At 66.7% G+C, this 57,299-nt stretch carries 48 protein-coding genes (1 of these 48 running past the window's edge); 29 read left to right on the plus strand and 19 right to left on the minus strand.

Going from position 1 to position 57,299, the window contains the following annotated elements:
* Positions 1–31: 31 nt before the first annotated feature.
* Positions 32–919 (minus strand): LysR family transcriptional regulator, encoded by an 888-nt coding sequence (locus AC27VE_RS19970; protein ID WP_488704769.1) that lies wholly within the window; start codon positions 917–919, stop codon positions 32–34.
* 138 nt (positions 920–1,057) lie between these two features.
* On the opposite strand from AC27VE_RS19970, the gene AC27VE_RS19975 reads away from it, so the two are divergent.
* From AC27VE_RS19975 to AC27VE_RS19985, 3 genes are all read left to right on the plus strand, one after another.
* Positions 1,058–2,248, plus strand: a complete 1,191-nt coding sequence (locus AC27VE_RS19975; protein ID WP_488704770.1) for an MFS transporter — start codon at positions 1,058–1,060, stop codon at positions 2,246–2,248.
* 110 nt (positions 2,249–2,358) lie between these two features.
* Complete coding sequence (locus AC27VE_RS19980) at positions 2,359–4,002, plus strand: VRR-NUC domain-containing protein (protein WP_488704771.1); 1,644 nt, start codon at positions 2,359–2,361, stop codon at positions 4,000–4,002.
* Complete coding sequence (locus tag AC27VE_RS19985) at positions 3,999–6,269, plus strand: ATP-dependent DNA helicase (protein ID WP_488704772.1); 2,271 nt, start codon at positions 3,999–4,001, stop codon at positions 6,267–6,269. The genes AC27VE_RS19980 and AC27VE_RS19985 overlap by 4 nt, the downstream gene beginning before the upstream one ends.
* Positions 6,270–6,273: 4 nt before the next feature.
* On the opposite strand, the gene AC27VE_RS19990 is transcribed toward AC27VE_RS19985, so the two are convergent.
* Entirely contained in the window at positions 6,274–7,806 is a 1,533-nt protein-coding gene (locus AC27VE_RS19990; protein WP_488704773.1) for an MFS transporter, read from the minus strand.
* Positions 7,807–7,955: 149 nt separating this feature from the next.
* On the opposite strand from AC27VE_RS19990, the gene AC27VE_RS19995 reads away from it, so the two are divergent.
* The 12 genes from AC27VE_RS19995 to AC27VE_RS20050 all read left to right on the plus strand — a co-directional run bounded on the left by AC27VE_RS19995 (position 7,956) and on the right by AC27VE_RS20050 (position 21,566).
* A complete protein-coding gene (locus tag AC27VE_RS19995) occupies positions 7,956–8,840 on the plus strand; it encodes a LysR family transcriptional regulator (RefSeq protein ID WP_488704774.1) in 885 nt (294 codons plus the stop codon).
* 75 nt (positions 8,841–8,915) lie between these two features.
* Positions 8,916–9,506, plus strand: coding sequence for a TetR/AcrR family transcriptional regulator (locus AC27VE_RS20000; RefSeq protein ID WP_488704775.1), 591 nt, complete (start codon positions 8,916–8,918; stop codon positions 9,504–9,506).
* Positions 9,500–10,009 (plus strand): PaaI family thioesterase, encoded by a 510-nt coding sequence (locus tag AC27VE_RS20005; protein ID WP_280025981.1) that lies wholly within the window; start codon positions 9,500–9,502, stop codon positions 10,007–10,009. Before AC27VE_RS20000 ends, AC27VE_RS20005 begins: the two co-directional genes overlap by 7 nt.
* Positions 10,010–10,034: 25 nt before the next feature.
* Positions 10,035–11,222, plus strand: coding sequence for an acetyl-CoA C-acyltransferase (locus AC27VE_RS20010; RefSeq protein ID WP_315131425.1), 1,188 nt, complete (start codon positions 10,035–10,037; stop codon positions 11,220–11,222).
* A gap of 111 nt (positions 11,223–11,333) precedes the next feature.
* On the plus strand, positions 11,334–12,815 hold the full coding sequence (locus AC27VE_RS20015) for an amidase (RefSeq protein WP_488704776.1): 1,482 nt from the start codon (positions 11,334–11,336) through the stop codon (positions 12,813–12,815).
* Between the two features lie 257 nt (positions 12,816–13,072).
* On the plus strand, positions 13,073–14,692 hold the full coding sequence (locus AC27VE_RS20020) for a methyl-accepting chemotaxis protein (protein WP_488704777.1): 1,620 nt from the start codon (positions 13,073–13,075) through the stop codon (positions 14,690–14,692).
* A gap of 8 nt (positions 14,693–14,700) precedes the next feature.
* Positions 14,701–15,243: a chemotaxis protein CheW gene (locus AC27VE_RS20025; protein WP_280025985.1), complete on the plus strand. Its 543-nt coding sequence runs from the start codon at positions 14,701–14,703 to the stop codon at positions 15,241–15,243.
* Positions 15,240–16,541 carry a CheR family methyltransferase gene (locus AC27VE_RS20030; protein ID WP_488704778.1) on the plus strand — a complete coding sequence of 434 codons (1,302 nt, stop codon included), beginning with the start codon at positions 15,240–15,242 and terminating at the stop codon, positions 16,539–16,541. Before AC27VE_RS20025 ends, AC27VE_RS20030 begins: the two co-directional genes overlap by 4 nt.
* Positions 16,534–17,193, plus strand: a complete 660-nt coding sequence (locus AC27VE_RS20035; RefSeq protein WP_488704779.1) for a chemotaxis protein CheW — start codon at positions 16,534–16,536, stop codon at positions 17,191–17,193. Before AC27VE_RS20030 ends, AC27VE_RS20035 begins: the two co-directional genes overlap by 8 nt.
* Positions 17,190–19,496, plus strand: a complete 2,307-nt coding sequence (locus tag AC27VE_RS20040) for a hybrid sensor histidine kinase/response regulator (RefSeq protein ID WP_488704780.1) — start codon at positions 17,190–17,192, stop codon at positions 19,494–19,496. The genes AC27VE_RS20035 and AC27VE_RS20040 overlap by 4 nt, the downstream gene beginning before the upstream one ends.
* The gene (locus AC27VE_RS20045) at positions 19,493–20,503 is read left to right on the plus strand and encodes a chemotaxis response regulator protein-glutamate methylesterase (protein WP_488704781.1); all 1,011 of its coding nucleotides are present in this window, start codon (positions 19,493–19,495) and stop codon (positions 20,501–20,503) included. The genes AC27VE_RS20040 and AC27VE_RS20045 overlap by 4 nt, the downstream gene beginning before the upstream one ends.
* A gap of 34 nt (positions 20,504–20,537) precedes the next feature.
* Positions 20,538–21,566 carry a diguanylate cyclase gene (locus AC27VE_RS20050; protein ID WP_488704782.1) on the plus strand — a complete coding sequence of 343 codons (1,029 nt, stop codon included), beginning with the start codon at positions 20,538–20,540 and terminating at the stop codon, positions 21,564–21,566.
* Between the two features lie 8 nt (positions 21,567–21,574).
* On the opposite strand, the gene AC27VE_RS20055 is transcribed toward AC27VE_RS20050, so the two are convergent.
* Entirely contained in the window at positions 21,575–22,054 is a 480-nt protein-coding gene (locus AC27VE_RS20055; RefSeq protein WP_315131448.1) for an Lrp/AsnC family transcriptional regulator, read from the minus strand.
* Positions 22,055–22,232: 178 nt separating this feature from the next.
* Here AC27VE_RS20055 and AC27VE_RS20060 point away from each other — a divergent pair, with 178 nt between their 5' ends.
* The gene (locus AC27VE_RS20060; protein ID WP_424624677.1) at positions 22,233–23,516 is read left to right on the plus strand and encodes a cystathionine gamma-synthase family protein; all 1,284 of its coding nucleotides are present in this window, start codon (positions 22,233–22,235) and stop codon (positions 23,514–23,516) included.
* Between the two features lie 14 nt (positions 23,517–23,530).
* Here AC27VE_RS20060 and AC27VE_RS20065 read toward each other — a convergent pair whose 3' ends face one another.
* Both AC27VE_RS20065 and AC27VE_RS20070 read right to left on the minus strand, forming a co-directional pair.
* Positions 23,531–24,754 (minus strand): MFS transporter, encoded by a 1,224-nt coding sequence (locus AC27VE_RS20065; RefSeq protein ID WP_488704783.1) that lies wholly within the window; start codon positions 24,752–24,754, stop codon positions 23,531–23,533.
* Between the two features lies 1 nt (position 24,755).
* Positions 24,756–26,954: a TonB-dependent receptor gene (locus AC27VE_RS20070; RefSeq protein ID WP_488704812.1), complete on the minus strand. Its 2,199-nt coding sequence runs from the start codon at positions 26,952–26,954 to the stop codon at positions 24,756–24,758.
* A 127-nt stretch (positions 26,955–27,081) separates the two neighbouring features.
* Between AC27VE_RS20070 and AC27VE_RS20075 the strand changes: the two genes are divergently transcribed.
* Positions 27,082–27,690, plus strand: a complete 609-nt coding sequence (locus AC27VE_RS20075; protein ID WP_488704784.1) for a TetR/AcrR family transcriptional regulator — start codon at positions 27,082–27,084, stop codon at positions 27,688–27,690.
* A gap of 64 nt (positions 27,691–27,754) precedes the next feature.
* Here the strand turns inward: AC27VE_RS20075 and AC27VE_RS20080 are convergent, their stop codons facing one another.
* Positions 27,755–29,275, minus strand: a complete 1,521-nt coding sequence (locus tag AC27VE_RS20080; RefSeq protein WP_488704785.1) for an MFS transporter — start codon at positions 29,273–29,275, stop codon at positions 27,755–27,757.
* 140 nt (positions 29,276–29,415) lie between these two features.
* On the opposite strand from AC27VE_RS20080, the gene AC27VE_RS20085 reads away from it, so the two are divergent.
* On the plus strand, positions 29,416–30,291 hold the full coding sequence (locus tag AC27VE_RS20085; RefSeq protein WP_088587151.1) for a LysR family transcriptional regulator: 876 nt from the start codon (positions 29,416–29,418) through the stop codon (positions 30,289–30,291).
* Here the strand turns inward: AC27VE_RS20085 and AC27VE_RS20090 are convergent.
* The 3 genes from AC27VE_RS20090 to AC27VE_RS20100 all read right to left on the minus strand — a co-directional run bounded on the left by AC27VE_RS20090 (position 30,288) and on the right by AC27VE_RS20100 (position 33,554).
* The gene (locus AC27VE_RS20090) at positions 30,288–30,974 is read right to left on the minus strand and encodes a GntR family transcriptional regulator (protein ID WP_488704786.1); all 687 of its coding nucleotides are present in this window, start codon (positions 30,972–30,974) and stop codon (positions 30,288–30,290) included. The two genes, AC27VE_RS20085 and AC27VE_RS20090, sit on opposite strands and share 4 nt — an antisense overlap.
* 127 nt (positions 30,975–31,101) lie before the next feature.
* Positions 31,102–32,505 carry a dipeptidase gene (locus AC27VE_RS20095; protein ID WP_488704787.1) on the minus strand — a complete coding sequence of 468 codons (1,404 nt, stop codon included), beginning with the start codon at positions 32,503–32,505 and terminating at the stop codon, positions 31,102–31,104.
* Between the two features lie 62 nt (positions 32,506–32,567).
* Complete coding sequence (locus tag AC27VE_RS20100; RefSeq protein ID WP_488704788.1) at positions 32,568–33,554, minus strand: Bug family tripartite tricarboxylate transporter substrate binding protein; 987 nt, start codon at positions 33,552–33,554, stop codon at positions 32,568–32,570.
* A 131-nt stretch (positions 33,555–33,685) separates the two neighbouring features.
* Between AC27VE_RS20100 and AC27VE_RS20105 the strand changes: the two genes are divergently transcribed.
* Positions 33,686–34,585, plus strand: coding sequence for a LysR family transcriptional regulator (locus tag AC27VE_RS20105; RefSeq protein ID WP_488704789.1), 900 nt, complete (start codon positions 33,686–33,688; stop codon positions 34,583–34,585).
* 12 nt (positions 34,586–34,597) lie between these two features.
* Here AC27VE_RS20105 and AC27VE_RS20110 read toward each other — a convergent pair whose 3' ends face one another.
* The 6 genes from AC27VE_RS20110 to AC27VE_RS20135 are packed head-to-tail and all read right to left on the minus strand — an operon-like array spanning position 34,598 to position 43,301.
* The gene (locus AC27VE_RS20110) at positions 34,598–35,584 is read right to left on the minus strand and encodes a tripartite tricarboxylate transporter substrate binding protein (protein ID WP_315131466.1); all 987 of its coding nucleotides are present in this window, start codon (positions 35,582–35,584) and stop codon (positions 34,598–34,600) included.
* Positions 35,585–35,642: 58 nt separating this feature from the next.
* On the minus strand, positions 35,643–37,574 hold the full coding sequence (locus tag AC27VE_RS20115) for an acyl-CoA synthetase (protein ID WP_488704790.1): 1,932 nt from the start codon (positions 37,572–37,574) through the stop codon (positions 35,643–35,645).
* A 17-nt stretch (positions 37,575–37,591) separates the two neighbouring features.
* Complete coding sequence (locus tag AC27VE_RS20120; protein ID WP_488704791.1) at positions 37,592–38,725, minus strand: acyl-CoA dehydrogenase family protein; 1,134 nt, start codon at positions 38,723–38,725, stop codon at positions 37,592–37,594.
* Between the two features lie 9 nt (positions 38,726–38,734).
* Positions 38,735–39,931: an acyl-CoA dehydrogenase family protein gene (locus tag AC27VE_RS20125; protein ID WP_488704792.1), complete on the minus strand. Its 1,197-nt coding sequence runs from the start codon at positions 39,929–39,931 to the stop codon at positions 38,735–38,737.
* 8 nt (positions 39,932–39,939) lie between these two features.
* Positions 39,940–41,121, minus strand: a complete 1,182-nt coding sequence (locus AC27VE_RS20130; protein WP_488704793.1) for an acetyl-CoA C-acyltransferase — start codon at positions 41,119–41,121, stop codon at positions 39,940–39,942.
* A gap of 56 nt (positions 41,122–41,177) precedes the next feature.
* Positions 41,178–43,301, minus strand: a complete 2,124-nt coding sequence (locus AC27VE_RS20135) for a 3-hydroxyacyl-CoA dehydrogenase NAD-binding domain-containing protein (RefSeq protein ID WP_488704794.1) — start codon at positions 43,299–43,301, stop codon at positions 41,178–41,180.
* 162 nt (positions 43,302–43,463) lie between these two features.
* Here AC27VE_RS20135 and AC27VE_RS20140 point away from each other — a divergent pair, with 162 nt between their 5' ends.
* The 6 genes from AC27VE_RS20140 (at position 43,464) to AC27VE_RS20165 (ending at position 49,415) form a co-directional block, all read left to right on the plus strand.
* The gene (locus AC27VE_RS20140; RefSeq protein ID WP_280026000.1) at positions 43,464–44,393 is read left to right on the plus strand and encodes a LysR family transcriptional regulator; all 930 of its coding nucleotides are present in this window, start codon (positions 43,464–43,466) and stop codon (positions 44,391–44,393) included.
* Between the two features lie 58 nt (positions 44,394–44,451).
* The gene (locus AC27VE_RS20145; RefSeq protein WP_427960113.1) at positions 44,452–45,672 is read left to right on the plus strand and encodes an AI-2E family transporter; all 1,221 of its coding nucleotides are present in this window, start codon (positions 44,452–44,454) and stop codon (positions 45,670–45,672) included.
* Between the two features lie 63 nt (positions 45,673–45,735).
* Positions 45,736–46,779, plus strand: coding sequence for an acyl-CoA dehydrogenase family protein (locus AC27VE_RS20150; protein WP_488704813.1), 1,044 nt, complete (start codon positions 45,736–45,738; stop codon positions 46,777–46,779).
* Positions 46,767–47,357, plus strand: a complete 591-nt coding sequence (locus AC27VE_RS20155) for a class I SAM-dependent methyltransferase (protein ID WP_006224316.1) — start codon at positions 46,767–46,769, stop codon at positions 47,355–47,357. Before AC27VE_RS20150 ends, AC27VE_RS20155 begins: the two co-directional genes overlap by 13 nt.
* A 10-nt stretch (positions 47,358–47,367) precedes the next feature.
* A complete protein-coding gene (locus AC27VE_RS20160; protein ID WP_088587161.1) occupies positions 47,368–48,036 on the plus strand; it encodes a glycosyltransferase family 2 protein in 669 nt (222 codons plus the stop codon).
* Positions 48,037–48,068: 32 nt separating this feature from the next.
* Positions 48,069–49,415, plus strand: a complete 1,347-nt coding sequence (locus AC27VE_RS20165) for a cation:proton antiporter (protein WP_488704795.1) — start codon at positions 48,069–48,071, stop codon at positions 49,413–49,415.
* Here the strand turns inward: AC27VE_RS20165 and eno are convergent.
* Entirely contained in the window at positions 49,361–50,659 is a 1,299-nt protein-coding gene (gene eno, locus AC27VE_RS20170; protein WP_488704796.1) for a phosphopyruvate hydratase, read from the minus strand. The genes AC27VE_RS20165 and eno overlap by 55 nt on opposite strands.
* A 135-nt stretch (positions 50,660–50,794) precedes the next feature.
* Here eno and AC27VE_RS20175 point away from each other — a divergent pair, with 135 nt between their 5' ends.
* The 3 genes from AC27VE_RS20175 (at position 50,795) to sodC (ending at position 53,793) form a co-directional block, all read left to right on the plus strand.
* The gene (locus tag AC27VE_RS20175; protein ID WP_488704797.1) at positions 50,795–51,712 is read left to right on the plus strand and encodes a LysR substrate-binding domain-containing protein; all 918 of its coding nucleotides are present in this window, start codon (positions 50,795–50,797) and stop codon (positions 51,710–51,712) included.
* A 79-nt stretch (positions 51,713–51,791) separates the two neighbouring features.
* A complete protein-coding gene (locus AC27VE_RS20180) occupies positions 51,792–53,120 on the plus strand; it encodes a DUF445 domain-containing protein (RefSeq protein WP_052017861.1) in 1,329 nt (442 codons plus the stop codon).
* Positions 53,121–53,268: 148 nt separating this feature from the next.
* Positions 53,269–53,793 carry a superoxide dismutase family protein gene (gene sodC, locus AC27VE_RS20185; RefSeq protein ID WP_006224322.1) on the plus strand — a complete coding sequence of 175 codons (525 nt, stop codon included), beginning with the start codon at positions 53,269–53,271 and terminating at the stop codon, positions 53,791–53,793.
* Between the two features lie 38 nt (positions 53,794–53,831).
* Here the strand turns inward: sodC and AC27VE_RS20190 are convergent, their stop codons facing one another.
* The 3 genes from AC27VE_RS20190 to gcvA all read right to left on the minus strand — a co-directional run bounded on the left by AC27VE_RS20190 (position 53,832) and on the right by gcvA (position 57,098).
* Positions 53,832–54,455 carry a glutathione S-transferase family protein gene (locus AC27VE_RS20190; RefSeq protein WP_488704798.1) on the minus strand — a complete coding sequence of 208 codons (624 nt, stop codon included), beginning with the start codon at positions 54,453–54,455 and terminating at the stop codon, positions 53,832–53,834.
* A gap of 132 nt (positions 54,456–54,587) precedes the next feature.
* The gene (locus tag AC27VE_RS20195) at positions 54,588–55,808 is read right to left on the minus strand and encodes an MFS transporter (protein ID WP_488704799.1); all 1,221 of its coding nucleotides are present in this window, start codon (positions 55,806–55,808) and stop codon (positions 54,588–54,590) included.
* A 342-nt stretch (positions 55,809–56,150) separates the two neighbouring features.
* Positions 56,151–57,098, minus strand: coding sequence for a transcriptional regulator GcvA (gene gcvA, locus AC27VE_RS20200; protein ID WP_488704800.1), 948 nt, complete (start codon positions 57,096–57,098; stop codon positions 56,151–56,153).
* Positions 57,099–57,294: 196 nt separating this feature from the next.
* Here gcvA and AC27VE_RS20205 point away from each other — a divergent pair, with 196 nt between their 5' ends.
* Positions 57,295–57,299, plus strand: the 5' portion of a protein-coding gene (locus AC27VE_RS20205; RefSeq protein ID WP_488704801.1) for an SDR family NAD(P)-dependent oxidoreductase. The gene runs 769 nt beyond the window's last position; the window shows 5 of its 774 coding nt (coding positions 1–5); its start codon is at positions 57,295–57,297; the stop codon falls past the right edge of the window.

The raw sequence follows: 57,299 nt of genomic DNA on the forward strand, positions 1-57,299 counted from the left end.
AGCGCGCCTTGATATCGGGCAATTCCCGCAGTCAAAGCGGAAACAAATTCTGCACGATGAAGTCCACGAACACTCTGATTTTGGGCGACAGATGTCGGCTGGAGGGCCACAGGATTCGGAATGTGGTGCGGTCTTGGTTGTAGTCGTCCAGCACAGAGATCAGTTTGCCTTCGCCCATTTGACGACGCACGGCGATGTCAGGGACACAGGCAATACCGAGACCTTGTTCGGCAAAGCAGATTTGCGGGTCCAGAGAATTCGTCACCATACTGCCTGACAGATCCATGGCAAGGGGTTGTCCGTCCCTGCTCAAAGGCCATACATCCGTTTTGCCGGTGGTGGGATACCGGTATAGCAGGCATGCGTGGTCGGCCAAGTCTTCAGGTCGCTGTGGGAGTCCGGCCCGCTGGAAATAGTCGGGAGCGCCGACGATGACCCTTCGATAGGCGCCGAGGACCCGTGCCATCAATCGGGAATCGCTGGGTTCCCCGGTACGGATCACCGCGTCGAAGCCCTCTTCGATCACTTCCACCAACCGATCCGAGCAGTCGATGTCCAGCGCCACGTCGGGATAGCGCCGCTGGAAGGCCGCCAGCTTGGGCATGAACAACGTGCCGACCGAGGGCAGGCTGATGCGCAGCTTGCCCTGAGGGGCGCTTTGCGTTTGCAGGAGTTCGGCTTCGGCCGACTCGACCTCGCAAAGGATACGGCGGCAGCGCTCCAGAAACAGGGCACCTTCCGGCGTCAGGCTGATGGTGCGCGTAGAGCGGTGGAACAGGCGCACCCCCAAGTGTTCTTCCAGCCGTGCGATGGCTTTGCTGACTGCCGAGGCGGAGATCCCCAACTGTTGCCCGACCGCCGTAAAGCTGCGGGATTCGCCCGCGCGTACGAAGACATCAAGAGAACCAAGACTTTCCATTTGAGCCCATCAATTGATGACATTTATGTCACATATCTTGTTCACTGTAGCCTATTTTTCTTTTATTTGTCTCCCGCCACCATGGGTACTAATGCTCGGCAAAGAGCCAGAACGACTTCGATTTGAGGAATTTTGTTTATGAATCAGACAACCGCATCTGCTCGGCACAAGAGCACCGAGCAATTGCCCTTAGGTGGATTGCTTGCCTTGGCAATGGCAGCCTTCATCACGCTTCTGACCGAGATCATGCCGGCCGGATTGCTTTCTTCTATCGCGCAAGGCTTGAACGTCTCTGAAAGCCTCGCGGGTCAGTTCATTACTGCCTACGCGGCGGGCGCGCTGGTCGCAGCCATCCCGGTGACCAGCCTCACACAAGGCATGCGGCGGCGTCCATTGCTATTGACCGCAATCTTTGGTTTTGCGGCGGTCAACCTCGTCACCGCGCTTTCCGATAGCTATGGTGTTTCATTGGTGGCACGCTTTTTCGCCGGCATTTTCGGCGGCATCGTCTGGTCGCTGCTGGCCGGCTATGCGATGCGTATGTCGCCGTTGCATCTCAGTGGTCGGGCAATTGCGATATCCGGTGCCGGCGCGACCATCGCTTTGGTGCTCGGTGTGCCGCTCGGGGCGTTGCTGGGCCGCGCCATCGGCTGGCAAGGCGCGTTTGGTCTGATGAGTGCCCTGGCACTCTTGCTCATAATGTGGATCATTGCCCGCGTCCCCGACTTTCCTGGCCAAACCAAGGCGCAGCGGCAAACGCTTTCCAGTGTGTTTTTGAAAACCGGCATTCGCGCCGTGCTGTTTGTTGTCTTTACCTTCGTTGTTGCCCACAACATTCTCTACATCTATATCGAGCCTCTCCTCGAACCTTCTGGCTTATCTGCGAACGTGGATACAGTCCTGTTCGTCTTCGGACTGGGTTCGATAATCGGCCTGTGGTTCGTGGGTGCAATGGTCGATCGTCGTCTGCAATTTCTTGCCTTGACAAGCATCATGATCTTCGCCGTTGCGTCCCTGTTGCTGGGCCTTTGGGGCGATCTTTCGCAGATGGTCTATCCGTCTGTAGCGGTCTGGGGGCTCGCTGTCGGCGGCTTTGCCACGATCACTCAAACAGCCTTGTCTCGGTTTGCCGGCGAGTCGGTTGACGTGGCGCAATCCATGTACACAACGGGCTGGAACTCCGCGGTGGCCAGCGGCGGCGTTGTTGGCGGAATTTTGCTTAATGGGTCAGGTGTGGCGTCCTTTGCATGGGTCGTTATCGGAATTCTCGCGGTCTCGTTGTTGGGCATCGTCTTCGCCATGAACAGGGCCTTGACGACCAGGAACTGAGATTGCTTGCCGGTCCATCAAAGTGATTGCACATCGAACGCGCAGGCAGGCGCCGGCTGCAGCCGCCTGCTATGATTACTGGATAAAACACCAGTTATCCGGCCTCGCCGATGTTCCCCCCGCACCGTTACTACTACCTTCACAATTTCCAGCGCGCGCTGGCGTGGGTCGCTGACCGCTATGCCGACCTGCTGGATGCCGGCGAACGCCGTTTCCTGGAAGACTTCCAGGCCTTGCCGCAGGCGTCCCAGGCGTTGATGGTTCGCATGCTGATGCGGCGCGGGCCGTGGTTCCGCGCCAGCCGGCTGGTCTATGAGGAAATCGCCAGCACGCAGGATGCCGCGGCGCCGCTGCGGGCGCTGGGGTGGCTGGACGCCGACGCGCCAATGACGTTGGACGAGCTGTTCGCCCTGCATACCAAGCCCGAGCTTAGCCGCCTGTTTGGGGATGCCTCGGTCAAGCCGGCGGCGCGCAAGGCGGACCTGCTGGAGGCCTTGCGGGCGCGGCACGATGCGCCCCAGCCCTATGCGGCTTGGAACCCCGCGGCCGACGAGCCCGTCTGGCGCGTGATGGTGGGCGATCTTTGCGAACGCTTGCGCCTGATGTTCTTCGGCAACCTGTACCAGGACTGGTCGGAATTCGTATTGGCCGACCTGGGCGTGTTCCAGTACGAGGCGGTGCCGTTCGAGGCGTCGTCGCGGGCATTCCAGACGCGGGCGGACGTGGACGGCTATCTGGCCTTGCATGCCTGCCGGGCGGCGCTGGACGAAGGCGCCGAACTGGACGCCTTGCTGCGGGCGGTGGACGATTGCGCCAGCCAGAACCCCTGGCTGGAAAAGCGCCGCGCCAAGGTGCTGCTGCGGATCGGGCAGGCGTGCGAGCGGGCGCAGGACTGGGCGGCGGCGCAACGCGTGTACGCGCGCTGCGCGTACCCCGGCGCGCGGCATCGCCGCATACGCGTGCATGAACGCATGGCGCAGTATGGCGAGGCCTTGGCGCTGGCCTTGCAGGCGCAATCCGCACCCGAAAGCGAAGAGGAAAGCCAGCGCGTGGCGCGGATGCTGCCGCGCCTGTATCGGGGCGCGGGGCAGGGCGCGCCCGCGCGGGTGGCGGCCCCGGCCTTGCTGCGCTCGGATCTGAGCTTGCCGCGGCCGGCCGAGCCGATGCCAGTGGAATTCGTTACCCGGGACCATCTGCATCAAGACGATGCGCCGGTGCACTACGTTGAGAACGCGCTGATCAATTCGCTGTTCGGCCTGCTGTGCTGGCCGGCCGTCTTTGCGCCGCTGCCGGGCGCGTTCTTCCATCCGTTCCAGCGCGCCCCGGCGGACCTGGATGCGCCGGATTTCCACCAGCGCCGTGCGGCTTTGTTCGACGACTGTCTGGGGCAGCTGGACACGCACGCGTATCGCGATGTGATCCTGCAGCGTTATGCGGAAAAATCGGGCGTGCAGTCGCCGTTCGTGTTCTGGGGCGCGTTGTCGGACACGCTGTTGGCGCAAGCGCTGGACTGCCTGCCGGCCGCGCATCTGAAGCTGTATTTCACCCGGCTGCTGCGGGACGTCAAGACCAACCGCTCGGGCTTTCCGGACCTGATCCGTTTCTGGCCGGCAGAGCGCCGCTATGAACTGGTCGAAGTCAAGGGGCCTGGCGACAAGCTGCAGGATAACCAGATCCGTTGGCTGCAGTATTGCGTGTCGCATGGGATGCCGGTTCGCGTCTGCCACGTCAGTTGGCGGGAGGATGCGGCATGAGTTATGCCGTGGCGGTGCGTGCGCTGTGCGAGTTCACCGCGCGGGCGGGCGATCTGGACTTGCGTTTCACGCCGGCGCCGACGGGGCTGGAAGGAATGGCGGGCCACGCGGTGGTGACGGGCCGGCGCGGGCCGGCCTATGAAACCGAAGTGGCGCTGTCCGGCCAACATGAAAACCTGCTGGTGCGGGGGCGGGCCGACGGCTACGACCCTGTGGCCAACCAGCTGGAAGAGGTCAAGACGTATCGCGGCCAGTTGGACAGCGTGCGCGAGAACCACCGCGTGGTGCATTGGGCGCAGGCGCGCGTCTACGGCCATCTGCTGTGCCAGGCCCGTGGGCTGGACCAGGTGCGGGTGGCCCTGGTGTATTTCAATGTGGTCACCGAAGAAGAAACGGTCCTGGTGGAAACGCACGAGGCGTCGGCGCTGGCGGCCTTCTTCCAGGAGCAATGCGGCCGTTTCCTGGCCTGGGCCAAGACCGAGCTAGCCCATCGGCAAGCGCGCGATGCCGCGCTGGAAAAGCTGGCATTTCCGCATGGCGAATTCCGTGCCGGGCAACGCGACCTGGCCGTGGCCGTGTACCGCACGGCGCGCGACGGCCGCTGCCTGATGGCGCAGGCGCCCACCGGTATCGGCAAGACGCTGGGTACGATCTTCCCGCTGCTCAAGGCCAGCCCCGGCACGGGCCTGGACAAGATCTTCTTCCTGGCGGCCAAGGGGTCGGGGCGGGGGCTGGCGGTTCAAGCGCTGGACACCGTCAATGCGCAGCCTGCGGCGCCCGCGCTGCGGGTGCTGGACCTGCAGGCGCGTGACAAGACCTGCGAGCATCCGGATCTGGCCTGCCACGGGGATTCCTGCCCCTTGGCGAAAGGGTTTTACGACCGCTTGCCGCAAGCGCGCGAAGCGGCGTTGCAACACGTCCGGCTGGATGCGCCCACCGTACGCGCGACGGCCCGCGCGCATCAGGTGTGTCCGTACTACCTGTCGCAGGAGCTGATCCGCTGGAGCGACGTGGTGGTGGGCGACTACAACTATTACTACGACGCCACGGCGATGCTGTACGCCATGACGCAGGCCTACCAGTGGAAGGTGGCGGTGCTGGTGGACGAAGCCCACAATCTGGTGGACCGGGCGCGCCGCATGTACACGGGTGAATTGGACCAGGCATCGCTGTCCGCCGCGCGCTATGCCGCGCCCAAGGCGCTGAAAAAGCCGCTGGACGGCCTGCAGCGGTCTTGGAACGCGCTGAACAAGAAGCAGGTTGAACGGTATCAGGCCTATGAGATGGTGGCCCCGGGCGTGCTGACCGCCGTGCAGAAAGCGGTAGGCGCCATCATGGAGCACATGGCCGAGTCGCCGTTGGCGCAAGACGATCCCGTCCTGACGTTCTACTTCGAAGCGCTGCAGTTCATGCGCCTGGCCGAGCAGTTCGGTTCGCACGCGCTCTTTGACGTGACGCTGTCGGACGTGGGCGTGACCAGCGCCAAGACGCGGCCGTCCACCTTGTGCGTGCGCAACGTGATCCCGGCGCCGTATCTGGCGGCGCGCTACGCGGCGGCGCACGCGACGGTGCTGTTTTCCGGCACACTGAGCCCGCAGCAGTTCTACCGCGACACCCTCGGACTGCCCAAGGAAGCGCCCTGGATCGACGTGGCCGCGCCGTTCCAGGCCGAGCAGTTGGCGGTACGGGTGGTGGGCAACGTGTCCACGCGCTATCGCGACCGCGAACGTTCGCTGGCGCCGATCGTCGACTTGATCGCCACCCAGTATGCCGAGCGGCCCGGCAACTATCTGGGGTTTTTAAGCAGCTTCGATTATTTGCGCCAGGTGTCCGACCTGATGCGCGAACGCCATCCCACGGTGCCGATCTGGCTGCAGACGCCGGGCATGGATGAACCCGGCCGCGCCGCGTTCCTGGCCCGCTTCACCGAGACCGGCCAGGGGGTGGGCTTTGCGGTGCTGGGTGGCGCGTTCTCGGAAGGGGTGGACTTGCCAGGCAAGCGGCTGATCGGCGCGTTCATTGCCACGCTGGGCCTGCCGCAAGTGAACCCCGTGAACGAAAACATGAAGCGGGCCATGGACTTGCGCTATGGCGAAGAGAACGGCTACGACTACACCTACCTGTACCCGGGCATGCAGAAAGTGGTGCAGGCGGCCGGCCGGGTGATCCGTACCGAACAGGACGTGGGCACCGTGCACCTGATCGACGACCGCTATCGCCGCGCCAAGGTGCGCGGCCTGTTGCCCAGTTGGTGGCAGGTGGACTGATCCGCTAGGGCGTGACCGTCACGCCATCGCGGGCGGCGTGTGCGCGCCGCCGCCCCAGCAGCGCATGGATGGCCAGCGCGGTCAGCACGGCAATGCCAGCCAAGGCGTGCAGCACGTGGCGGAAGGCCTCGTTATAGCTGTGCTGCAGCAGCTCGGATGCGCCCGGCAACAAGGCCGCCGCTTCGTGCAACTGACCCAGCGCGGCGCGGTTGGCGGCCATCAGGATGGCCTGGCCGTCGGTGCCGGCAGGCAGCCCCGCCGTCAGCGGCATCTGGATCAGCAAGGCCAGCAGCGCGCTGACGACGGCGATGGCAATGCCATCCGCCGATACGCGCACCGTGTTGAAGATGCCGGTGGCCATGCCGACGTTGCGCGGTTCCACCACGCTGACGGCCATCGCGTCCATCAAGCCCCACGGCACGCCGATGCCGATGCCGATCAGACTCATCGGCAACCACAGGCCGGTGGCGCCTGTGGTCATGACGTCCGCCAACCAGACCAGGCCGGCGGCCACCGCCAGCAGGCCCACCGCGGACAGCACGCCCGGGTTGAACCAGCGTGTCAGCAATGCGGCCAGGAACGGCACGACCAGCAACGGTGCGGCCAGACCAATCATCAACTGGCCGGCCGCCAGCGCGCTGTAGCCGTCGATACCGATGAAGCGGCCGGGCAGCACGGCGATCAGCACGATGAAGAGGAACGCGGGCGAAGCCGCCAGTACCTGAACGCCGACGAAGCGCGCGTCGCGGAACAGGCTCAGGTCCAGCATGGACCGGGCGGCGCGGCGCTCGACGTGCACGAACACGCCGGCCAGCAGGGCAGACGTCAATAGCGCGCCGATGACGTGCGCATCCGTCCAGCCCGCTTCGGGCGCCAGCAACATGCCGTAGGTGAACAGGCCCAGCGCGCCGGTGAAGCTGATGGCGCCCGGCCAGTCCAAGCGGCCTTGGGCGGCGCCGACGGTCGGGCGCACGCTGACGGCCACCATGACGGCGCCCAGCACGCCCACGCCGCCCGTCGCCAGGAACACCCATTCCCAACCGGCGGCCTGCACCATCCAACCGGACGCCAGCGGCCCGAACGACAGGCCGATGCCGAAGGTGGTGCCCAGCAAGCTGAACGCACGGGTGCGCGCCACGCCGTGGAACAGCGGGGCCAACGACGACATGGCGGCGGCAAACGCGGCTGCGCCGCCCATGCCCTGCATCAGCCGCATGACGTCGATCCAGCCCGTGGTGGGCAGGTAGGGGATGGCGAACGTGGCGGCGCAGAACCAGGCCAGGCCCAGCAGCCAGACCCGGCGGGGGCCGTACAGGTCGGTCAGGCTGCCCGACACCATGATGACGCTGCCGTACGCGAGGATGTAGCCGTTCAGGATCCAGTTCAGTTCAACCGGCGTGCCGCCCAGCGCCTGGCTGATCGACGGCAGGACCACGGCGGGGCCGGTGAAGCACAGCGGGATGAGCAGGGCTGTCAGGCAGGCAGACAGCAGTTGCAGCCAGCGATGGCGGGAGGGTGGGGATTCGGGAAGGTGCATGAGGACGAGCGGGTCTGAACAAGGGGCGCCGCGCGGCGGGATTGCGGTGCGGCGGCAGAATGACGGCAAGCTTAGGGGCCACTGGATAAAAGAAAAACAGGCTAGGATTCCGAATATTCAGGACAAAAACGTCCGCAATGGGGATGAGGATGGATAGTCTTAGCGGCATCGGCGTATTTGTGCTGGTCGCGGAAACGCGCAGCTTTTCCGAGGCGGGGCGGGTGCTGGGGGTGTCGCCGTCGGCGGTGGGCAAAAGCGTGGCGCGGATGGAAGAGCGCTTGAAAGTGCGTCTGTTCCATCGCAGCACGCGCCACATTGCGCTGACCCCGGAAGGCGAGAAATTCCTGGAGCGTTGCCGCCGCATCCTGTGCGAAGTGGAAGCCGCTGAATTGGAACTTTCCGAAGCGACGGATGCGCCGCACGGCAAGCTGCGGGTGAGCCTGCCGCGCTACAGCGGGCTGTTCGACTCCAGCATCGCCAGCTTCATGCGGCAGTACCCGGCCGTGGAACTGGACCTGGATTTCACGGACCGGATGGTGGATGTGATCGGCGAAGGCTACGACGCCGTGGTCCGCACCGGCGACATGGACGATTCCGGCCTGAAGCGCCGGCGGCTGGGGCCGTTCCGGCGGGTGCTGGCCGCAGCGCCCGACTATTTGCGCCTGCATGGCACGCCTAAGCGCGCGGGCGACCTGCTGCGCCACGCCTGCCTGCATTACCGGTATCCCGCGACGGGCCGGCTTGAAAAATGGCCGCTGAAACAGGGGCCGGACGCGCAATCGCTCGATTTGCCCCTGACGCTGGTCTGCAACAGCGTCGAGATGCGGATATCCCTGGCGGTGGGCGGGCAGGGCATCGTCTGCCTGCCGGATTTCACGATCCGCCGCGAACTGGCTGCGGGCCAGTTGCAGATCGTGATGGAAGACCGCACGCGCGGCAGCGGCACGATGTGGGCGCTGTGGCCCGCCAGCCGCCATGCGTCGCCCAAGCTGCGGGTCTTCATCGACCATCTGGCGCAGCACCTGTTTCCCTGAATCCGGCCGGGCCGCCTTGTAGGATGATGATCATCATATTAATATGATGATCATCATCTAATGGCTGGGCCAGTCATGCGCTACGACAACGGACACAAACGGGAAACGCGGATACGCATTCTGAAGACGGCGGCGGAAGCGGTGCGTGCCGACGGGCCCGACCGGATTGGCGTGGCTGCGGTGATGCGCCAGGCCGGCATGACGCACGGCGGCTTCTACGCCCATTTCAATTCGAAGGACGCGCTGGTCGAGGCCTCGATCGAACACATGTTCGACGAGGCGCTGGCCCGCGCCCAAAGGCGCATGGACGGACGACCGCCCGCCGACGGCCTTGCCGCCTACGTGGACGCCTACCTGTCGACCGCCCATTGCGAGGCGCGCGCCCAGGGCTGCCCGCTGGTGGCGCTGGCGGCTGACCTGCCGCGCCAGTCTGACGCCTGCCGGCAGGCCTACGCCGCCGGGTTGCGCCGACTGGTTCAAGCCCTGGCCGGCCGGCTGGCCGATGCCGGCTACCCCGAACCGGAACCGCTGGCCCGTTCGGTGCTGGCTGAATTGGTTGGCGCGGTTTCCCTGGCCCGTTGCGAGACCGATGCGCAACGGGCGAATGCCATGCTGGCGGACGCCCGCCGGCTCTTGAAGGCCCGCCTGGGCCTGGAGCAATGCTGATGACATCCCAACCGACCCCCCATCGCGAACCCAGCCTGGTCGAGGAGACCGGCGCGGGCCTGGACGGCCTGGCGCAACTGCGCGCGTTGCTGGCCTCCGGCCGCAAGCCCGGCATCATGGTGACGCTGGATTTCGACTTCGTGGAAGTGGAAGCCGGACGTGCGGTATTCGCCGGCACGCCGGGGCCGCAGGCCTACAACCCCATTGGCACGGTGCACGGCGGGTATGCCGCCACGCTGCTGGACTCGGCATGTGGTTGCGCCGCGCATTCCCAACTGACGGCCGAGCAGGCCTACACCACGCTGGAGCTGAAGGTGGCGTATCACAAGGCCATCACGCGCCACAGCGGCCTGCTGCGGGCGGAAGGCCGGGTCTTGTCGATGGGCCAACGCGTGGCCTATGCCGAAGCCAAATTGACGGACGCGCAGGGCCGCCTGCTGGCCTCGGCCACGTCCACCTTGCTCGTGTTCGCGCGGCCGGCCCCGGCCGTCGCCGCAGGTTGAGACGACTCGTTTAAAAGGAACAGCCATGATTGCCGCAGATCCCATTGTCATTGTTGCCGCCGCGCGGACTCCGCTGGGGCGTTTCCTCGGGGGCCTGGCCCCAGTCACCGCCGCCGACTTGGGCGCCGTCGCGATCCGCGCCGCGCTGGAACGCGGCGGCGTGCCGGCTTCCAGCGTGGATGAAGTGCTGATGGGATGCGTGCTGCCCGCTGGCCAGGGACAGGCGCCGGCGCGTCAGGCCATGCGCGCGGCCGGCGTGCCGGATGCGGTGGGTGCCACCACGGTCAACAAAGTGTGCGGGTCCGGCATGAAGGCGGCGATGATTGCGCACGACCAGATCCTGGCCGGCGCGATCGACGTGGCGGTGGCCGGCGGCATGGAGTCCATGAGCAACGCACCGTATCTGCTGAAGAAGGGGCGGGCGGGCTATCGCTTCGGCCATGACCGCGTCTACGACCATCTGGCGCTGGATGGGCTGGAAGACGCCTACGAGGCGGGCCGGCCGATGGGCGACTTTGGGGAAAGCGCCGTGCAGGCCTATGGTTTCACCCGCGCCGACCAGGACGCCTATGCGGCCGAGACGCTGCGGCGCGCGCGGCAGGCGGTGGAGTCCGGCGCGTTCGCGGCCGAGATCGCGCCGGTGGCGGTGCCGGGCAAGGGCGGGGCGCTGATGGTCGACCAGGACGAGAACCCGTTGAAGGTGTCACCCGAGAAAATCCCCACGCTCAAACCCGCCTTCCGCGAAGACGGCACCATTACCGCGGCCAGCGCATCGGCCAACGCGGACGGCGCGGCAGCCCTGGTGCTGACCCGCGAATCGGTCGCGCGCCGCGAAGGCTGGCCGGTGCTGGCCCGCATCCACGGCCATGCGACGCACAGCCAGGAGCCGGCCTGGTACACGACGGCGCCCATCCCGGCCATCCGCAAGCTGCTGGACAGGGCCGGTTGGCAGGTACAGGACGTCGACCTCTTCGAGATCAACGAGGCGTTCGCCGTGGTGGCCATGGCCGCGGCGCAGGACCTGGGCATTGCCCGCGACCGGTTGAACGTCAACGGCGGCGCCTGCGCCCTGGGGCATCCGATCGGCGCGACGGGTGCGCGGCTGATCGTGACCTTGCTGCACGCGTTGCAGGCGCGTGGCCTGCGGCGCGGCGTGGCGGCGTTATGCATCGGCGGGGGCGAGGCCACGGCCGTGGCGATAGAGCGGGTTTAAGCAGGCCGGCCCGGCGCCTGCCGGGCGCGCGCGGTCTGCCGGGTTTGCGTAGTATGTCGGTTGCGCCGGGCGGTCGCCGCCTGCGCCCATAACGACAAACCAGGAGACCGCATGCCCCCCGCCACGCCGGCTGCAACCGCCAGCCTGAACCCCATCGTCGCCATGCCGGCGCACGCCCTGTCGGATGCGATCCGGCGGCGCGAGCTGTCCTGCGTCGAAGTGATGCGCGCCTATCTGGCGCATATCGACCGCGTCAATCCCAAGATCAATGCCATCGTCGCCCGCCGTGATTCGGACGCGTTGCTGCGCGACGCCGCCGAGCGCGACGCACAGTTGGATGCGGGACAGTGGCTGGGCTGGATGCACGGCATGCCGCAGGCCCCGAAGGACCTGACGGCGGTGCGCGACATGGTCACGTCCATGGGGTCGCTGGTCTACAAGGACCTGGTGACGCCGCATGACTCGATCATCGTCGAACGGATGCGGGCATCGGGCGCCATTTTCATTGGCCGCAGCAATGTGCCGGAATTCGGCCTGGGGTCGCACACCTATAACCGGGTCTACGGCACTACCGGCAACCCTTACGATCCGACCAAGACCGCCGGCGGCAGCAGCGGCGGCGCCGCGGCCGCGTTGGCCGCCCGCATGTTGCCGGTTGCCGATGGCAGCGACTTCGGCGGGTCGCTGCGCAACCCCGCGGCGTTCTGCAACGTCTATGGCATGCGCCCATCGGCCGGCCGCGTGCCCTTCGGCCCGGCGCCGGAAGTATTCTTGAAACAGCTGTCCTACGAAGGCCCGATGGGTCGGACGCCGCGCGACGTGGCGCTGCTGATGTCCGTGATGGCGGGGCACGACAAGCGCTCTCCGCTGTCGTTGCGCGACGACCCGGCGCAGTTCGCCGCCCCGTTGGACGCCGACCTGCGCGGCAAGCGCATCGGCTGGCTGGCCGACTGGAACGGCTACCTGGCCATGGAGCCGGGCATCCTGGAGCTGTGCAGCCAGGCGCTGGCCGCGCTGGGCACCGTGGGCTGCGATGTCGTCGATTACCAGGTGCCGTTCGCCGGCGACCGCCTGTGGCGCATCTGGCTGGCGCATCGGCATCTGATGGTGGGCGGCCAGTTCCATGCCCTGGTCGAAAACCCCGAAACGCGCAAGCTGGTCAAGCCGGCGTTGATCTGGGAAGTCGAGGGGTTGGAAGGCATGACGGCGCGGCAGGTCTACCAGGCCACCGAAGAGCGCAGCGCCTGGTACCAGACCGTGCTGCGCATGTTCGACGAGGTCGATTTCCTGGCCGTGCCATCGGCGCAGGTCTTTCCGTTCGACGCGACGCTGGACTGGCCCAAGCAGATCGCCGGACGCCCCATGGATACCTACCATCGCTGGATGGAGACGGTGACGCCGTGGACGCTGGCGGGCTGCCCGGTGATCAGCGTGCCGGTGGGGTTCAACGCGCAGGGCTTGCCGATGGGGATGCAACTGGTGGGGCCGCCGCAGGCCGACCGGGACGTGCTGTGCCTGGCGCACGCCTACGAGCAGGCAAGCGACTGGGTGCACGCGCGGCAGCCGGAAGCCTTGTGGCGCGAACCCGCCTGAAGGATGGTTCTGGTACGCACTGTCACCATAAAAGACAAGGGCTTGTAAGCGGACTTTGCATTTTTCCGACGAACCGGCCGCTTCGTCGGGGTTTCCCTTGCATTTTCATGGCTGACAGGCCAAGCCTTTGCAATAATTAGCGAAATTACCCACATCCCGTCATAAAGTGGGCGCGGGCGCGCGTCGCGGCGCGTCCGGTCGTTCAGGGGCGTCCTTTGGGGCGTTGAAGCATTGAACCAGCACAAAGGTCTCCCGGCATGAAGAATCTGACACTCCGCCAGCGCATCCTGGCCAGCTTCCTGGTCATCCTGGCCATCATGGCGTTGATGGTGGTGGTGGATTACCGGCGCTTGCTGCACATCGAGGAAGAGGTCGCCACGATCAACACGGACGCGGTGCCGGGCATCTACTACAGCACCTCGATCCGGTCGTCGTGGTTCGCGGGATTCGTGGTGGTGCAGGATGCCTATAACTCGGACACCGATGCCGAGCGCCGCAACGCCCTGGAGGCGCTGCCCAAGAACGACCAGCAGCTGGAAGAGAACATCGTGCTGTACCGCCGGACGGTATCGCGCGGCGACGACCGCAAGATGTTCGACGAATTCGAATTGGAACTGCAGGCATACAAGCGCATCCGCGCCGACATCCTGGAGCAGGCCGCCACGGGCAACGTGGCGCAGGCGCAGGCGCGCATCAAGACGGAACTGCGGCCCGCTTTCTACAAGGGCCGCGACACGCTGGCCAAGATGGTGGCTGAAAACAAGCGGCAAGCGGACGAGTCCGCGGTCAGCATCCAGAAGTCGGTGGATACAGCCGAGGTCGGAATGCTGGTGTCGCTGGCGCTGGCCATTGCCGCCGCCGTCGTGTGCGGCTTCCTGTTGATGCGGGCCATCGCCAACCCGATGCGCGACATCGTCAAGACCCTGGAATCCACGGGCGGCGGCGACCTGACCCGCCGGCTGTCGCTGGCGCGCAAGGACGAGTTCAACGCCATCGAGACCGGCTTTAACGGCATGGTCGACGAGTTGACGGGGCTGGTGAGCAAGACGCAGCGCTCGGCCGTGCAGGTGGCAACGTCCGTTACCGAGATCGCGGCCACGTCCAAGCAGCAGCAGGCCACGGCGTCCGAAGTGGCGGCCACCACGACCGAGATTGGCGCGACGTCGCGCGAGATCTCCGCGACCTCGCGCGAACTGGTGCGCACCATGACCGAAGTGTCCGGTGCCGCCGAGCAGACGGCGTCGCTGGCGGGCAGCGGCCAGGTCGGGCTGGCGCGCATGGAAGACACGATGCGCAACGTGGTCGGCGCGGCGGGATCGGTCAACGCCAAGTTGGCGATCCTGAACGAGAAGGCCGGCAATATCACGCAAGTGGTCACGACGATTACGAAGGTCGCAGACCAGACCAACCTGCTTTCGCTGAACGCGGCGATCGAAGCCGAGAAGGCCGGCGAATATGGCCGCGGTTTCGTGGTGGTGGCGACCGAGATCCGCCGCCTGGCCGACCAGACCGCGGTGGCCACCTACGACATCGAGCAGATGGTGCGCGAGATCCAGTCGTCGGTGTCCGCGGGTGTGATGGGCATGGACAAGTTCTCGGAAGAAGTGCGCCGCGGCATGGCCGACATGCAGCAGGTGGGCGATCAGCTGTCGCAGATCATCCAGCAGGTGCAGACGCTGGCGCCGCGCGTGCAGATGGTCAACGAAGGCATGCAGGCGCAGGCCACAGGCGCCGAACAGATCAACCAGGCCCTGCAGCAGTTGAGTGATGCGGCGCAGCAGACGGTGGAGTCCCTGCGCCAGTCCAGTCTGGCCATCGAAGAGCTGACGCTGGTTGCCAATGACCTGCGCAGCGGCGTGTCGCGCTTCAAGGTGTGAGTCCGGTCATGGCTGCGCTAGCCCCTTCTTCGTCCGAGCCCGGCGCCGCGCTTGCCGCGGCGCGGCGGCTTTATCTGCTGTTCCGCATCGGCGAAGACCGCTATGCGCTGGATGCGGCGGACGTGGTCGAAGTGTTGGGCCTGCGCGCCTTCAAGCAGGTGCCCGGCACGCCGCCCTGGGTCGCGGGCATGCTGGACCGGCGCGGCGTGCCGGTGCCGGTGATCGACATGAGCGCGTTGGCAGGCCACGGCAGTGCGGTCACGGTGACCAGCACCCGTCTGGCGCTGGTGCGCTACCGCCCGGATCCCGGGGCGGAAAGCCGCTTGCTGGGCTTGATCCTGGAACAGGCGACCGAGACGGTGCATTACGACCCGGCGGCGTTCCAGCCTTACGGGCTGGACAATGCCGGCGCCCGCTATCTGGGCCCGGTGCTGAGCGACGCGCACGGCATGGTGCAGGCCGTCAACGTCGGGGACCTGCTGCCCGCCCCGGTGCGGGCGCTGCTGTTCCCGGAGCCTGGCGACAGGCGTGAAGGCGAGGCGCGGCCATGACTTTGATCGACGAATTCAGCGCCCTGCTCAAGCGCAAGATGGGCCTGGACAGCGGCTCGATCGGCAAGGCGGCGGTCGAGCGCGCGGTCCGGCACCGCATGGGCGCGGTGAACGCGGCGGACGAAAACGATTACTTGATGCGGGTGCAGGCCTCGGCGGCTGAAATGCAGCAGCTGATCGAAGCCGTGATCGTGCCGGAAACCTGGTTTTTCCGGTACCCGGAGTCGCAGGCGGCCATGGCGAAGCTGGCATGCGAACGTTTGTTCGCGGCGGGCGTGGCTGAAGACCGCGTGCTGCGCGTGCTGAGCGTGCCGTGTTCCAGCGGCGAAGAGCCGTATTCCATCGCCATGGCCTTGCTGGATGCAGGCGTTCCCGCCGCCCGGTTCCAGGTGGATGCCGTGGACATCAGCGAACGCATGGTCGAATTCGCCCGGCGCGCGGTGTATGGCCGCAACTCGTTCCGGGGCGATGATCTGGCTTACCGCGGCCGTCACTTTGCCGAGACGGCCGATGGCTACCGGTTGGCGGCGGTGGTCAGGGAAAAGGTGCGCTTTCAGCAGGGCAACCTGTTCGACACCAACCTGCTGCTGGGCGCTGCCCCTTACGATTTCGTGTTCTGCCGCAATTTGCTGATCTATTTCGACGCGGCCACACAAGAGCGCGCGGTGCAGGTGCTGCGGCGCTTTACGCGCGGCGACGGCGTGATCTTCGTCGGGCCCGCAGAAACCAGCCTGATGACGGCGCGACGCCTGCCTGCCGTACAGATGGCCCGGTCTTTCGCATTTTCGGCGCAGGCGATGCCGCCGCCCGCCGAAACGTACGCGCCGCCCAAGCCGATCGTGCATGCCTGGACGCCGCCCCGGCGACCCGTGGCGCAGCCGCCGGCGGCGCGCTTGCCCTTGCCGCATGCGGCGATTGCGGCTGCGGCGACCGTCCTGGCCCCGGCTTCGGCTCCGGCCTCGGTTCCGACTTCAAACGGCACCCACGCCGACGTGTCCTTGCGCCAGATAGCGGCGATGGCGGACCAGGGGCGCGTGCAGGACGCGCTGGCGCAGTGCCGGGCGCACCTTGAAATCCATGGCGCCAGCGCCGATGGCCTGCATCTGCTGGGCCTGTTGCAAGACGCCGTGGGCGACGCGCGCCAGGCGCAGGCCGCCTATCGCAAGGCGCTGTACCTGGATCCGACGCATCGCGAAGCCCTGCTGCATCTGGCCGCGCTGATCGCGTCGGCGGGCGATGTGGAAGGTGCCCGCCGCCTGCAAGCGCGCGCGGCGCGAGAGGAGGCCCGTCGTGAGTGAATCCATCGCGCTGCTGTCCGACGTGGACGACTGCTGGAACCGTATTGGCATCCGCGGCGACAAGAGCTGTGGCCAGCTGGCGGGGCATGTGCATTGCCGCAACTGTCCGGTCTATGCGACGGCGGCCAAACGCATCCTGGACCGGCTGCCGCCCCAGATGGACGCGCAGGACCATGAACCGGAAGCCCGACACAGCACGCGTCAGTCGTCGCTGCTGGTGTTCCGCCTGGGCCGGGAGTGGCTGGGCCTGCCCACGCGGGCGCTGGACGAAGTGGCCGGCACGCGCCCCGTCCTGACGCTGCCGCATCGCCGCGATCCGGCCGTGCTGGGCGTGACCAACGTGCGCGGCACCTTGACCGTCTGCGTGTCGCTGGCGCGCCTGCTTGGCCTGGATGCCGCGCCGGTGGATGCGCGAGAACGGGCCGCTGCCCGCATGCTGATTTTTGGCGGCACCGGCCGGGCGGTGGTGCTGCCCGTGGATGAAGTGGAAGGCATACATGCCGTGGACCTGGATGCGCTGGAGCCGCTGCCGGCCACCGTGGAAGGCGCAAGCCAGACCTATTCACGCGGCATGGCGCGTTGCGGCGGCCGCGGCGTAGGCGTATTGGACGAGAATCTGCTGATGCAAGCTTTGGAACGGAGTCTGGCGTGAATCCGGACGAGATGCGCGACGCGTCGCTCCTGGAGCTGTTCCAGCTCGAAACCCGCACCCAGGTGCAGGTGCTGAACAACGGCCTGTTGGCGCTGGAACACGATCCGACGTCGGCGGCCCAGCTGGAAGCCTGCATGCGCGCGGCGCATTCGCTCAAGGGCGCGGCCCGCATTGTGGACCTGCACCCCGCGGTGCGCATCGCGCACGCCATGGAAGACTGCCTGGTGGCCGCGCAAGAAGGGCGGTTGCGGTTGCAGGCCACCGATATCGATGCCTTGCTTCTGGGCACCGACTTGCTGCAGCGGGTCGCCACGCCAGGCGTCGAGCTGGGCGGCGAGATCGACGAACTGGTGGTGCGCCTGAGTAATGCGCCCAATGCGCCGCCAGCGGCGCCGGCCGTGCCGCCGCGTGCGCCCCGGCCGTCGGACTTCCTGCCGCCGATTCAACGCGTGGAGGATCCGCCCTTGGCGGCGCCGGCAGCGGCGCCTGTGGCCGCATCGGCGCCGTCATCGCAGACGATGGTGCGCCGGAGTTCAGATCAGGGCATTTCGGAAGGCGAGCGCGTCTTGCGCGTGACGGCGGATACGCTGAACAAGCTGCTGGGCCTGTCGAGCGAAACGCTGGTGGAATCGCACTGGGTCGGACCGTTCGGCGCATCCATGCTGCGGCTGCGGCGCATGCAGTCGGGCGCCGCGCAGGCGCTGGACGGCGTGCGTGCCGCGCTGGCTGGCCAGCACGTGGACGCACGCGTCCAGGCCGCGCTGGACGATGCCCAGCGCATCGTGGGGCAATGCCAGCAGGAACTGGCGCAACGCACCAGCGAGGTCGACGAATTCGGCTGGCGCATGAGCCATCTGGCGCAACGCCTGTACGACACCGCGCTGGCCTGCCGCATGCGTCCGTTCGGTGACGGCGTGGGCGGCATGGCCCGCATGGTGCGCGATCTGGGCCGCTCGCTGGGCAAGCAGGTGCGGCTGGAGATCGAGGGCGACGCCACCCAGGTCGACCGTGACATCCTGGAAAAGCTGGACGCGCCCCTGATGCACCTGCTGCGCAATGCGGTGGACCACGGCATCGAAATGCCGATGGACCGCATGGATGCCGGCAAGTCGCCGGAAGGCCTGATCAAACTGGCGGCGCGCCACGCCGCCGGCATGCTGCTGATCGAGCTGAGCGACGACGGAGCGGGCATTTCCCTGGACCGGCTGCGCGTCGAAGTGGTGCAGCGCAAGCTGACGAACGCCGAAACGGCTGCCCGGTTGAGCGAGGCCGAACTGCTGGAATTCCTGTTCCTGTCGGGCTTCAGCACGCGCGGCGAAGTCACTGAAATCTCGGGGCGAGGGGTGGGCCTGGACGTGGTGCAGACCATGGTGCGGCAATTGCGCGGCGCCGTGCGGATCCATCAGACCACGGGGCAGGGCACGCGCTTCGTGCTGGAAATGCCGTTGTCGCTATCCGTGGTGCGCAGCTTGCTGGTGGAAGTGCAGGGCGAGATCTACGCGTTTCCGCTGGCGTATGTCAGCCATGCCTTGCAGGTGCGCGCCGAAGAGATCGAACAACTGGAAGGCCATCAGCACTTCCGTTTCATGGACAAGCAGATCGGCCTGGTGTCGGCACGCCAGATCTTGCGCGCCGGCGAACCGGCGCCTGCGGCGGAGTCGGTGGCGGTGGTGGTCGTGGGCGATCACGACAAGCTTTACGGCATTGCCGTAGACCGCTATGTGGGCGAGCGCACGCTGGTGGTGCAGCCGCTGGACCCGCGGCTGGGCAAGGTGCAGGATGTGATGGCAGGCGCGCTGATGGACGACGGCACGCCGCTGCTGATCCTGGATGTCGAAGACATGCTGCTGTCGGTCCAGAAGCTGATCGAAGGCGGACGCCTGACGCGCGTGGATGGTGGCGGCGCGGTTGTCCAGGCGCGGCGCCGCAAGCGCGTGCTGGTGGTGGATGATTCCCTGACGGTGCGCGAACTGGAACGCAAGCTGCTGCTGAACCGGGGCTTCGAGGTTGCCGTCGCGGTGGACGGCATGGACGGCTGGAACATGCTGCGCGGCGAGGACTTCGACCTGGTCGTCACCGACGTCGACATGCCCCGCATGGACGGCATCGAGCTCGTGTCCCGGATCAAGGCGGACGCCAGGTTGCAAAGCCTGCCGGTGATGGTAGTGTCGTACAAGGACCGCGAGGAAGACCGGCGGCGCGGGCTGGATGCCGGCGCCGACTACTATCTGGCCAAGGGCAGCTTCCACGACGATGCGCTGCTTGACGCCGTCGAAGACTTGATCGGAAAGGCACTCACGTGAGAATCGGGATCGTCAACGATCTGCAAATGGCGGTTGAGACCATGCGGCGCGCGATTGCGCTTGAGCCCGGCCTGGAAGTGGCGTGGGTGGCAAGCGACGGCGAACAGGCGGTGGCGCAGTGTGCGCGCGACCGGCCGGACGTGGTGCTGATGGACCTGATCATGCCAGTGATGGACGGGGTAGAGGCCACGCGCCGCATCATGGCGGAAACGCCTTGCGCTATTGTCGTGGTGACGGCGGACGTGGCCCGCCACACGGCGCGCGTGTTCGACGCCATGGGCTATGGCGCGCTGGATGCGGTGGATACGCCGGTGGTGGGCGATGCCGACATGCGCACGGCCGCCGCACCGCTCTTGCGCAAGATCCGTAATATCGGCTGGCTGATCGGCCGCTACGGCAATCGGCCGGCGTTGACGCCCGTGGACAAGCCATCGCCCAAGGCGTCCGCGCAGCGCCTGCTGGTGATCGGCGCGTCGGCTGGCGGCCCGGCCACGCTGGCGCAATTGCTGCGCGACGTGCCGCTGGATTTTCCCGCCGGCATCGTGCTGGTGCAGCATGTGGACGCCTCATTCGCCGCGGGCATGGCGGATTGGCTGAACGACCAGGTGCTGTTGCCGGTACGGCTGGTGCGGGAAGGCGAACGGCCGCTGCCGGGGCAGATCCTGTTGGCGGGCACCGACGACCACCTGCATTTGCTGGCGGATGGCTCGCTGCGCTACACGGAAGACCCGAAGGAAAGCCTGTATCGGCCGTCCATCGACGTGTTCTTCCACAGCGTGGCGCAGCATTGGCGCGGCACCGCGGTCGGGGTGCTGTTGACCGGCATGGGGCAGGACGGGGCGCGCGGGCTGAAGGCCCTGCGTGAACGGGGATGCCTCACCATCGCGCAGGACCAGGCCACCAGTGCCGTATACGGCATGCCGAAAGCGGCGGCGGCCATGCAGGCGGCGGTGGAAATCCGACCATTGAACCAAATCGCTCCCCGCTTGATCCAGGCGTTTGCCTGAGCGGCCCGATATCGTCAGACATCAAGGAAATACTATGCACCCTCCCATTGACAGCTCGGCTTCCGCGGATCTGAATTCGCATGCAGCCATGGTGCTGCTCGTCGACGACCAGGTGATGGTCGGCGAAGCGATCCGGCGGGCGCTGGCGACGGAGGGGAATATCGATTTCCACTACTGCTCAGACCCCTACAAGGCGCTGACGGTGGCGATCCAGACGCGTCCCACCGTCATCCTGCAGGATCTGGTGCTGCCGGGCGTGGATGGCTTGAGCCTGGTGCAGGAATACCGCAACCATCCCGTCACGCGCGACATCCCGATCATCGTGCTGTCCACGAAGGAAGATCCGGCTATCAAAAGCGCGGCCTTTGCGGCGGGCGCCAACGATTATCTGGTGAAGTTGCCTGATTCCATCGAACTGGTGGCGCGCATCCGCTACCACTCGCGTTCGTACCTGGCGCTGGTGCAGCGCGACGAGGCCTACCAGGCCCTGCGCCAAAGCCAGCAGCAGTTGCTGGAAAGCAATATGGAATTGCGCCGCCTGACGAATTCGGACGGCCTGACCGGCCTGGGCAACCGCCGCTATTTCGACGAATACCTCAACGCCGAATGGCAACGCGCGCGCCGCGACGGCCGCGAGATCAGCATGCTCATGATCGACGTGGACCACTTCAAGGCCTACAACGACACCTATGGCCACATCGCGGGCGACGAAGCGCTCAAGCGCGTGGCCAACACCATTTTCGCCAGCTGCGACCGGTCTACCGACCTGGCGGCCCGCTTCGGCGGCGAAGAGTTCGCATTGGTGCTGCCGGGCACGCCCGCCGGCAGCGCGCGCCTGGCCGCAGAAAAGCTGCGCCGCGCCGTCGAGGCCATGCAGATTCCGCAGAAGGACACGGGTTCGGGGTCGTGGCTGACGGTCAGCATCGGTACTGCCACGGCCGTGCCTGCGGCAGAGCAGCCATGCACCGACCTGATTCTCACGGCCGACCGCGGGCTGTACCAGGCCAAGCACCAGGGCCGCAACCGCGTCGTGCCGGGCCAGATGCCGCCCGTGGCGGAATAGGCGGCCGCCTACAGGTGCAGTTTGGTCGACGACTTCACTTCATGCATCGACAGCGTGCTTAGCAATTCCTTCACGCCGGGCAAGGTGCGCAGGCGGTTGCGCACGAATTCGGAATAGGCGTCGAAGTCGCGCGCGACGATATGCAGCAGGTAGTCGTGTTGGCCGGTGGTGTTGTGGCAGGCCAGCACTTCGGGCATGGCGGCCACGGCCGCCTCGAAGGCGTGGCACAGTTTTTCAGTGTGGTTCTCCAGCGAGATGCTGACGAACGCCACCACCCCCATCCCCAGCGCGCGGCGGTCAAGAATGGCCTGATAGCCGCGGATGACGCCCGAGGTCTCCAGCCGCTTCAACCGTTTCCAGCAAGGCGAGGCCGACAGCGATACGCGCTCGGCCAGCTCGGCATTGCTCAGGCGTCCATCTTCTTGAAGGATTTTCATGATTTTCCAATCGATCGCGTCAAGTTGATGTAACAAGGCAGTGTCTTTCATAAATTCGTTCTGATGGGAAACAACGTTTCCCATTATCGCGGTCTTGTGACTGAAATGGAAAGAATATTGGGATGGCCTGCGCCCATACTGCAAGACATCCCGAGGCGGCCGGCGCTATTGTCATCGAATGCGAGACGCGCCTGCCCGGTCGGCTGGAACCCCAGAGAAGAGGCACACCATGACGTATTCGACCTATCACAAGAAAGAGTTTTTTGGCCGTCCCCTGCATGCCGAGACGCAGATGATGTCGTACGGCTACGACCCCTTCCTGTCGGAAGGGGCGGTCAAGCCGCCGGTGTTCCTGACGTCGACGTTCGCGTTCCGCTCGGCCGAAGACGGCGCGGCCTTTTTCGACCTGGTGTCGGGGCGCAAACCCCTGCCGCAGGGCGAATCGGCCGGCCTCGTGTACAGCCGCTTCAACCATCCCAACCTGGAGATCGTGGAAGACCGGCTGTCGTTGCTGGACGGTTCGGAAGATGCCGCCGTGACCTCCAGCGGCATGGCCGCGATTAGCGCGGTGCTGATGGCTTTTCTGCGGCCTGGCGACCAGTTGGTGCAGTCACTGCCGCTGTACGGCGGTACCGAGACCCTGATCGCCAAGATCTTCCCGGAATGGGGCATCGGATCGCATCCGATCCAGGACGGCTTGTCGCCCAAGCACATGCGGGCCGCGCTTGAGGCCGCCGCGGCCAAGGGACCGGTACGCGTGTTCTATATCGAAACGCCCGCCAATCCCACCAACTCGCTGATCGATTTTGAGGCCATGAAGAACGAGCTGGACGCGTTCGAAACGCGCCACGGCTACCGGCCGATCTCGGTATGCGACAACACGCTGCTGGGGCCTATCTTCCAGAAGCCCGCCGAACATGGCGTGGACTTGTGCGTGTATTCGCTGACGAAATACGTGGGCGGCCACAGCGACCTGGTGGCGGGCGCCGTCACGGGCACCAAGGAGTTGATCAAGAAGGTGCGGGCGATCCGCAGCGCGTTCGGTTCGCAACTGGATCCGCATTCCTGCTGGATGATCACACGCTCGATGGAGACCGTGGTGCTGCGCATGAAGCAGGCGGCACGCACGGCGACCAAGGTGGCCCAGTGGCTGGCGGGCAACCCGTATGAAAAAGTGCAGATCTTCCATCCCGAGATGATCTCCGACCGCGCGTATCAAGAGGTCTACAAGCGCCAGTGCACCGGGCCGGGGTCGACGTTTGCGTTCGTGCTGGACGGCGGGCGCGAGCGCGCGTTCCGCTTCATCAACGCGCTGCATCTGTTCAAGTCGGCAGTCAGCCTGGGCGGCACCGAATCGCTGGTCTGCCATCCCGCATCCACCACGCATTCGGGCGTGCCGGCGGCCGAACGCGATGCGGCAGGCGTGTCGGAAGGGCTGATCCGCGTGTCCATCGGGCTTGAGCACGAAGAAGACCTGATCGCAGACATGGACAACGCCTTCCGCAAGCGCTGACCGGGTCTGCCCGCCTAAGCCTGGGGCGCAGGGCGGCGCCCGGGCAGGGCGGACAGCAGCCAGGCGGTGGACAGTGCCGCTGCGATACCCGCCGTGGCGTAGAACGGCAGCCAGCCCGCGCGCGCGATCAGGGCCGGCATGCCCAGCAGCGCCAGCGTGCCGATGAATCGGCCCACGCCATACAGCAGGGAGTAGTCCGTGGCCGCTTGGCCGCCCGACGCCCAGCCCAGGATGAGGCCGCCCAGCACGATGTAGATGCCGGCCACGCAAGCGCCCGCCGTCACCGACGCGGCAATCGCCAGCCCGGCATGGCCGCCATGCACGGCCGCCATGATGGCGGTCGTACTGGCCACCGCCGCTCCGACGAACGCCCACAAGACCGGCCGCGGCGCGGCGCGCGTCAGCAGCCACGGCGTGGCGATGGCGGCCGCCAGGTTAGCCAGCGGCGCCGCGATGCCCATCACCCAGCCGATGCGCGCCAGCGGCACGCCCAGGTCCACCAGCATCAGCCGGTTCATGTTGAACAGCGCCATCAGCGCGCAGGTGACCAGGCTGACACGCAATAGCCGGCTTTGCATCACGGGCTGGCGCAAGGCCGCGGCCAGGCTGGCTTGCGCTGGGGCGCGGCGGTGCGGGCCTGGACCGGACTCCTGCAGCATCCATACGGGAACCGTCGCCAGCGCCATCACCGCGGCCAGCAGCAGGAAGACGCCGGTCCACCCCACGCTGGGGAAGACGCCCACCAGCAAGCCGCCGCCGAACACCGCGCCCAGCGACATCCCGCCGACCTTGGCGCCTGAGGCGGCCGAGCGGTAAGCGGCCGGGATGTGTTCGACCGTCCAGGCGTCCAGCGCCACATCCATGGTGGACACGGACAGGGTGGCAGCCAGGGCCAACGCGTACAAGGTGGGCACGGGCAGGGCGGCGCCAAATGCGATGCCGACCACCGCCGCTACGCCGACGGCCTGCGCCGTGATGATCCAGCCGGTGCGCCGGCCCAGCCAGGGCAGTGCCCGGCGGTCGATCCAGGGCGCCCACAGGAACGTCAGGCCAAAGGGCAGGTACAGCGCAAACACCCAGCCCATCGAGGCCAACGCCACGCCCTTGCTGCGCAGGATCGGACCGATGCCTCCCTGTACGAAGCCGATCACCGCGCCCAGCGAGACGTACAGCGCCGCCACCGCGGCCAGCGGCAGCCAAGGCGAAGGCGGGCGTGCGCAAGTCGTGCGCGTCGTCATGTCAGAACTTCCAGCTCATGCCGACGCCGGCCAGCCGTTCCTGGCCAAGGCGCACGGAACTGACCGTCGGCCCCCAGCTTTGGCCGGCGATCAGGTACTGCTTGTCGAACAGGTTGTAGACGAAGCCGTAGATTTCCAGCGGCCCGTTGGACCAGCCCGCGCGCAGGTTGACGACCTCGTAGGCGGGCAGCGTAAAACTCTCTTTGACGTCGGCGGCGCGTGCCCCCACGTGCTGCCAGACGATCTGACCATTCAGTTTTCCCGGCAGGCCCAGTCCTTGTGCGGGCGCTTCAGCCTGCACCCCGAGGTTGGCCGTCAGCTTTGGCACGTTCGGCACGCGGTTGCCCGATTGCGCGCCCGTGGCGCTGCCCGCCGGCACCGACGCCAGTTCCGCGTGGGTGTAGCCCACGCCGCCGATCAGCGTGACGTTCGGATGCACGCGCGCGGCGAACTCGACTTCCGCGCCTTTGCTGCGGTAGTCCAGCGACGCCGGCGTGAACAGCAGCGCGGACGGACTGAAGACGATCAGGTGGCCGTTCTTGACATCGTTCATGAACACGGACGCGTTCATGTCCAGGCGACGGTCCAGCCATTGGGATTTCACGCCTACTTCATACGTCCAACTGGTGGAGGCCGCAAAAGGCGTTTCCGGTTTGCCAGTGGGCGTGTTGACCGAGACGCCGGCAAAGCCGCCCGACACGTAGCCGCGCGACACGGTAGCGTAGGTCATCAGCGTGTCCGTCCAGTCGTAGGACAGGCCGGTGCGCCCGGTCAGGAAGTTGTCGGATAGCGTGCTGTGCTGGCGGTAGCTGTCGACGACGGCAGGGTTGCCGTTGCCGGTGAACTGGTAACGCGCGTCTTTGCTTTCGTGCGTGTAGCGCAAGCCCAGCAGACCCTTCAAGCGCTCGGTGACCGGGACGCTGGCCTCGCCGAACAGGGACACACTGTCGGTCTTGATGCGGTTGGCGTGCGTGCCGTTCTGCGTCTGGAAGTTGAAGGCGGCGGGCGATGCGTTGGCTCGGGTGTCGTTGGCGAAGCTGGAGTGGAAATAGTTGGCACCTACCGTCCAGCCCAGTGCGCTGGTTTCGGGCGAACTCAAGCGGAATTCCTGCTGCCACGTCTGCTCGCGGAAATGGATGTCGGCGAAGTCCGCGTAAGGCGTGTTGAAGACCGAGGCGGCGCGGCCCGTCATCGCGGAATAGATCAATCCGTCGGTCAGGTCGAACGCCTGGGTGGAACGTGAATCCAGATAGCTGGTCAAGGAGGTCAGCGTGAAATCTTCGAACTCGTGTTCCACCTTGACGCTGCCGCCGGCATCGCGCCAATCGATCCGATTTTCCGGGTCGACCGCCGTCTGCGGGAAGTGCGGGTTCTGGGCCCAGATGAAGCGCGGGGCCGCACTTTTTTGCTGGTCGTAGGTGCCCGTGAACGTCACGACCGTATTGGCGCCCGGCGTCCACAGCACCGTGCCGCGCGCGGCGCCCACGTCCGCCCAGCCGTCCTTGCCGCCCGACGCCAGATTGGACACCGTGCCGTCGACCGTGGTGTAGCGCAAGGCCAGTCGCGCGGCGACGGTGTCGGACAGCGCCTCGTTGCCTACCAGTTCCCCCAGCCGGTGGCCGTGGCTGCCGATTTCGCCCCGTATTGAATATTCGCGTTCAAAGCGCGGCAAATTGGGGATGATGTTGATGGCGCCGCCTTGCGTGTTGCGGCCGAACAGCGTGCCTTGCGGGCCGCGCAGCACTTCCACGCGATCGATGTCCAGCAGGGTGGGCGGGGCGCCATAGACCGAGCGCGGCACGTCGTTGGCGTACATCACGACGGAGGTGTCGTCAGGGGACAGGGGCGCGAACGAGCCCACGCCGCGGATGTTGAAGACATTGGAATTCTGGCCACCCGTGTCCACGAAAGACAGGTTGGGCGAGGACCGGGCCAGGCCGGCATTGCCGGCGGTGGGGGCGGCGTCGACGCGCAATTGTGATTCGCTCAGCACGGTCATGCTGATCGGCACGCTTTGCGCGCTTTCCTCGCGGCGGCGGGCGGTGACCGTGACGGGGGCAAGCTCGACGGCAGTGGCGGAGTCGGGCGTTGACGGCTTGGCGGACCCGTCGGGCGCCTGGGCCCAGCCGGGCGAGCTGGCCAGCGCAAGCGCCAGGCATAGGGGGGAAAGGGCATGGCGGGGCGTGGCCTGCGACTTCAACACGGGTGACTCCAGAATCGTTAATGAGAATTTCTCGCAATTCTATTGACTAAACAGTTGGTCAGTCAATTGATCGATTCGTTCCGTCACCGTAAAATGGCAGTCAGATCAGACAGGAGAACAAGGCATGGCAGAGCTGCGCCCGCAGTACACGACGCCGGATGCGCGCGACGTCATTCTGGAATCTGCGTTGACGCTCTTTGCGCGGTCGGGCTTCGATGGGTCGACGATGCGCTTGATCGCGCAGGAGGCTGGGGTGTCCCCAGGCCTGATTCACCACCACTTCAAGGACAAGGAAACCCTGTGGTCGAAGGTGGGTGAGTGCATCACCGAGGACTTCATGGCCGCGATCGAACCGGCCATCCGGTTGCCGGTGTCCGCTCGTACCGTGCCGGACATGGTGGGCGGCTACCTCACTTACTGGAAATCGCATCCCGCCGCGCTGCGCTTTCAGCTGTGGCGCGTGATGGGCGCACAGGAAGCCGAGCGCCGGACGCGGTCAGAAAGGTTGAACCAACTGTTCGTGCCGGTATTCGCCGCCGCGCAGAAAGCGGGTTTCGTGCGCAACGACATTCCGCCCGGCCAGGCCATGATCACCACCGGCGCGTTGATCCAGTACTGGCTACACAGCCGCATCGAAGTCGAGGATGCGATTGCGGTGGGGGGTGGGCAGTTGCCCGGCGAAGACGCGTTCCTGAGCTACGTGCTGAGCCTGATCGCGCCCGCAAAGACATAGCAAAGCCGATCATCGGAAAGGCAACACGGCGCGCCGAAGCGCGCCGTGTTGCCGCGGGATGCGCTCAGGCGGCGTGCGCCGATCTGCGCGTGCGGTTCAGCAGCACGAAGACGGCGGTGGCCAACAGCATCACGGTGGCGGTCGCGATCACCACCGCATAGCCGGTGTCGAAGGCCGACTTGGCCACCTGCGTCAAGGCGGCCGCAACGTCTGCCGGCAGGCCTTCGGCCACTAGCAGCGCGTCGTCCAGGCTGTCGCGTACGGACGCCGCCTGCGTCACGCCCGCCGGCACGTCCAGCGTCTGCGCGTAGACGCCGGTCAGGATCGATCCCATCAACGTCACGCCCAAGGCGCCGCCCAATTCGTACGACACCTCTTCGATCGAGGCCGCCATGCCGGCGCGTTCCGGCGTGGCGCTTTGCATGATGGAGCTGGAGGCCGCCGTCATGGTGGCGCCGATGCCCACGCCCAGCACGGTCAGGCTGGCCATCTGGGCCATGAACGACCCGTCATAGCTCAGCAGGTACCCGCCCATGCCCAAGCCCGAGACGGTCAGCGCCAGGAACATCAGGCGGGGGCCGCGGATGTAGGCCAACAGCCATCCCGCCAGCGGACCCGCCACGAAGGCGGCCAGCGGCAGCGGCAGGATGTAGAGCGCGGCCTGGATGGGCGACATGCCCACCACCAACTGCAGGCGCTGGCTGAACACGAGCTCCATGCCGAACAAGGCGGCGCCCGCGAACAGGGCGGCGGCAACACCCGAACTGAAGGTGGCGTTGCGGAAGATGGCGAAGTCGATCAACGGGTACGGACGACGGCGCTGGCGGCGAACGAACACCGTCAGCATCGCAACGCCCGCCACGCACGCCAGGCCCGCATGCAGCCACGATGTTGCGGCCTTGCCCAGTTCCTTCAGCGCATAAGCGCAAAGGATCAGCCCGGCCATGACCTGCAGCGAACCGGCCAGGTCCCAGGGGCGCGCGGCGCTGGGCCGGCTGGCGGGAATGCAGCGCCAGGCGAGCGGTAGCGCCAGCAGCACGATCGGCACGTTGATGAGGAACACCGAGCCCCACCAGAAGTGCTCAAGCAGCACGCCGCCCACGACGGGGCCCAGCGCAGCACCACCGGAGGCGACCGACGCCCAGATGCCGATGGCAACGGCGCGTTCGCGTTCGTCGGTGAAGGTGAGGCGGATGATGGACAGCGTGGCCGGCATCATCATGGCGGCGCCCACCGCCAGCAGCACGCGGGCGGTGATCAGGGCGGGGGCGCCGGGCGAATAGGCGGCGGCGAGCGAGGCCACGCCGAACACGGCCAGGCCCATCATGAACAGGCGCTTGTGGCCGAGCCGGTCGCCCAGCGTGCCCATGCCCAGCAGCAGGCCGGACACGACCAGCGCGTAGACGTTCACGATCCACAATTTTGCCGAGGCTGAGACGCCCAGGTCGTGCGTGAGCCGGGGCAAGGCGGTGTACAGCACCGTCATGTCCACCACGATCAACAACAAGGCGATGGACACGATGGCCAGCACCAGCCAACGGCGCGGATCGGCCGTGGCGACAGCGTTCGAATGAGTCCGCTGCATAGTTCTACTCCTGTGAGGCAACTGAAAACCGGCGGCTGCTACGGTGCGGCGCCAGCTTCAGGTCCGGTATTATCCATCTGCATATTTGCCTGAAAAAGTTTGATTCCATCTATTAAATTGATGGGTGGATAGGAGTCGCAATGCAATGGACCTTGGATCAACTACGCCAATTCGTGGCGGCCGCAGACGCCGGTTCGTTTTCCGCCGCGGCACGCGGGCTGGGCCGCGCGCAGTCGGCCGTCAGTACGTCGGTCGGGCTGCTGGAAGCGGACCTGGGCGTGGAACTGTTCGACCGATCGCGGCGCAACGCCACGCTGACGCCCGTGGGTGAAGTGATGCTGCAAGAGGCCCGCGAACTGCTGCGCCAGGCGGGAGGCCTGGATCAGCGCGCCCTGTCGTTCGCCGCGGGGCAGGACGCGCGGCTGTCCATCGCGTTGGACGAAGCGTTGCCGTACCAGGTGCTGGGCGCGCTGGTGCTGGAGCTTGCGGCGCGCTTTCCGGCGCTGGAATTGACGCAACTGAATGGCACCGCGACCGAAGTGGCTGATTACGTGCAGCAGGGCCGCGCCAGCATTGCTTTCCACTTCGACCGAGGCGATCCGGGCAGCGCCTTTGCGCACCGCTATCTGGGCCATGTGGAGCAGGCCGTCTTCGTGGCATCAGGCCACCCGCTGGCGGGCCTGGCCGAAGTGACGCGCAGCGATCTGGCGCGCTACCGGCAACTGGTGATGCAGATGGAAGGGGTGGACGAGGTGGTGCTGAGCCCGACCGTATGGCGAACCGACAGCTTCTACAGCATTGCCGGCATGGTGGCGGACGGCCTGGGCTGGGCGATCCTGCCCTTGAACATCGCGGAATACGAGAGCTTTCGCACCACGCTTGCGCGCGTGCCGTGCGCGGGCCTGTCCTTGCCGATGCTGTCCGTGCGGACCTTATGGTTGCAAGGCGCGTCGCTGAGCGCGACCGAAACCTGGTTGCAGCAGCGCATGGGCCAACTGCTGGGGGCGGGCGGCTAGCTGAGCAGGGCGGTGACCAGATCGCCGCCTGACCGGCCGTCGTCCGTGAAGTTCAGCGCTGTCTGGACGTGTTCCAGATGTTCGTCCATCAGCGCGCAGGCGCGTTCGATGTCGCCCGCACGGGCGGCCTCGATGAAGGCGTGGTGCTCTTGCGACGAGCAACTGGCGTCGTGCGAGCTTTGATACAGGACGGTGATCACGGCGCTGCGCGCGGACAGCTCGCGCAGCATGCCCGTCAGCACCGAATTGCCCACGGCTTCGGCCAGCAGGATATGGAAATGGCCCAGCAGGTGATTGCGTTTCTGGACGTCGCCGCTCTCGAGCGCGCGGCGCTCTTCGGCCAGGTGGGCATCGATGCGGCGGAAATCGGCGGCCGTGGCGTTGGCGACGAATTCCTTGGCCAGCGCGGCCTCCAGGATGCGGCGCACGGCGTATACCTCGCGCGCCTCGTTCGCGTCCGGCTTGCTGACGAAGGCGCCCTTGTCGGGCACGATGTTGATCAGCTTGTCCTTGCTGAGCATCAGCAGCGCCGCGCGGATCTTGGTGCGGCTGACCTTGTAGACGCGCGCCAGCGCTTCTTCGCGCAGCCGGGTGCCCGGCGGAAGCTTGTGTGCCACGATGGCGGCGGCCACTTCGCGGGCGATGTCGTCGGCGCTGGGATCTAGCTGAACTTCCTGGGTCATGGGGCGCGGCTGGGGCTGCCGGGAGGGAAAAACCATCGGGCAGCCAGTCTATCAAAAAGCCGAACAGGAAAGGCAGACATTTTTTGAATACAAAAATGCCATGCAATCCTGGCCGGCTTTCGTCCTTTCAGCGCGGGTGGAAGGCTGCTGGCTCGAAGCGCCCCAGCGCGTCCAGCAATTCAGTCCAGGCCTTCACCCCCTGGCTGATCGACGACAGGCGGAAGAATTCATTGGGTGCGTGCACGTCTTCGTCGGGCAGGTTGAACCCGAACATCAGGGTATCGATGCCCAGCATTTCCTTGAAGACGGACGTGATGGGGACGCTGGCGCCCAGCCGAACGTGGATCGGCCTGGCCCCGCCGGGCACCTGCAGCACGGCTTGCGCCGCGGTTACCAGGGGATGTTCCGGGTGCAGCGTGGCGGCGGGCGACCCCGGGTTCAGCGCCACGACCTCCAGTTCGCAGCCCGCCGGGCAGCGGGCTTGCAGATGCGCCAGCACCGCGTGGATGACTTGCGCGGGGTCCTGGCCTTCCACGATCCGGACCGTCAGTTTGGCCTGGGCTTCGCAGGGGATGATGGTTTTGACGCCCGCGCCGGTGTACCCGCCCCACATGCCGTTCACGTCCAGCGCCGGGCGCAGCGTGATCCGTTCACGGGGGCTGTAGCCCGGTTCGCCATGCGAGGCGCCCGCCACGTCGGTGAAGAACGCGGCTTCGTCGTAGGGGAACGCCGCCGTGTCCTGGCGCTGCCGTGGCGTAGGGGGCTCGGCGCCCGCATGGAAACCGTCGACGGCGACGCTGCCGTCGTCCGCGTGCAGCGACGCCAACAGCGCCGCCATTTCGTGCAGGGCGTTCCTGACGCCGCCGCCGTAGCGGCCGGAATGCAGGTCTTTGGACGCCGTGCGCAGCTTGACCTCCAACGCGGCATTGCCGCGCGCGCCGGTGTTGATGGTGGGGATCGTGGCGCTGGCGCGGCCGCCGTCGGCCGACAGCACGGCATCGGCGGCCAGCAGGTCGCGGTAGCGATCAATCAACGGGCGCAACGACGGGCTGCCCGTTTCCTCTTCGCCTTCGATGAACACCTTGATGTTGACCGGGCAGGCGCGCAGCGTGGCCAGGAAGGCGAACACGACTTCCAGCGCAATGGTGGTCGACCCTTTGACGTCGGACGTGCCGCGTGCATACAGGCGGTCGCCCACCTGCGTGGGTTCGAAAGGCGGGGTGCGCCACAACGCGACGGGGTCGGCGGGCTGGACGTCGTAGTGGCCATAGATCAGCACGGTCGGCCGTCCCGGCGCGCCGGTCCATTCGGCATACACCGCGGCTTCGCCGCCGCCGTCCAGCAACTGCACCTGTTGCAGTCCTTCGGCCCGCAGCCGTTCGCACAGGAATCGGCGTGCCTCGTCCATGGACGCGGCGTAGGCGGGGTCGGCGCTGACGCTGGGGATGCGCAGGAACGTCTTGAGCCACGCTTCGATCTGCGGCTGGCGGGCGGCCAGATGGTTCAGGACGGGCTGGAGAGTATCGGTCATGGAAGGGTCCGGAAGAAAGGGAAGGCGGCGCGCGGCGGGGGCGGGCCGGTGGGGCGGGGCGTTTAATCGCCGCGGAAGCCGCTGCGCCGCACCAGCTCGGCCAGGCCGGCAATTTGTTCCGTGTAGAAGGCGTCGCCTTCGGCAAGCGTCTGCGGTGCGAACAGGATCTTTCCCTGCGCCTCCAGCGTCTTGCGGGCCGCGGGGTCGCGCAGCGAGGCCTGGATCGCGGTGTGCAGCTTCTGGACCGCCGCGGCCGGGGTGCCTTTCTTCACCAGATAGGCGGTCCAGATGGTGTAGTTGAAGTCCTTCAGCGTGGCGCTTTCCTGCACGCTGGGCACGTCGGGCAGCGCGGCCAGGCGTTCCCGGTTCAGCGTGCCGATGATCTTCAGTCGCCCTTCGCGGCGCAGGTCTTCGTAGTTCGCCTGGTACGGCATGATGGCGAAATCGATCTGGCCACCGGCCATGTCGGTGATCAGCGGCGCGCCGCCGCGGTACGGGATGTGCGTCAGCGCGACACCGGTGCGCTCAGCCAGCGCAGCCGTGATCAGGTGGATCATCGACCCTGCGCCGCCAGATCCATAGGTCAACGGCACGCTGCGCTGGCGCGCCAGGGCGACCAGTTCATCCACATTGGCCGCGCCCAGGTCCGCGCGCGTCACGACGACGTAGGGCGACGTGGCCACGGGCGCCACGAACTGGAAGTCGTCCGGCTTGTAGGTGACGGACTTGTTGGTCAGCCCGGCCAGGATGAGCTCGTTGGGCGAGCCCTGGAACAGGGTATAGCCGTCGGCCTTGGCATTCAGCACGCGGTTCGCGCCCAGCGCGCCGTTGGCGCCGCCCAGGTTTTCGACGACCACCTGCACGCCCAGCGACTGCGACATTGCTCCCTGCACGGCGCGGGCGGTGATGTCGCTGGCCGCGCCCGCCGGGTAGGGCACCAGCAGGGACACGGGCCGGGCAGGATAGTTCTGCGCCTGCGCCTGCGCGTGGGCGCCGACGCCCAACCCGGTCAGCAGTGAGACGGCGGCGATCATCAGATTCTTTTTCATGGCATTCCCCTTGTGATGGATCCGAGTGCTGGATGGGATGCTAGAAGCGGCCGTTTCATCTGTCCAATCGATTGATTGGCTGATTACAATGCGTTTTGTGCATGATTAATGCGATCAACGGGGCCGGGGCCATGAACCTTTCGCAGCTTGCTCATCTGGTGGCGCTTCTGGAGACCGGCTCGTTCACGCGGGCGGCCGAAACGCTGCACTTGTCGCAGCCGGCATTCAGCCGCAGCATCCAATTGCTGGAAGGAGAGCTGGGCGCGCTTGTGGACCGCATCGGCAAGCGCAATGAGCCCACGCCGCTGGGCCGCCTGGTCGGACAGCGAGCGCGGCGCGTGTTGGCCGAGGTCGAAGAAATTCGCCGCGAAGCGGAAATGCTGGCGCAAGGCGAAACCGGCGCCATCCGGCTGGGGTTGGGGGCGGCGCCCAGCGCCTTGCTCAGCGTGCCGTTGATGCAGCACCTGCTGGACCATTACCCGAAGCTGCGCGTCAGGCTGTCGCGCGGCCCCACGGAATCCTTGCTGGTCAGCCTGCGCGAGCGCGTGCTCGACGCGCTGATCGTGCACATCCGTACGCTGGACAACGAAGAAGACCTGGAGGTGGCGCCGATGCCGGCGCTGGCGTCGGGCTTTGTCTGCCGGCCGGGCCATCCGCTGCGGGACGTGCGGGGCGCGACCTTGGCCGACGTGTTGCGCTATCCCGTCGTGTCGACCGGTTTAAGCCCGGAAATCCGGCGGCGGCTGGCGGGCGCCGCCGCGCCGGCGGGGTTCGAGCTGCATATGGAATGCGAAGACATTTCCTACCTGTTCGATATCGTCGAGCGGTCGGATGCGGTCTTCCTGGGTGTGCTGGCCTCGGCGCGCACGCTGGCGGAATCGGAACGGCTTGTCCGCCTGCCGCCGCCGCCGGATTTCGATATCCAGGCGCACTTCGCGTTCGTGACCTTACGTGGCCGCAGCATCAGCCCGGCCACGCGCATCACGCGCGAACGCTGCTTCCAGGTCATCCAGGAAGCGGCGGGGGCGTAAGCCCCGCGTGCGTCAGTCCTTCGCCATCAGGCCCAGATATTCGATCAGGCCCTTTTCCTTGACGTACGTGGCCTGGGCCCAGTCCTTGTAATCCTGGCTGTTGCGGTAGGCCGGTTCCTGGTTCAACTGCTTCATGACGTCCACGCTGGCCGGATCGAACAGGGCCTTCTTGAACGCGTCGTGCAGGGTTTTCACGACCGCGGGGTCCATGCCCTTCGGACCGGCCAGGCCGTAGGGCGAAGTGGACACGACCTTGTAGCCCAGCTCTTGCGCGGTGGGCACGTCGGGCCAGCGGGTCGTGCGCTTGTCGCCGAAGGTCACCAGCAGCCGCATCTTGCCGGCGTCCACGAACTGGTCCCAGCCCGTGGCGTCGCTTTGCGCCATGACGTGGCCGCCCAGCAGCGCCTGCTGCATGTCGGCGTTGCCCTTGAACGGCACGTGGTTCAGCTTGACCTTGGCGTTGATGGCGATTTCCTCGATCAGCAGATGCGGCGACGAACCGATGCCGGTGGAGCCGTAATCGATCTTGCCGGGGTTCTGGCGCGCGGCTTCGATGTATTCGTTGAAGGTCTTGTACGGCGAATCCGAACGGACCGTGAAGCCGAAGGTGTAGCCCGACAGCCCGATGATGAAGCTGAAGTCGTTGATGGGATCCCAGCTGCTCTTTTGCATGTAGGGCATGCGCAGCATCGCCAGCGTGTACAGGCTGATCGTGTAGCCGTCCGGCTTGGCGGTGCGGGCCATCGTGGCCGTACCCAGCGTGCCGCCCGCGCCGGGGCGGTTCTCGACAATGACGGTCTGGCCCAGGTACTTGGAGGCGTCCTGCGCCACGATGCGCATGTGGCGGTCGGTGGAACCGCCGGCCGGGAAGGGCACGATCAGCGTGATGGGCTTGGTGGGAAAAGTGGATTGCGCGCCGGCGGACAGCGGCAGGGCGGCGCCGGCGGCGGCGAACAGCAGGGCGCCCAGGCAGGCGCGGCGCAGAGGCTTCTTGAGCATGGGGTTTGTCTCCAGTGGTGTTGTTATGGCTTGTTGTGAGGTTTGGAACGGCAGCGGCTCAGTCGCGCAGGGCGACCTTCACCGGCAGCCGCGCCAAGGCTTCGCGCAACTGCTCCCTCAGCGGCGCGGGCGTGCCGGGAGCCGCTTGCACGGCGACCTCCGGTTGCGCGTCGGCCAGCACGCGGAAGATCTGGGCGTCTTCCGTCAGGCCGGCCGCCTGCAAGGTGCGCGCCACTACGGACTCCACCGCTACAGCGGTGGCCAGGCGGCGCAAATCGGGTTTGTAGATCTTGCCCACGTTGGTCATGGGCATGGCGTCCAGGACGATGACGCGCTTAGGCCGCGCCGGGCCTTCGTCCACGTGGGCCGCGGCGTAGGCGACGAGTTCGGCTTCGGTGGCCTGGGCGCCGTCGGCCAGCGTCACGAAGGCCACGGGCAGTTCGCCGGCGTAGGCGTCCGGTGCGCCGACCGCGGCGCACAAGTGCACCGCCGGGTGCGTGGCCAGCGCGTCTTCGATGGTCTTCGGGTCGATGTTGTGGCCGCCGCGGATGATCAGGTCCTTGGCGCGGCCCTGCAGATGCAGCCGGCCCTCGTCATCCATGAACCCCACGTCGCCGCTGATCAGCCAGCCGTCTTCGGTGAAGGCGCGCGCAGTGTCTTCGGGGTCGAGGAAGCCGGGGATCACGTTGGGCGCCTTGAAGAGCACCATGCCGGCCGTGCCTGCAGGCAGGTCGCGTGCCGCCTGGCCCGACGGGACGTCCAGCCCCACGATGCGCACCTGCACGTAGGGCAGGGGGAACCCCACACAGTTCACGGGAAATTCCGAGCCGGGCGGCGTGATGGACGAAATGCCCGCCATTTCGGTCATGCCCAGGCTCTCGTTCACGTGCAGTCCGAACAGGCGCTTGAAGCGCGCGGCAAGCTCGGCGGGCAGCGGCGCGGCGCCCGTGCGGCAATAGCGCAGCGTCGAGATATCGGCGCCGGCGAGCGGTATGTCCGCCAGCGCGGCCAGGATGGTGGGCACGCCCTGCAAAGAGGTCGCGCGGTGCTTTTCCACCAGCCGCCAGTAGTTGCGCAGCACATCGCGGTTGCGCAGCAGCAGGGTGGTGGGGATGACCGTTTCCACCCCCGCCGACAGGGCGGCCAAAGACGCCGGCAGCACGCCCGCCACGTGGAATAGCGGATAGCCGTTGATCACCACGTCGCTGGGCCCGGCGTTCTGCAACTGCACGGCAGCCCAGGCGGTGAAGACCTGGTTGGCGTGGGTGTGGATGGCCAGCTTGGGCGCGCCCGTGGTGCCGCCCGTATGGAAGTATGCCGCGACGTCGTCGGCGCGGATCACGCGTTCGCTAAGCAGGCGGTCGGCCGGTTGCGCCGAGCGGTTGGCGTTGAAGTCCAGCGCATAGTCGGGCAAGGCGGGGCGGGCCGACAAGGGCTCGTCCAGCGGCGCCACGCGCAGCAGGGTCTGCAAGGTGGGCACGCGTTCACGCAGCCGCAAGGCCTTGGACCAGGTGCCGCATTCGGCGTCCGAGCCATAGGCGATCAGCACCTTGGCGCGGGCCGTCGTCATCAGCGACGCGAGCTTGTCTTCGCTTAGCAACGGATTCAGCGGCTGGACGATGCCGGCGGCTTCGCCGCCCCACAGCGCCAGGTGGTATTCCAGGCAGCCGGGCAGGATCACGCCGACGGCGTCGCCCGCGCGCACGCCAAGGTCATGCAGCAGGTTGGCGGTCTGGTGGATGCCGGCCAGCAGCTCCCGATAGCTCCAACGTACGGCCTCGTCGTCCGGGTTGGCGGTGCGCAAGAAGGTCAGCGCGGTCTTGTCGCCGAAAGCCGCAGCCGAATTGCGGAAGATCTCGTAGGTGCTTTGCACCGTCAGCGTTTCGGCCAGCGGGCGCGATTGCAAGCGCTGCACGTCGGCGGCGCTGCGCACCAGGAAAGGCGCGGCGAACGGGCGCGACAAGGGCGGGACGGTATAGGCCTGCGTCATGTCCTGGCGTCCTCCGTTCAAGCCTGCCCCAGCGCGATGTAACGGCGCAGGTGGTGGTCTTCGTCGCCCAGCTGATGGTCGATCATCACCAGGCGCTTGGCGTAATGCGCCAGGGGCAGTTCCCACGTCATGCCGATGCCGCCGTGCAGCTGGATGCTTTCTTCGGCTACCAGCGTGCCGATGCGGCCGATGGTGTATTTGGCAGCGGACAGCGCGCGCTCGCGAGTGGCCCGGTCGGGGTGGTCGACGGCGGCGGCGGCATTGATCACGGCCGAGCGCGCCTGTTCGATTTCCAGCAGCACGTCGGCCATGCGGTGCTGCAGGGCCTGGAAGCTGCCGATGGGCGTGCCGAACTGGCGGCGCGTGCGCAGGTATTCCAGCGTGGCATCGCGGGCGCAATCCATGGCGCCCACGGCTTCCGAGCACAAGGCCAGGATGCCGCGGCCGATGGCGCGTTCCAGCACCACGTAACCCGCACCGGCCTCGCCGACCAGCGCGTCGGGGCCAAGCTGGACGTTGTCGAAGCTGACTTCGGCGGCGCGTCCGCCATCGATCAGGCCATAGCCGCGTACCGTCAGCCCGGGCGTGCCGGCGCTGACGAGCAAGAGGCTGATGCCCGCTTCGTCATCTTCCGCGCCGGCCGTGCGGGCCGACACCAGGAACAGGTCCGCATGTTCGCCCGCCGTCACGACCGCCTTGGCGCCGTTGAGCACCCAGCCCTCGCCCGAGCGTTCGGCACGGGTGCGCACTTGCGCCAGGTCATAGCCCGATTCCGGCTCGGCTTGGGCCAGCGCGGCGGTGATGGCGCCTGCGATCAGGCCCTCCAGCGCTTCACGCTGGGCCGGCGTGCCGGCCGCGGCGATGGCGCTGCCCACCATCAGGGCGTCCAGGAATGGTTCGACGACCAGCCCGCGGCCCAATGCTTCAAAGACCACCGAGATATCGAATCCCGCGCCGCCCAGGCCGCCGTCGGCTTCGGTGAATAGCGCGCCGATGGCGCCCAATTCGGCATAGCGGCGCCAGAATTCCACGCTGTAGCCCTGCGGCGATTGCGCGTGGCGTTCGCGCGTGGCGAAGTCGTACTGCTCGGTGACAAAGCGGCGCAGCATGTCGGAGAGCATGCGCCGGTCTTCGGTGTGTTCAAAATTCATGGCCGGCCCTTACAGTCCCAGGATCATCTTCGAGATGATGTTCTTCTGGATTTCATTGGAGCCGCCGAAGATCGACAGCTTGCGGTTGTTGAAGTACTGCGCCGCGGCGCTGTCGGCGCCTTCCGGCCCGATGGGCGAGGCGTCATAGCCGTCATGCAGCGCTTCGGGCACGAAGGGGCGCGCATAGGGACCCATGGCGCGCCGGTTCAACGCGGTGATCTCCTGCCGGATCTGCGTGCCGCGGATCTTCAGCATGGAGCTTTCGGCGCCGGGCGCGCCGCCGCCGGCAACTGCCGCCACGACACGCAGGTTGGTGGTGCGCATATTGGCCAGTTCTATCTCGACGCGGGCCAGGCGGGCGGCGAAGTCCGGGTCTTCCGCCAGCGGGCGGCCATGCTTCTTTTGCCGGGCGGCCACGGCTTTCAGGCGTTCCAGCGCTGCTGTCGACTGGCCCACGCCCGCGATGTTGGTGCGTTCGTAGGTCAGCAAGTACTTGGCGCAGGTCCAGCCGCGGTTTTCTTCGCCCACCAGGTTTTCGGCCGGCACGCGCACGTCCGAGAAGAACACCTCGTTGACTTCGTGTTCCCCGTCCAGCGTGATGATGGGGCGCACTTCGACACCGGGGCTGTTCATGTCGACCAGCAGGAAACTGATGCCTTCCTGGCGCCGGCCTTCCTGCGACGTGCGCACCAGGCAGAAGATCATGTTGGCGTACTGGCCCAACGTGGTCCAGGTCTTTTGCCCGTTGACGATATAGCTGTCGCCGTCGCGCACGGCGGTGGTCTTGACGGAAGCCAGGTCCGAGCCCGCGCCGGGTTCGGAATAGCCCTGGCACCACCAGTCGCTGCCGTCCAGGATGCGGGGCAGCCAGTAGTTGCGCTGCGCTTCGGTGCCGTACTTGATCAGCACGGGGCCCAGCATGCTCAGCCCGAAGGGCACGATGCGGGGTGCGGCGGCCAAGGCGCATTCATTGTCGAAGATGAATTTCTGCGTGGCGCTCCAGCCGGTGCCACCGTATTCCACGGGCCAATGGCTGGCCAGCCAGCCTTGCTGGTTCAGGATGGCGTGCCATTCGACCATGTCGGCGCGCGCCAGCAGCTTGCCCTGGCCGACCTTGTCGGACAGGCGCCGGGGCAGCTTGGCCGCCAGGAACGCGCGCACTTCGTCGCGGAACGCGTTTTCTTCGGGGGTGAATTCGAGGTCCATGTCGGTCCTTAATAGATTTCAAACAGGCCGGCCGCGCCCATGCCGCCGCCGATGCACATCGTGACGACGGCATAGCGGGCGCCGCGGCGGCGGCCTTCGATCAGCACATGGCCGGCCAGCCGCGCGCCCGTGACGCCGAACGGGTGGCCCAATGCGATCGAGCCGCCATCCACGTTCAGGCGGTCCATCGGGATGCCCAGCTTTTCCTGGCAGTACAGCGCTTGCGAGGCGAAGGCTTCATTCAGTTCCCAGAGATCGATGTCCTGCACTTTCAGGCCGTGGCGCGCCAGCAGCTTGGGAACCGCATAGACGGGGCCGATGCCCATTTCGTCGGGCTCGCAGCCGGCAATGGCCAGGCCGCGGAAGGCGCCCAGGGGGCGAATGCCGGCGCGCTGCGCCTCGCCCGCTTCCATCAGCACGCAGGCCGCCGCGCCATCCGACAACTGCGACGCATTGCCGGCCGACACGAACTGGCCTTCGCCGCGCACGGGGGCAAGCCCCGCCAGCGCTTCATAGGTGGTGCCGGGACGGTTGCACGTATCTTTGTCCACCGTGACTTCGCGTTCGGTGACGGCGCCGGTGGTGCGGTCGGTGACGGACATGGTGGTGGTGACGGCGATGATCTCTTCGCGGTAGCGGCCGGCGGCTTGGGCGGCTTCGGTGCGCGCCTGGCTTTGCGCGGCGAAGCGGTCCTGGGCTTCGCGGCTGATGCCGTAGCGGGCCGCCACGATGTCGGCGGTTTCGATCATGGGCAGGTAGAGCTCGGGCTTGTTGGCCACGATCCAGGGATCCATGCCGCTGACGCCGTCGTCGCGGGTGCGAATCTGCGACACCAGTTCCACGCCGCCCGCGATGGCGGCAGGCGCGCCGTCCATGACGATGCGGCCAGCGGCCGAGGCGATGGCCTGCAGGCCGGAGGCGCAATAGCGGTTGACGGTGGCGCCGCCCACGCTGACGGGCAGGCCGGCGCGGATCACCGCCTGGCGGCCGATGTTGCGGCCGGTGGCGCCTTCGGGGTAGCCGCAGCCGATGAAGGCGTCTTCGATCAGCGCGGGGTCGATGCCGGCGCGGTCGACGGCGGCGCGCACCGCGTGACCGGCCAGCGTGGGCCCGGCGATCAGGTTGAATTCACCGCGCCCCGCCTTGGTGATGGGGGTGCGGGCGGTAGAGACGATAACGGCTTCGCGCATGGGGTTTCCTGTCGAAGAAAGGGGGTTCGGAATCGGCGGGATCGGAATCCGGCGGATCAGGCAGCCTGATTCAGGCTGGCGAAGTTGCGGCCGGATTCCGCCAGCTGCACGAGGAGCGGCGACGGCTTCCAGAATGCGGGGTCTTCCTGGGCGTAGCTGCGGATGTCGGCCAGCACGCGGTCCAGCCCCACGCTATCGGCGTAATGCAGCGGCCCGCCGCGGTAGCGTGGAAAGCCGTAGCCGGACAGGAACACCACGTCCACGTCGGACGGTCGCAACGCAATGCCCTGGTGCAGGACGTTGGCGGCTTCGTTGATCATGGCGGCCAGGTAGCGGCGTTGGATATCTTCGTGCGTGAAGGGGCGCGGCGTGACGCCCGCGCGGCGGCGTTCTTCGTCGATGATGGCCAGCACTTCCGGATCGGGCGTGCCCACGCGCGCGCCGTCGGGATACAGGTAGAAGCCGCGGCCCGTCTTCTGGCCGAACCAGCCGCGTTCGCACAGGCGGTCGGGAATCTGCACATAGCGCAGCGCCGGGTCGCGCGTGGCGGCGCGGCGCTTGCGCGTGGCCCAGCCGATGTCGCCGCCGGCCAGATCCGCCATCTGGTACGGCCCCATCGGATAGCCGAATTCGCGCACGGCCGCGTCGATGTCGTAAGGCGATGCGCCGTCTTCCATCATCATGTCTGCCGCCTGGCGGTGCACGGCCAGGATGCGGTTGCCGATGAAGCCGTCGCACACGCCGGCGCGCACGGGCGTCTTGCGCAGCCGCCGCGCCAGTTCGAACCCGGTGGCCACCGTTTCCGCGGACGTGTGTTCGCCCACCACGATTTCCAGCAATTTCATGATGTTGGCGGGCGAGAAGAAGTGCAGGCCCAGCACATCGGCCGGGCCGCGCGTGGCGGAGGCGATGCGGTTCACGTCCAGATAGGACGTGTTCGTGGCGAGGACGGCGCCCGGCTTGGCCACGCGGTCCAGTTGGGCGAAGACGGCAAGCTTGACGTCCATGTCCTCGAAGACGGCTTCGATGATCAGGTCGGCGTCGCCCAGTGCGTCGTAGGTGGTGGCGCCGGTAAAGCGCGCCATCCGGGCGTCGCGCTCGTCTGCGGTGATCCGGCCTTTCTTCTGCAGCAGGTCGTACACCTGAGCCACGCGCGCGCGGCCGCGTTCCAGCGCGGCGTCGTCCTGTTCGACCATCACGACCGGCAGGCCGGCATCCAGCACCGACACGGCGATGCCCGCGCCCATCGTGCCGCCGCCCACCACGCCGATTTTCTCGAGCCGGCGGGGACGCGCCGCTTTCAGTTCAGGGATCTTGGCCGTTTCGCGTTCGGCAAAGAACGCATGCACCAGGCCGGCCCGCTGCGGGCTATCCAGGCATTGCAGGAACAGCGCGCGTTCGGTGCGCAGGCCTTCGTCAAAGGGTTGTTCGATAGCGGCGCGCACGGCGTCGACGATCTTCGCGGGCGAGTACAGGCCGCGCAAGGTTTTGGCGACCTGTTCGCCTGCGGCGGAGGCTTCGGCCAACGCTGCGGCCTTGTCGGCCAGCGCGGCCGTGGCATCGCGGCTGCGGCGCGGGCCGGCGCCTTCGGCCAGCAAGCGGCGGGTGTAGGCCAGGCCCGCGGCCAGAGCATCGTCCCCGTCGCCCAGGGCGTCGACCAGGCCGGCTTTCAGCGCCGCCTCGGCGGACAGGTGCTTGCCCGACAGCATCAGGTCCAGCGCCGCGCGGGCGCCGATCAGGCGGGGCGTGCGTTGCGTGCCGCCTGCGCCGGGCAGCAGGCCCAGGTTCACTTCGGGCAGGCCGAGCTTGGCGCCGGGCAGGGCGACGCGGTAATGCGCGGCCAGCGCCACTTCCAGTCCGCCACCCAGGGCCGCGCCGTGCAGCACGGCCACCACCGGCTTGTCGCTGGCTTCGATCTGGTTGCACACGTCGGGCAGGGCGGGCGGCTTGGGCGGCTTGCCGAATTCGCGGATGTCCGCACCGGCGATGAAGTTCTTGCCGGCGCCCACCAGCAGGATGGCGCGCACTTGGCGGTCCGACTGCGCGGCCTGGATGGCCGCGGCGAGGTCATGGCGCACGTCGGCGCTCAGTGCATTCACGGGAGGGTGGTCAAGGGTGATGACCAGGATGTCGTCGTCGCGGCGCGCGTGGGCGGCGCCGGCAGGTTGCTTGTCCGTCATGGGACCTTGTCTCCAATGGGGCGTCCGCCGTGGCGGCGCCTGGCGGGCCAGAACGGCTCGTCTCTTATTTCCTTATTCTTTCCCAGTAAAGATGTCTTGACAATGGCATCTAGAATTGACATGGCGGATAATAAAATTTGACAATGGCGGTGGAGGAGCCCCATGGACACCAAATCCCTGACCTTGCTGGTGGAAATCCTGGATGCCGGCAACCTGAGCGAAGCCGCGCGCCGCCTGAAGATGACGCGCGCCAATGTCAGCTACCACCTGAACCAGCTGGAGCGTTCGGTGGGCATGCAGTTGGTGCGGCGTACGACGCGGCACGTCGAGGCCACTGAAATTGGACTGAAGCTGTATCAGCACGGGCGCAGCATCCAGGATGAATTGGTGGCCGCCCGTGAATCCGTTGAAACGCTGGGCAAGACGCCCCAAGGCAAAGTGCGCCTGAGCGTGCCCAGCGGCTATGGGCAGTTTGTGATGACGCCGTGGCTGCTGGAATTCAAGCAGGCGTACCCCGACATCGTGCTGGACGTGCTGTTCGAGAACAGCGTGGACGACCTGCTGCGCGACGAAGTGGATATCGCGGTGCGCATCATGTCCGAGCCGCCGCAGAACCTGGTGGCGCGCGAACTGGGCCAGGTGCGCTACGTGGCGTGCGCGTCCAAGGCCTTTGCCGACGCCCGCGGTCTGCCGCAGCGCCCCGAAGACCTGGCGGGCACTCCCGTCATCAGCGCGGCCGTCATCGGCCGGCCGCTGCGGCTATCAGCCTACTATGGCGGCCAGCCGCGCCAGCACGTGGTGCTGGAACCCACCGTGATCTCCCGCAACTACGCCTTCCTGCGCGACGCGATCCGCGCCGGCCTGGGGGTGGGCGTGGTGCCGGACTACGTGGTGCACGACGACATCGCCCGTGGCGACCTGCTGGCGGCGCTGACCGAGTGGCGGCTGAGCATCTTCGGTCGGGGCATGTACATGCTGTACATGCCGAATCGGCACCATCCCCGCGCGATCTCGATGATGATCGAATTCATCCTGGAACGAGCCCAGCGTGGCCACGAGGGCCAGCCGGGCCTGCTGGCGCTGGCGGGCTGAACACGGTCAGGCACGCCACTTGCTGTCCGCTGTCGATAATCGATTGTTGGGGGGCAAGATGGAAATCACGACACCGGTCGCGACAGCACCGGGCGCGGTGGAACGCGCGAAGCCGACGGAAAACGCCGACACGGGGGAGGAGGCTGCAAGCCCCGCCGAAGAGAAAGTGACGGTGCAAGAGGTAGGGCTGATTCCCGAGCCCCCGCCTGATACTCCTTATGTCTGGGCGCGCGGCGCCTGCCTGACCACGCTGACCGTCCTGGCGGTGCTCTTCACCCTCAAGCTGGCGCAGGAATTCATCGTGCCCGTGGTGATGGCGATTGTCGTGGCCTATGCGCTGGACCCCATCGTGAGCCTGATGGGGCGCGCCCGCGTTCCGCGCGCGGTCGGGATCCTGATCTTGATGTTCGTCATCGCCACCGGCCTGGCGGGCTTGGCCTACGTTACGCAGAACCAGGTCAGTTCCATCGTGCAGGCGCTGCCGGAAATCTCCGGAAAGCTCTCCCGCACCCTGACCGGCATTTCCAGCGGCGACGGTTCTTTCTTTGAAAAGCTCAAGGGCGCGGCCGGCGTGTTGCAGGACAGCGGGGGCATCGTGCCCGGTCGGCAGGTGGTGGTGGCGAAGTCCGATTCCGGCTTGAGCGATTTCCTGCTGTGGGGATCCAAGGGCGTGGCCGCCTTCATCGGGCAGGCGACGATGAGCGTGTTCCTGGTGTTCTTCCTGCTGTTGTCCGGCAACGCGTTCAAGCGCAAGTTCGTGAAAGTGGCCGGCAAGACCTTGTCGCAGAAAAAGATCAGCGTGCACATGCTGGACCAGATCAATAGCTCCATCCATCGGTACATGGCGATGATGCTGGTGACGAACCTGGCATTGGGCCTGATGTCGTGGGTGGCATTCCGTCTGCTGGGCCTGGAAAACGCCGCGACCTGGGCCGTGGTCGCTGGCGCGCTGCACATCATTCCGTACTTCGGCCCGTTGCTCACCGCGGTGGGCACCGGGATCGCGGCCTTGATCCAATTCGGCGAGATCGGCCCGGCGCTGGCGGTGGCTGGCAGTTCGGTGGCCATCGCCTTGTTGATGGGCGTAGTGGTCACGACCTGGATGTCCGGCCGCATCGCCAAGATGAACGCCGTGGCGGTCTTCATGCTGCTGCTGTTGTTCACCTGGCTGTGGGGGGTGTGGGGGACGCTGCTTTCCGTGCCGCTCGCCTTCATCGCGAAAGTAGTCGCCGACCACATCGAAGGATTGGAGGCGGTGTCGGAGTTCCTGGGCGAGTGAGCACGGGCACGCCACATGCTGAATGGAGTTTCCCTCCCCTTGAATCACGCCACCGTCCTCGCCATGCCAACCCGACTCGCCCGTTCGATTTCCCCCGAATCCCCCGGCCAGACGATCCAGGACGTCCTGGCCGGCGCCCGGCCGCCGGTAGATCCCGGCCGTTGGCTGGGCGAGCTCGTGCGCGCCGGCTTCGGCGGGTTGCCGTTACCGGGTTCGGGCGGCACCTTGCTGCGCTGGCGGGCGCTTGCCGCGGTTGCCGCGGTGGATCTGGGCTTGGCCAAATTATTCGAGGGGCACACGGATGCGCTGGCCATTCTTGCCGAGCTGCAAGCACGCGTGGACGCGCCCGAAGATGCCTGCTGGGGCGTCTGGTGCGCCGAGCCGCCCGACATGCGTGTGGGCATACGCGCGCACGCCGCCGGCGGGGTCATGGTCAGCGGCTTGAAGGGATGGTGCTCGGGTGCTGCGGCGCTAAGCCACGCGATCGTCAGCGGTTGGAACGGCGCAGGCGAACCTTGCCTGGCCGCCGTGGCGCTGGACCAGCCGGGCGTGACCGTCACCACGCAAGGCTGGCACGCCGTCGGCATGGGCTCGTCCGCCAGTGTCAATGTGGTTTTCGACCAGGCGCGAGGCGCCGCCGTCGGTGCGCCGGGCGCCTATGTGGACCGCCCGGGTTTCTTGCATGGCGGGGCGGGCGTTGCCGCTTGCTGGTACGGCGCGTTGGCGGGCATTGCCGAAAGGCTGCGCGCCGCTGTCGCAAAGGGTCGGCCCGACCCGTACCGGCTGGCGCATCTTGGCGCCGTGGATGTTGCTTTGGCCGAGGCGCGTGCGGTGTTGCGCGAGGCCGCCGCGGCGATCGACGCCCATCCCGAAGACGGCTGCGTACTGCATACCGCGCGGGCCCGCCTGGCGGTGGAAGCCGCCGCAGAAGACGTATTGAACCGCGTGCCGCGCGCGCTGGGGGCCGGCCCGTTATGCCGCGACGCCGCTTTGGCGCAAGCCTTGGCGGACTTGCCCGTGTTCATCCGGCAGAGCCACGCGGAACGCGATCAGGCCGCGCATGGCAAGCACGTTGCGCAACACGGAGAGCCGCCTTGGACACTCTAGATGACCACCATTTCGAGCGCCTGTATCGCAAGGACGACGATCCTTGGCGGGTGGCCACTGCCTGGTACGAGCGCCGCAAGCGCGCCGTGCTGCTGGCGACGTTGGCGCGCGAACGCTATGGCCACATCTTCGAGGCGGGTTGCGGCGGGGGCGACATGACGCTTGCCCTGGCGCAGCGCTGCGACCAGCTCTGCGCCGTGGATCTGGCGCCCAGCGCGGTGCGCCGCGTCCAGGCCCGGCTGCGTGCCGATCCGGTGGCGGCCACGGTGCGCACGCTGGCGTTGAAGTTGCCGCAGCAATGGCCGCCCGTGCCCTCGGCGGGCTTCGATCTGATCGTTGTCTCGGAGCTGGCGTATTACCTGGACGACGCCGCCTGCGCGCTGTTCCTGGCACGCCTGCGCAGCAGTTTGGGAGCCGGCGGCGAATTGGTCGCCTGCCACTGGCGCCCCGCGTTCGATGACCGCCTGCAACCCACCGACCGTCTGCACGACGCGATGGGGGCGTTGCCCGGCTTGCAGCGGCTGGTACATCACCATGAAGAAGATTTTCGTCTGGACCTCTGGCGCAACCCCTTGTAAGGAGCAGGCGATGATCGGAATCTGCATACCCGCCCACAACGAAGAACGGATGATCGGCGCCTGCCTGCGCGCCGCGACCCGCGCCGCCCGGCACCCGCTGCTGGCGGCTGAACGCGTCGAGATCGTCGTGGTGCTGGATCGCTGCCGTGACCGCACCGAGCAATTGTCGGCGGCGTGGCCGGTACGGTGCCTGCGGGTCGAGGCCGGCAACGTGGGCGTCGCCCGGGCCTTCGGGGCGCAGCATCTTCTAGATGCGGGGGCGCGCTGGCTGGCATTCACGGACGCCGATACCCGCGTGTCGGCGCGCTGGCTGGTGGACCAGTTGTCTTTAGGGGCGGAGGTCGTTTGCGGCACCGTGGGTGTGTCGGGCTGGGCCCAACATGGCGCGCATGCGCGCCAGGCCCGGCGCCGATTCGCCACCCACTACCAGGACCAGGACGGCCACCGCCACGTGCATGGCGCAAACCTTGGCATCGAGGCGCATGCGTACCGGCATATCGGCGGCTTTGCCGCGCTGGCCTGCAGCGAAGACCAGGCATTGGTGGACCGGCTGGAGCAAGGCGGCGCCCGCATCGCCTGGACGGCGCTGCCGCGGGTGACAACCAGCGCGCGGCCGTACTCCCGCGTGGAAGGCGGCTTTGCCAGCGCCTTGCGCCAAGGCTGGGACGAACCCGACTAGCTTGAACCGCTGGCGACCGCCGGAGAAATGCGATGAATATCGAAGCCGTCTGGTTCCTGCTGATCGGTGCGTTGTTCGTGTTGATGGCGGTGTCCAAACGCCTGATCGATGCGCTGCCCATGACCGGCGCCATGGTGTATCTGGTCGTGGGCTTTCTTATCGGCCCGACAGGATTGGGGCTGCTGAACCTGGATCTCTACCGCGACAGCCACTTGCTGCGTCTGGCGACCGAAGCGGCATTGCCGGTTTCGCTGTTCGCAGTCGGCATGCATTTGCGCGTGGCTTGTGGGCATCCGTTGTGGCGCCTGCCGCTGCGCCTGGCGGCGCCGGCCATGCTGCTGACCATTGCGCTGATGACGGCATTCGGCATGGGCCTATTGGGCTTGGGATTGGGGGCGGCAGTGCTGTTGGCGGCGGCGCTGGCGCCGACGGACCCGGTGCTGGCCAATGAATTGCGGCCGCGGGAAGCAGGCGATGACGAACCGCTGCGCTTTGCCTTGTCGGGTGAAGGCGGCGCCAATGACGGGGCGGCGTTTCCTTTTGTGGTCCTGGGCATCGCCCTGTGCAACGCGGGGCCGGCCGGGCTTGATCAGCCGTGGCCGTTGGCGGCCGCCCTGATCTGGGGCGTAGTGAGCGCGGTGGGAATCGGCTGGTTGCTGGGCACGCTGGGCGAACGCCTGATCGCCACGCTGCGGATCCGCTATGGCAACGCCCTGGGGCTGGACGAGTTTCTGGCCCTGGGCCTGATGGCGCTGTGCTACGGGGCGACCTTGCTTGCGCATGGCTATGGGTTTCTTGCGGTCTTCTGCGCCGGGGTGGCGTTGCGCCAACAGGAGCTGCGCGCCACCGGCAGCGGTCGGACGCCGCGTGCCGTCTTGCAGGAAGTCACGCCCGCCGAAAGCGAAGAAAGCACCCAGGACCCGCAATTGGCCCACGCCCATCTGGCGGAATCGATGATGGCGACGTCGGTGGGGCTGGAACGCTTTGCCGAATTGGCGCTGATGCTGGTCATCGGCTGCGTGGTGTCGGCGCATTGGCGCGACATGCTGGGTTGGACGCCGCTCCTTGTGGCGGCGGTGCTGTTCTTCGCGGTGCGGCCGGCCAGCGTGATGCTGGCGCTGGCCGGGTCGTCGATGGACCGGCGCCAGCGTTGGCTGGCAAGCTGGCTGGGCATACGCGGCGTGGGCACTTTCTACTATCTGCTGCTGGCGGTGGAGCAAGCGCCGCAGGACGTGTCCCGAGCGCTTGCGCCGTTGTTGCTGGCCGCCATCGTCGCGTCCGTGCTGGTGCACGGCATCTCGGCGTCGCCCCTGATGGGGTGGTACTACTCGCGGCTGTCCGCGCGGCCGCGTCGCGGCAAGGCATCGCGGCCGGCGTAGACGGCAGCCGCGCCCAGTTCGCGTTCAATGCGCAGCAGGCGGTTGTACTTGGCGGTGCGGTCGGCGCGCGATAGCGACCCGGTCTTGATCAGGCCGCAGTTGGCGGCCACCGCCAGGTCGGCAATGGTGGTGTCCTCGGTTTCGCCGGAACGGTGCGACATGACGGCGCCGTATGCCGCGCGGCGGGCCATTCCCAATACCTGCAGGGTCTCGCTCAGCGTGCCGATCTGATTGGCTTTGACCAGGATGGCGTTGCCGATTCCGGCCGAGATGCCAGCTTCGAACAGGCGGGGGTTGGTGCAGAAGACATCGTCGCCCACCAGATGGCAGGCATCGCCCAGCCGTGCGGTCAGGGCTTGCCAGCCGGCAGGGTCGTCTTCGGCCATGCCGTCTTCGATGGATACGATGGGGTAGTCGCGTACCAGGCGGGCCAGGTAATCCACCTGCTGTTCGCGGCTGCGCACCACGCCTTCGCCCTGATAGCGATAGCCCGCATCGGTGTGGAATTCGCTGGCCGCCGGATCCAGTGCCAGCGCAATGTCCGTGCCCGTACGCAGGCCGGCCTGCTCGATGGATGCCATGATGAAGTCCAGCGCCTCTGGTGCCGTGCGCAGGACGGGTGCGAATCCGCCTTCGTCGCCCACATTGACGCTGTGGCCGGCCGCCAGCAGCTTGCCGCGCAGGGTGTGGAAGACTTCGGCGCCCATGCGGATGGCTTCGGCGAAGGTTTCCGCGCCCACCGGCAAGATCATGAATTCCTGAAAATCCAGCGGATTGTCGGCGTGTGCGCCGCCGTTGATGATGTTGATCATCGGGACGGGCAGCACTTGCGCCTGCACGCCGCCCAGGTGGCGCCACAGCGGCTGCCCTTCACTGGCGGCTGCCGCGTGCGCCACTGCCAGCGAGACGCCCAGCAAGGCGTTGGCGCCCAGGCGGCTTTTGTCCGCCGTGCCGTCCAGGCCGATCATGATCCGGTCGATGGTGGCCTGCTGATCCGCTTGCTGGCCCAGCAGCGCATCCCGTAACTCGGTATTAACGGCACGCACGGCGCCCAGCACGCCGCGGCCCAGATAGCGTGCGGGATCCGCGTCGCGCCGCTCCAGAGCTTCATGCTGGCCCGTCGATGCGCCGGACGGTACCAGCGCCACGCCCATGGCGCCGTCATTCAGCCGGACTTCGACCTCGACGGTCGGGTTGCCGCGGCTGTCCAGTGCCTCGTGGGCGGTGATGTCGATGATGTTCATGGGGCTCCTGATGGTCAGATTATTGAAATAAAGAAATGGTCTTTATCCTTGCAATCCGACGTGCAATACTGCAACGCATTGAACTGATTGCGGGATATCCAGGCGATATCCTAAAAAAACAACGCGATCCGGAAAATGCAGTTTTTCTGGGTATTCGTCAGTTTTATTGACATAAGGAGTGCCGTGCGCCAACTGCCGCCCCTATCCGCCGTTCGGGCATTCGAAGCCATTGCACGGACCGGCTCGGTCACGCGCGCCGCGGAAGAACTGTGCCGCAGCCACGGCGCCGTCAGCCGGCACCTGAAGCTGTTGCAGGAACACGCTGGCGTGCCGCTGTTCGACAAAGACGGCACCGGGCTGAAGCTCACCCCCGCGGGCGCGACCTTCTACGCGTCGGTGCGCGCCTCGTTCGACCAGTTGGAAAGCGCTTACGAACGATTGGGCCGCGAAGCCCAGGGCCCGGGGCTGCACGTGGCCTGCAGCGCGACCTTCGCGATGCGCTGGCTGGTGCCGCAACTGGCGGTGTTCTACCGCGAGCATCCCGATATCCGCATCCGCCTGTCGATGACGTCCGCCCGTGAAATGCGAAACGAGGGCGCGGACCTGCTGCTGGCGTGGGACCTGTCGGGCTACACGGACGCCGACCGGCGCCGCGCGCTGACGCTTGCGCCCGTGCGATTTGGCGCGGTCTGCACGCCCGCCTATGCCCGGCGCGCGGCGTCCGACCAGGTGCGCATCGCCCATGAGTACACGTCCAGCGCCTGGAATCAATGGGAGGCCATTACAGGCGTAGCGGTGGCTACCGCGGGCCACTTGGCGTTTCCGCACACGCACCTGTGCATCGAGGCCGCGCTGTCCGGACTGGGGGTGGCGCTGGTAGAGAAGCGGCTGATCAGCCGCGAACTGGAAGAGGGCACCCTGGTCGCACCCTTTGGATTCGTGGCGTTCGACGGCGGCTTGCGCGCGCTGCCCGCCGCCAGTCGGAGCCTGTCGGGGCACGCGGATGCGTTTGTCGCGTGGCTGCGCAGCGCGCTGGCGGATCCGGCGGCGTAAGCGGGGCGCAAAGATCCCCCGGGCAGCCTGATCGGCGCTGCCAGTTGGTATGCTGACGCATCGCCTTGCCGGAAACTCCATGCCCGATCCGTCCCGACCCTCGACGCCATCCGCCCCGCACTCCGCCTTGGCGTCCGACACGCGCCGCACGCAGTTGCGGCGCATGAAGATCGCTGCGCTGGCCTTGCTGGTGGCCATGGTCAGCGGCTTCATCACCAGCCACGTCATGGGCGGGCAGGGCGTATGGGCTTGGGTGCGGGCGTTTTGCGAAGCGGCGACGGTGGGGGCGTTGGCCGACTGGTTCGCGGTGGTGGCGCTGTTTCGCCGTCCAATGGGCCTGCCGATTCCGCATACGGCCATCATTCCCAGCAACAAGGACCGCATTGGGGACAACCTGGCTGTGTTCGTCCGCGATCATTTCCTGGACCCGGACACGTTGATGGAGAAGCTGCGGGTCTTCGACCCGGCCGCCCGTCTGTCCCGCTGGCTGATCCGGCCGCGCCAGGCGCATGCCTTGAGCGACGGCGCGCGCCGCGTGGCCTTGCAGACGCTCGACATGCTGGACGACCAGGCGGTGCGCGGGGTGATCCAGGAATTCGTGGTGAAGAACCTGCGCCGCTGGGATGCGGCGGGCACCGTGGGCGAGGTCCTGGGTCTCCTGACCCGTGACGGGCGCCATCAGGAGCTGCTGGACGCGGCCATGGAGCGGCTGGGCGGCTACCTGGGCGAAGACGACGTGAAGGAACGCGCATCGACCCTGCTGGTGAAATTCGCCCGCAAGGAATGGCCGCGCATCATCGCGGCCGTCGATGTGATCAAGTCGGTGGACGGCATTGCCGACAACCTGGCCGACCGGCTGGCATTGGCGTTGGTGCAGGAAGTGCGCGATGTGCTGTCCGAACCCGACCACCCCGTCAGGCGCGACTACGAAGCCTGGGTGCTGAACTACATCGAACGCCTGAAGACCGACCCCGCCTTGTCGGCGCAGGTCGAAGACCTGAAGCAGCGGGCCATCGACCACCCCAAGGTGCAGGAGTATGTGCAGGGCCTGTGGGACGACATCCACGCGGCGCTGCGGCGCGACCTGTCGGACGAGGATTCGGCACTGGCCCGCCATCTGGAAAGCGCCTTGCTGGCGCTGGGCCGCAAGCTGGGCGAAGACCCGAGCTTGCGTGACGCCATCAACAACCACGTGCTGGGCAGCGCGCGGCGCCTGACCGGCCGCCTGCGCATCGGCGTGACGGAACATATTTCTCGCACCGTGAAGAACTGGGACGAACGCCATCTGGTCGACGAACTGGAGCTCAGCGTGGGGCGCGACCTGCAGTACATCCGCTTCAATGGCACGCTGGTGGGCGGGCTCATCGGCGTGGCGCTGCACGCGCTGGTGCTGTTGGTCAATCGTTAACAAGCCTGATCGCTTGTATCAGGAACGAAGATTGCTGGCCCACCAGGCGGCGCCGGTGCTATTGTCAGTGGCGCCCAGGGCCAGGTTGGCGCCGTTTGCGCCGGGCCGGGCATCCGCACTTCGCGTGCATGATTCCAGGAGGCACTTCATGAAGAAAATCTCGATGCTTGTCGCGGCGCTGGCAATGGCGGGCGCCTCGAGCGCCGCACTGGCCGAAAACGTCTCGATGTCATTCCTGACCGCCGACGGCATAGGCAAAAGCGCCGGCACGATTTCGCTGAAGGACACCAAGGGCGGCTTGCAGATCACGCCGAACCTGAAGGGCTTGCCGCCGGGCGAACACGGTTTCCACGTGCATGAAAAGGGTTCTTGCATGCCGGGCATGGTGAACGGCCAGACGGCGCCGGGCGGCGCCGCAGGCGGCCACCTGGATCCCAAGGGCACCAAGGCCCACAAGGGCCCGATGGCCACCGACGGCCATCAGGGCGACTTGCCCTTCATCGTGGTGGCAGCCGACGGCACGGCCAAGAAGGCTGTGGTGGCGCCGCACCTGAAGCTGGCGGACGTGAAGACGCACGCGGTCATGGTGCACGTGGGCGGCGACAACTACAGCGACACGCCCGCGCCGCTGGGCGGCGGAGGCGGCCGCCTGGTTTGCGGCGTGGTGAAGTAAGCGCAAGGAAGGGTGCGCCGGGTTGCCGTGACGGCCGGTCAGGCCGTGCCGTTACGGCCGTGCAGCCGGTAACCCTCGCGCTCGGCCAGCCGGTCGTAATAGGCGGCAATCGCCGGCAGGGCTGGCTTGTCGAAGGGCGTGGCAAACCACCGGTTCACCGACAGCCCCACGGGAATGTCCGCCAGCGAAAAAGCGTTACCGGCCACATAGGCGCCGGTCAGCGCCAGGCGCTGTTCCAGGATGCCCATGAAATGCGCCCAAGCCTGGCACGACGCCTGGATGCTGGCGGCATCCAGGTGTTCAGGCGAACGCCGCGCCAACGCCATGAAGGCATAGCTCCAGGACCGGTTCAGGTCGGTGGCCTGCCAATCCATCCATTGATCCACCCGCGCACGCAGCCGGGGCTCGGCCGGGTACAACTGCTGGCCGCCGTATTGCCCGGCCAGGTAGCGGATGATGGTGTTGGACTCCCACAGCACAAAATCGCCGTCTTCGATAACGGGCACCATGGCATTGGGATTCAGCGCCAGGAAGCGCGGGTCCGAGGTCGCCTGGAAGCCCGCGCCCCAATCTTCGCGGGTGAAGGGCAGGTTCAGTTCGGCGCAGGTCCACAGCACCTTGCGTACGTTGATGGACGAAGCTTTACCCAGTATTTTCAGCATCTTGCGAACGGCCCCGTGCATTGTCGTGGAGGAATCCGGGCAGTCTAGCGGCTGCCTGGTCCCGTCGCCAGATACAGATCGGGGCGACGGCGGGCGTAACAGCGCAGCGGCGTGGCAGGCGGCGGCCTGCCTTCAGGCGCCCGCCGCTTCAGGCTGGCTGCGCAGCCGTCGGACGGGTGAGGCGAACAGCACCAGGAATTGCACGAGGAATCCTGCGGTCGAGACCCACAAGCACGCATCCAGGCCCACGCGGGCGGCCAACGTCGCGCCGATCAGCGCGCCGACGGGCCGGGCACCGAACGTTGCAGTCAGGATCACGGCGGACACGCGGCCCAGCAGGGCGTTGGGCGTCACGGCCTGGCGCAGCGTGGTGGTGGTGATGGTCCACAGGATGGGGCCGGCGCCGAACAGGAAAAAGCCCACCGCCGCCCAGATGCCGGAGGGCAAGACCAGCGTCGACAGCAGGATGGCGCTTGCCGCCAGCGCCGACAGCGGACCTGAGGCGATCATCGCGCCGAAAGACAGGCGGCGCGCCAGCCACGGCGCGGCCAGGGCGCCGGCGAGCATGCCGCCGCCATACACGCCCAATGTGATGCCCACGCCGGCGGCCGTCAGGCCCAGGCGTTCGATGGCGTACACGACGTATACGGCCTGCAACACGAACCAGGCAGTGTTGAAGAACACAGCGGTCGTCAGCACCGGCCGCAGCAGCGGGTGCGTGCCGACAAAGGCCGCGCCTTCGCGCAGTTCGGCCAGCAAGCGCCGGCGGGTCACGGGCTTGGGCGCATCGGCAGGCAGGCCCGCCAGCAGGGCCGCGGCCAGCAGCGACAGCGTGGTGGCGATCACATAGGCGACCGGCGCACCCATCCAGCCCACCAGTGCACCGCCTGCCGCGGGGCCCGCGGAGAACGCACTGCTGCGCGCCAGTTCCAGCCAGCGGTTGGCGCTGGCCAAATCGCTGGCGGGGACAAGCCGGGGTACCAGCGCCGGGGCGGCCACGTTGTAGGCCACCGTGCCGACGGCGCCCAGGAAACCCAGCGCCGCCAGCCAGCCCAGGCCCAGTCCGCCCATCCACAGCAACGTCAGCAGGCCCAACAGGCTGGCCGCGCGGACGCACTCGGCGGCGGTCATCAAGGCGCGGCGCGACATCCGGTCCGCCAGCACGCCGGCGGGCAAGGACAGCAGCAGGAAGGGCAGGGTTTGCGCGGTTTGCAGATAACCCGTCTGCGCGGCGGTGGCGCCCAGCGCCAGCACGGCGACCAGCGGCGCCGCCGCCAAGGCCATCTGTTCAGAAAACTGGGCGGCCAGGTTCGAGGCGGCCAGACGGCGGAAGGCGGAGGGCAGGGCAGGCATGAGCGACGCCCGTCAGGGCGCTGGAAACGGCAAGGGCACGATCATGATCGTGCCCTTGGTCGGCCGCACTCCGGTCCTTGCGGCCGGATTTCATTTAACTTGAGGTTTGGTTCACTGAAGTTGGCGTGGGAAAACTGGGGAGACTGATGCGGCGCGCGGATTGTGACGGAATGCCGCCATTTCATGCCAAAGTCGCTACGCCGGCGTCGCGGAAAGGCCCCGTTTGGCGCCGAAAAATGAACTGCAGAACATGCAGATAGGGAGTGAATACCCCGGCGCAAGTCCCCTCCGGCGGCTTGCCCAGGATGTCAGTCGGGACACATGTTTCCCAGTCTTCATGATCTAGTTGGGACTGGCGATTTCAGCCTTGCCATTTCCTATCTGAACGGCTTCTGTCAATAACCAATCCCGAAAGGTCGTCAGCTTGGGCATGCTGGCACACTCGGGGCGATAAACGATGTAATAGGCCAGCGCGGATGCGAAGCTGATGTCGGGAAACAGCCTGACCAGGCGTCCGCTGGCCAAGTCATCGCGCGCCATGACGCTGCGTGCAATTGCAACACCGTGCCCGTCGATTGCGGCCTGCAGGACCGCTGCAGAATTGTTGATCTGCATGCCTCGCAGCGCGCTAGTGCCCCTCACGCCCGCTTTCTGCAACCAAGCCTCCCAGCTTGGAAACCCAGTGTGACGGTCCATCGACAGGTCGTGGATCAACGTTTCCTGGGCCAGATCATCAGGCTTTTGCAAGCGCCGATGCTCGCGCAGTAATTGGGGAGAGCAAACGGGATAAACCTCCTCATCCATCAGCTTCTCGGATATCAGCCCCGGCCATTGACCAGTTCCATACCGCACGCCGATATCGACCCGCTGAGCGACGAAATCGACCGGCTTTAGATTGGTATCCAAACGCACGTCTGTCTCAGGGCAAACCGCCTGAAGGCGGTCGATGCGGGGCAATAGCCATTTGGCTGCGAAGGCCGGGCTGACGGCCACGGTTAGCACCCCGCTGATCGAACCCTCCTGAAGTGTCTCCATTCCCAGAGTGAGCCGATCGAAACCGGCACGGATGTCCGGCAACGCCCGCTCGGCGGCCTCCGTGGGGATGAGCCCCGCGCGGCCACGGTTCCCGCGGATGAAGAGAGGTGTCCCCAGCCAATCCTCTAACGTGCGCACCAGTTGACCTACTGCTGCAGGCGTTACGTTGAGTTCGGCTGCAGCCGCAGAAAAGCTCTGGTGACGGGCACTGGCCTCGAAGGCACGGAGGGCATTTAGATGGACGGGAGATTTCATTTCAGTAAAGTTTTTCTTTCTGCTTCTGACACTTTAAATGGTTTGTCTCTCGAAGGGAATCGGAGAAAGATGGCGTCTGTGGAGATCGGAGCGCGGCGAAGGGCATTCATGTACACCAACGCCGGCGTCTTCGGATTCAATAGTTTTTCTTCCTTTTATATCCCGTCGGCAGGCGGGCGACAGAGAGAGTTCCCAGATGAG

It is taken from the genome of Achromobacter sp. 18P8.1.1 (assembly GCF_057799415.1).

Excerpts from the sequence above, each read along its gene's own strand:
- AC27VE_RS20000 (WP_488704775.1), top strand. The coding sequence starts at position 8,916 with ATGCGCTACGACAACGGACACAAACGGGAAACGCGGATACGCATTCTG.
- AC27VE_RS20135 (WP_488704794.1), bottom strand. The coding sequence starts at position 43,301 with ATGACGGACAAGCAACCTGCCGGCGCCGCCCACGCGCGCCGCGACGAC.
- AC27VE_RS19970 (WP_488704769.1), bottom strand. The coding sequence starts at position 919 with ATGGAAAGTCTTGGTTCTCTTGATGTCTTCGTACGCGCGGGCGAATCC.
- AC27VE_RS20010 (WP_315131425.1), top strand. The coding sequence starts at position 10,035 with ATGATTGCCGCAGATCCCATTGTCATTGTTGCCGCCGCGCGGACTCCG.
- AC27VE_RS20030 (WP_488704778.1), top strand. The coding sequence starts at position 15,240 with ATGACTTTGATCGACGAATTCAGCGCCCTGCTCAAGCGCAAGATGGGC.
- AC27VE_RS19985 (WP_488704772.1), top strand. The coding sequence starts at position 3,999 with ATGAGTTATGCCGTGGCGGTGCGTGCGCTGTGCGAGTTCACCGCGCGG.
- AC27VE_RS20165 (WP_488704795.1), top strand. The coding sequence starts at position 48,069 with ATGAATATCGAAGCCGTCTGGTTCCTGCTGATCGGTGCGTTGTTCGTG.
- AC27VE_RS20005 (WP_280025981.1), top strand. The coding sequence starts at position 9,500 with ATGCTGATGACATCCCAACCGACCCCCCATCGCGAACCCAGCCTGGTC.
- AC27VE_RS20090 (WP_488704786.1), bottom strand. The coding sequence starts at position 30,974 with ATGACCCAGGAAGTTCAGCTAGATCCCAGCGCCGACGACATCGCCCGC.
- AC27VE_RS20080 (WP_488704785.1), bottom strand. The coding sequence starts at position 29,275 with ATGCAGCGGACTCATTCGAACGCTGTCGCCACGGCCGATCCGCGCCGT.
- AC27VE_RS20160 (WP_088587161.1), top strand. The coding sequence starts at position 47,368 with ATGATCGGAATCTGCATACCCGCCCACAACGAAGAACGGATGATCGGC.
- AC27VE_RS20175 (WP_488704797.1), top strand. The coding sequence starts at position 50,795 with ATGCAGTTTTTCTGGGTATTCGTCAGTTTTATTGACATAAGGAGTGCC.
- AC27VE_RS20115 (WP_488704790.1), bottom strand. The coding sequence starts at position 37,574 with ATGACGCAGGCCTATACCGTCCCGCCCTTGTCGCGCCCGTTCGCCGCG.
- AC27VE_RS20095 (WP_488704787.1), bottom strand. The coding sequence starts at position 32,505 with ATGACCGATACTCTCCAGCCCGTCCTGAACCATCTGGCCGCCCGCCAG.
- AC27VE_RS20105 (WP_488704789.1), top strand. The coding sequence starts at position 33,686 with ATGAACCTTTCGCAGCTTGCTCATCTGGTGGCGCTTCTGGAGACCGGC.
- AC27VE_RS20060 (WP_424624677.1), top strand. The coding sequence starts at position 22,233 with ATGACGTATTCGACCTATCACAAGAAAGAGTTTTTTGGCCGTCCCCTG.
- AC27VE_RS20130 (WP_488704793.1), bottom strand. The coding sequence starts at position 41,121 with ATGCGCGAAGCCGTTATCGTCTCTACCGCCCGCACCCCCATCACCAAG.
- AC27VE_RS20195 (WP_488704799.1), bottom strand. The coding sequence starts at position 55,808 with ATGCCTGCCCTGCCCTCCGCCTTCCGCCGTCTGGCCGCCTCGAACCTG.
- eno (WP_488704796.1), bottom strand. The coding sequence starts at position 50,659 with ATGAACATCATCGACATCACCGCCCACGAGGCACTGGACAGCCGCGGC.
- gcvA (WP_488704800.1), bottom strand. The coding sequence starts at position 57,098 with ATGAAATCTCCCGTCCATCTAAATGCCCTCCGTGCCTTCGAGGCCAGT.
- AC27VE_RS20055 (WP_315131448.1), bottom strand. The coding sequence starts at position 22,054 with ATGAAAGACACTGCCTTGTTACATCAACTTGACGCGATCGATTGGAAA.
- AC27VE_RS19995 (WP_488704774.1), top strand. The coding sequence starts at position 7,956 with ATGGATAGTCTTAGCGGCATCGGCGTATTTGTGCTGGTCGCGGAAACG.
- AC27VE_RS20025 (WP_280025985.1), top strand. The coding sequence starts at position 14,701 with ATGGCTGCGCTAGCCCCTTCTTCGTCCGAGCCCGGCGCCGCGCTTGCC.
- AC27VE_RS20120 (WP_488704791.1), bottom strand. The coding sequence starts at position 38,725 with ATGAATTTTGAACACACCGAAGACCGGCGCATGCTCTCCGACATGCTG.
- AC27VE_RS20110 (WP_315131466.1), bottom strand. The coding sequence starts at position 35,584 with ATGCTCAAGAAGCCTCTGCGCCGCGCCTGCCTGGGCGCCCTGCTGTTC.
- AC27VE_RS19980 (WP_488704771.1), top strand. The coding sequence starts at position 2,359 with ATGTTCCCCCCGCACCGTTACTACTACCTTCACAATTTCCAGCGCGCG.
- AC27VE_RS20050 (WP_488704782.1), top strand. The coding sequence starts at position 20,538 with ATGCACCCTCCCATTGACAGCTCGGCTTCCGCGGATCTGAATTCGCAT.
- sodC (WP_006224322.1), top strand. The coding sequence starts at position 53,269 with ATGAAGAAAATCTCGATGCTTGTCGCGGCGCTGGCAATGGCGGGCGCC.
- AC27VE_RS20015 (WP_488704776.1), top strand. The coding sequence starts at position 11,334 with ATGCCCCCCGCCACGCCGGCTGCAACCGCCAGCCTGAACCCCATCGTC.
- AC27VE_RS20140 (WP_280026000.1), top strand. The coding sequence starts at position 43,464 with ATGGACACCAAATCCCTGACCTTGCTGGTGGAAATCCTGGATGCCGGC.
- AC27VE_RS20125 (WP_488704792.1), bottom strand. The coding sequence starts at position 39,931 with ATGGACCTCGAATTCACCCCCGAAGAAAACGCGTTCCGCGACGAAGTG.
- AC27VE_RS20150 (WP_488704813.1), top strand. The coding sequence starts at position 45,736 with ATGCCAACCCGACTCGCCCGTTCGATTTCCCCCGAATCCCCCGGCCAG.
- AC27VE_RS19975 (WP_488704770.1), top strand. The coding sequence starts at position 1,058 with ATGAATCAGACAACCGCATCTGCTCGGCACAAGAGCACCGAGCAATTG.
- AC27VE_RS20085 (WP_088587151.1), top strand. The coding sequence starts at position 29,416 with ATGCAATGGACCTTGGATCAACTACGCCAATTCGTGGCGGCCGCAGAC.
- AC27VE_RS20075 (WP_488704784.1), top strand. The coding sequence starts at position 27,082 with ATGGCAGAGCTGCGCCCGCAGTACACGACGCCGGATGCGCGCGACGTC.
- AC27VE_RS20065 (WP_488704783.1), bottom strand. The coding sequence starts at position 24,754 with ATGACGACGCGCACGACTTGCGCACGCCCGCCTTCGCCTTGGCTGCCG.
- AC27VE_RS20145 (WP_427960113.1), top strand. The coding sequence starts at position 44,452 with ATGGAAATCACGACACCGGTCGCGACAGCACCGGGCGCGGTGGAACGC.
- AC27VE_RS19990 (WP_488704773.1), bottom strand. The coding sequence starts at position 7,806 with ATGCACCTTCCCGAATCCCCACCCTCCCGCCATCGCTGGCTGCAACTG.
- AC27VE_RS20190 (WP_488704798.1), bottom strand. The coding sequence starts at position 54,455 with ATGCTGAAAATACTGGGTAAAGCTTCGTCCATCAACGTACGCAAGGTG.
- AC27VE_RS20180 (WP_052017861.1), top strand. The coding sequence starts at position 51,792 with ATGCCCGATCCGTCCCGACCCTCGACGCCATCCGCCCCGCACTCCGCC.
- AC27VE_RS20100 (WP_488704788.1), bottom strand. The coding sequence starts at position 33,554 with ATGAAAAAGAATCTGATGATCGCCGCCGTCTCACTGCTGACCGGGTTG.
- AC27VE_RS20020 (WP_488704777.1), top strand. The coding sequence starts at position 13,073 with ATGAAGAATCTGACACTCCGCCAGCGCATCCTGGCCAGCTTCCTGGTC.